Consider the following 57,671-nt stretch of genomic DNA (forward strand, 5'->3'; position numbering starts at 1 on the left):
CGTGATGCCGCTGGACTGGTGCGGCGATTGCGCCGCCTGCCGGGCCGGCCACACCCACATCTGTCACCGGCTCACCTTCGTCGGCATCGACTCCCCCGGCTCGATGCAACGGTCCTGGACGGTGCCCGCGCGGATTCTCGTGCCACTGCCCGGGGACCTGCCGCTGACCCACGCCGCCCTGATCGAGCCGACCGCGGTGGCCGTGCACGACGTACGACGCTCCCGGCTCACCGCCGGTGAACACGCGGTGGTCATCGGGGCCGGCCCGGTCGGCCTGCTCATCGGCACGGTCGCCCGGGCCACCGGTGCCGAGGTGACCGTGCTCGAACTCGACCCGCGTCGCCGCGCGCTCGCCACCGAACTCGGGCTGCGCACCGTCGACCCGGCGACGGTCGACGTCGCCCGGCACGTCCACGAGACGACCGGTGGTGCCGGGGCCGCCGTGGTCTTCGAGGTGTCGGGGTCGGCCGCCGGGGTCCGCACCGCGACCGACCTGCTCGCCGCGCGCGGTCGGCTGGTGATCGTGGCGATCCATCCCACCCCCCGGGAGGTGGACCTGCACCGGGTCTTCTGGCGTGAACTGGAGATGATCGGCGTCCGGGTCTACGAACGCGGGGACTACACCGAGGCCGTCCGGTTGGTGCACACCGGACAGGTGCCGGCCGCCCGGCTGATCACCCGGATCGTGCCGTTGGCCGAGGTGGCCGAGGCATTCGGGGCCCTGGCCACCGGCGGCGAGGTGAAGATACTGGTGGACTGCGGGGGCGTGGGCTGAACACGCACGTCGGGTAGCTGCCGTACCCGGGGTCCGGGGTACGGCGAGTTTGACCGGGCCGGGAGCCGCCGCCCGGTTCGGCGTTGCTACAGGTACCTTGTTGTGACAAGGTAGCCGCATGCATGCCGACCCCAAGCTCGTCGCGCTGCGACGCGGCCTGCTCGAACCCCTCGTCCTGGCCACCGTCGAGTCCCGGCAGCGGTACGCGGCGGAGATCCTCTCCGCACTCCAGGAAGCCCACTTCCCCACCCAGGAGGGCACGCTGTATCCGCTGCTGAGCAAGCTGCGCCGCGACGGGCTCGTGCAACACGAGTGGCGTGAGTCGCCGTCCGGCCCGCCCCGGAAGTACTTCTCCCTCACCGGGGCCGGCACGGCTCAGCTCGCCGCGTTCCGCGAGCACTGGAACGAACTCACCCACATGATCAACACGATCGGACGATGATTCCGTGGACAACCCACCCACCATCCGGCTCACCGGCCACACCACGGCCTTTCCCGCCACCGGCGACGCCCGTGCCGCCCTGCGGCGGTACCTCGACGAGGCGCACCGCGCGCTGCGCGGCGACCAGGACACCGACGAGGACGCCGACGACGTCCGAGACCTCGAAGCCGCGATCGGCGACCGCCTGGGCGCCCTCACCGGGCCGGGCCGCGCCCCGGTGACCGGTGCGCAGATGGCAGCGATCCTGGACGGGTTCGGCCCGGTCCGCCCGGCAGGTCCCCCACCACCCGCCGCCGGACAGCGCCCGCGGGGCCGGTTCTGGTGCCGGATCGACGAGGGGAAGTGGTTCGGCGGCGTCTGCCTCGGCATCGCGGCGTACGGCGACTTCCGCGTCGACTGGGTCCGCACCGTCGTGCTGCTGCTCACCCTGGTCACCGGTGGACTACTCGGCATCCCGTACCTGGTCCTGCTGCTCGTACTCCCCGCCGTCCCGACGGTCGCCGACTACCGACGCCGACGGGACGCGCCGCGCCCCGCGTGAGCCGGCGGTCCCGGCGGACGTGGCACGGCCGCCGCCGGTCGGGGCCGCGCCCGCCGGGGCGACCGTGTGATGATCGGGGGGTGCGGGTGGTGCTGGCGACCGACGCGGGACATCCCGGTCGCACCAACGAGGACTTCGCCGGTGCGGTGCCGGCCGGGCTGGTGCTGGTCGACGGCGCGGGTGGCGTTCCCGGTGCCGACAAGGTCTGCCGCCACGGCGTGGCCTGGTACGCCAACCGGCTCGGTGGTGCCCTGCTGGGCGGGTTGTCCGCGCAGCGGAGCCTGCGGGAGGTCCTGGCCGAAGGGATCGTCCAGGTCACCGACGTCCACCGGGACACCTGCGACGTCACCCACCCGAGCAGCCCGCACGCCGCCGTGGCGATGCTCCGGTTCTCCGACGACCTGGTCGAGCACCTGGTCCTCGGGGACGCGGTGGCGGTCGTCGGGCGGGCGTCCGGTGCGCCGGTCGTCGCCCATGACCCCCGCGAGGTGGTGATCGCCCGGTCCTTCGAGCGCCAGCTGGTGGGCGTCGCCGTCGGCAGCGAGGAGTACCGGCGGCTGCTCCGCGAGCTGCGGGGGCACCGCAACAAGCCGGGCGGTTTCTGGGTGGCCAAGGACGACCCGCAGGTGGTGGCCGAGGCGGTCACCGGCAACCACCCGGCGGGCGAGGTGACGCTGGCGGCGCTGCTGAGCAACGGTGCGAGCCGACTCGTGGACACCTTCGGGCTCACCGACTGGGCGGGACTGCTGCGCCTGCTGGACCACGGTCCGGCCGAGGTCATCCGACAGGTCCGGCAGGCCGAGGACCGGCACGGCGTCGCGACCGACGACGCGACGGTCATCTGCCGCAGCCGAGCCCTGTGACATCGGGATCCTTGTATACTCGGCTCGGCCGACCTAACAGCCCCTGGCAGAGAAGCAGTGAGCGGACCAGCAGCGAGCAAACCCCAGGCGAGCAGCAAGTCGGTTGTTCTCGACGCGATCCGGGCGGCCGGCACGATCAGCCGGGTCGGCCTGATCCGGGCCACCGGCTTCACCGCCCCGACCATCTCCACCCTGGTCCGCAAGCTGATCAACGAGGATCTGGTCGTCGAGACCGGGCACGCGAAGTCGACCGGGGGCAAGCGGCGGGTGCTGCTCCAGCTCAACCACGCCTCCCGCTACGCCGTCGGCGTACACCTGGACCACGGTGTCATCACGTACGCCCTGACCAACCTGGGCGGGACGGTGGTGGCCCGGATCTCCCGACCGGGTGCCGGCGCCGAAGAGCCGCAGGTGGTGGTCGCCCGGATCGCCACCGAGATCGCCGCGTTGATCGACGGGGTGGGGGTGGAACGCCTGCGGATCCTCGGCGTCGGCGTGGTGTTCCCCGGCCCGGTCGACGCCCCCCGGGGCATCGGTGGCCCGCCGGACGTGGGGCTCGCCCCCGCCATGCGGCAGTGGAACGGGTTCCCGCTGGGCCGGGCATTGGAACAGGTGGCGGGCCTGCCGGTGGTGTTGGACAACGACTCGACCGCGGCGGCGCTGGGCGAGCACTGGACGGGCGGTTTCGGCACCGCGACCTCGGCCGCCGCCCTCTACATGGGCACCGGCATCGGTGCCGGCCTGGTCATCAACGGCGTCACCTACCGGGGGCCGAGCGGCAACGTCGGTGAACTGGGCCATGTCAGTGTGTCGGCCGACGGCCCCCGGTGCTGGTGCGGCGCCCGGGGGTGCGTGGAGGCGTTGGCCGGGCCGGCGGCGGTGGTCGCCGCCGTCCGGTCGGATCCGGCGGCGACCCGGGCGGCGGGGTTGGCGGCCGGTGGCCGGCGCTCCTCGGTGGTCGCCGACTTCGCCGCGATCAGCCGCGCCGCCCGGCGGGGCGAGCCGCGCGCGCTGGCCCTGCTGGAGCGGTCGGCCCGGTACGTCGGGACGGCCGCCCGGACCCTGGCGAACCTCATGGACCTCGAGGTGCTCGTGCTGACCGGTCCCAGCCTGGCCGCCGCCGGGTCGGTGTACCTGCCCATCGTCCGGCACGAACTGCGTACCGCCTTCTCCCGGGGCACACACACCGTCGACGTGCGGCTCTCCCGGTCCGCCGCCACGGCCTCGGCCATCGGCGCCGCCGCATTGATCCTCGAATCCGAGCTCGTGCCCCTGAGCCACGGGCCGCGCCCGACGGAACACCTGGCCGAGGAGCGGACCAGGCTCACCGAATCGGCAAGCTGACTGACCGGGGGTACGCAGTGGACGACGCGTGGCGGACGAGCGCGGTGGGCCTGGTGCTCGCCCGCCCGCCCCGGCTGCTCGGCACCGAACCGTTCTTCATGGAGTTCATCGCGGGTATCGAGGAGCGGCTCGCCGGACACGGTCGGTCGGTGCTGCTGCACGTGGTCGCCCATCACGCCGCCGAGATCGCCGCGTACCGCAGGTGGGCGCAGCAGCGGCTGGTCGACGCGATCGTGCTGGTGAACCCGTCGGTGGACGACCCCCGACCGGCAGTGCTGCGGGAGTTGCGGCTGCCCGTCGTGGTAGCGGGGGAGCCGAGCCACGACACCCCGGCGGTACGGCGCGACGACGTCGGTTCGATGCGGGCGGCCCTGGCGCACCTGGTCGGGCTCGGGCATCAGCGGATAGCCCGGATCACCGGCCCCGGGACCCTGCTGCACACCCGGACCCGCACCACCGCCATGTTGGCCGCCGACGTCGACGCCGTCGTCGTGGAGGGCGACTACTCGGCGGAGTCCGGGGCCCGGTTGACCGCCCGGTTGATGACCGGGCCCGAGCCACCCACGGCGATCATCTACGACAACGACCTGATGGCGGTGGCGGGCCTGCACGCGGCCAAGGAGCTGGGCCACCGGGTCCCCCGTGACGTCAGCCTGATCGCCTGGGACGACTCCAGCCTGTGCCGGCTGGCCTCGCCGGCCCTGACCACGATGAGCCTCGACGTGCACTCGTTCGGGGAGTCGGTGGGCGAGTCGGTGCTGCGGCTGATCGACGGGGGGACGGTGCCGGAACGGTGGTGTGCGACCGAAACCGTGGTGGCCCGGGAGACGACCAGCACGCCCCGATAGGTCAGTGGTGTGGTTCACCTGGCAGTCCGTCGAAACGGCATCGATACGCTTGACTTAATGAGGCGCATAAAGAAAGCTCGCAGACGCGCTCCCATCGACGCTCCCCGCTATATCTAGGAGAGCTTCATGACACGTCGACATGCCCTGCTGGCATCGACAGCCGCCGGCACGCTGGTGGCGGCCAGCCTGACCGCGGCCACCCTGCCCGCCTCGGCCGCAGCCTCGGGCTGCGCGGTCACCTACACCGTGCAGAGCCAGTGGAACGGCGGGTTCAGCGGCAACATCGCCATCACCAACCTCGGCTCGGCCGTGGCCGGCTGGACGCTGACGTTCGACTTCCCGGACACCGACCAGCGGGTCACCCAGGGCTGGAGCGCCACCTGGTCGCAATCCGGCGCCCGGGTGTCGGCGGCCAGCCTGAGCTGGAACGGCGCGCTGAACACCGGCGCGTCCACCACGATCGGCTTCAACGGCGCGTGGAGCGGGACCAACCCCGTACCCAAGTCGTTCGCGCTCAACGGGACGGCCTGCACCGGCGTGGTCGACCCCACGACGCCCACCCCACCACCCACGACCACCCCACCGCCGCCCACCACCACGCCGCCACCCACCACTCCCCCGCCGACCACCCCGCCGCCGACGACCACCCCGCCGCCCGGCGGTGCCGCGCCGAGCCTGCGGGTCTCCGGCAACCGGCTGGTGACGGCGGCCGGCGCGACCTACCGCCTGCTCGGCGTCAACCGGGCCAGCGGCGAGTTCGCCTGCGTCCAGGGCAAGGGCATGTGGGACAGCGGCCCGGTCGACCAGGCCTCCGTCGACGCGATGAAGGCCTGGAACATCCGCGCCGTCCGGATCCCGCTCAACGAGGACTGCTGGCTGGGCCTGTCCGGCTCGCCAAGCGGCGCCACCTACCAGCAGGCGGTGAAGGCGTACGCGAACCTGCTCGTCGCCAACGGCATCAACCCGATCCTCGACCTGCACTGGACCCACGGCCAGTACACCGGCAACATCTCGGCCTGCCCCGACGTGAACGCCACCTGCCAGAAGCCGATGCCGAGCCGGCAGTACACACCCCAGTTCTGGACCGGGGTCGCCAACGCGTTCAAGGGCAACGACGCGGTGCTGTTCGACCTGTTCAACGAGCCGTACCCGGACGCCGCCAACAACTGGTCGGACATGACGGCCGCGTGGCGCTGCCTGCGTGACGGTGGCACCTGCACCGGCATCGAGTACCCGGTGGCCGGCATGCAGAGCCTGGTCGACGCGGTACGCGCCACCGGCGCCACCAACGTCCTGCTGGTCCCCGGCCTGACCTGGACCAACGACCTGACCCAGTGGCTGGCCTACAAGCCGACCGACCCGCGCAACAACATCGTGGCCTCCTGGCACTCGTACAACTTCAACGCCTGCGTCACCGAGACCTGCTGGGACACCCAGATCGCGCCGGTGGCCGCGCAGGTGCCGGTGCATGCCGGGGAGATCGGCCAGGACACCTGCGCCCACGACTACATCGACCGGTTGATGACCTGGCTGGACCGCAACCGGCTCGGCTACACCGCGTGGACCTGGAACCCGTGGGGTTGCAGCGGTGGCAACGTGCTCATCGATGACTACAGCGGCACCCCGACCAAGAGCTACGGCGAGGGCTACCGCGCGCATCTGCTCTCCGTCACGCCGTAACCGACCCCGGCCCTCCCCCGCCGGCAGCAACCCGGCGTCGGTGGTCGGTGACGTGACCGACGGAGTAACGGTGGGGGTGGGTGCGGCGACCGTTCGCCGCACCCACCCCCGTCCGCACTGCAACCCCGGATGGAAGCCTCGTGTGCAGGCTCCCACCCCGGCACGTCAGGAGCAGTTCTTGCCCTTGTTGATGCAGGTCGCGATGCGCTGCATGGTCTGCGCGGAGTTGACGTTGACGAAGTCGTTGTGGTCGGAGAACGGGTTGTGGTTCTCCTCGGGGAAGGAGTCGAGCGCGTACTGCCCCTTGACCTGCACGTCGCGGGGGATGTCGTAGCCGACGGTGATCCGCAGCTGCGGGATCGCCTGGAAGCCCTGCGGGCAGGCACCGGTGGCCTTGTCGGCGAACGCGACGTGGTTGCGGTGGTTGTCGCTGTCGATGTTCCGGCCGTCCCAGCAGCCGGGGAAGTCGTGCACCCGCTGCACCTGGCTGCCGGCGGGGCAGATCGGGTACTTGTCGGAGAGCCGGTCGGCGAAGCCCGAGCAGCTCCAGGTGGCGCGGGCGTTGGCCGGGCCACGGCTGGTGGGCTTGGCGTCGCCGGTGAGGGCCCGGAGGAACTTCGGCATCGGCACCACCTTGCTGACGGGGTTGCCCCGGTACTCGATCAGCACCTGCGCCGGGCGGACGATGCCACCGGTGTTACCGGGCAGCTCGAAGTCGGGCCCCTGCGGGTCGGGCAGCGCGGCGGGGGCGGTGGGGGCGGTGGGGGCGGTGGGTGCGGCGGTGGTGGGTGCGGTGCCCGGTGCCGAGGGTGCCCCGGGGGCCTGGTCCAGGGTGCAGGTGGCGAACGCGTCGAGACCCTGCGGACGGGCGGCCTGCCGGCCGATCGCGATGGCGATCCGGTCGAGCACGGCGATCCGCTTGGCCCGCAGCGGCCCGAGGATGGCGTTGTCGACGAAGGCCGGCCCACCCTGGCCCCGGGTGGTGACCAGGCGTTCGTTGGCCTCGGAGAGCTGCCGGTCGAGTTCGTCGAGGTTGCGGTTCACCTCGGCGAGCGCCCCGGCGGGCACGCCGGGCAGCTTGTCGCGGACCGTGGGGCACTGGATGCGCGGGTTCGCGGCCTGGGCCGCCTTGACGCTGGCGCGGTGGGCGCTGCCGGGCATCCGGGCGTGCATGTCGTCGTAGCTGATGTCGCACTCGACCAGCGAGACCAGGCCGGGCTGGTTGCCGCCGGCGGCGGTGACCGTGGTGCTGATCTGCTTGATCATCGCGGCGCGGCGTTCCCGCAACGAGTCGATGACCTCCCGGTTGAACGCGGCGTCGATGCGGCCCCGGCTGGCCGTCATCCGCTGGTTCGCGGCGGCCTGCTGGCGGTCCAGCTCGGCGAGCAGCCGGTCCACGGTGCCGCGGGCCCCGGTGGGGACGGCACGCAGCCGCTTGCCGACCGAGGGGCAGACGACCACCGGCTGGGTCTGGGCGAGGGCCTGCTGGACCTGGTTGTCGCTGCGCACGCTCTTGTCGATGCGCACCACCGGCCAGAAGTAGGACGACTTGTCACCGTTGCGGCAGGTGGTGCCGGAGGCGTCCAGGTCGGCGTTGGAGGAGTTCGCGGTGATGGCCAGGTTGCCGACGAAGTCGTGGACGTGTTCGGCGCCGTTGCGGATGCCGGGCTGGGCCACCGGGTTGTCCGGGCTGAACTTGCCGTTGCCGTTCGTGCCGCAGTCCACGGTGAACCGGCCGGTCGACCCGCCGGCAGCCGGCTGTGGATTCCGCACGTTCGGCGACACGTTCTCGATCTGCACGAACTGGTCGAGGCTGGTGGCGGCGTCTGCGGTGCCCTTGCCGCCGCTGGAGACGAAGGTGACGGTGAGCGCACCGGTGGCCGCCAGCACGACCGCGGCCAGGGCGATCCTGACCGGCCGGGTCTGGACCAGCGCGGTCCCGTTCTTTCTGCGGTTCATCGGAATCTCCTCAAAGCCGCGAACGGCTCCGGTGATGTTGCTGTCTCCACTCGGTACGGGCCGGCACCCGGTCGACGGTCAACGGTTGCCGGCCCCGTCATGGTTCGGTAAGAAGTCCCCCCGGCTCCCTCGGTGACGGCGGTGACCGGCACGCCGCTGAGCCGTTGCGCCCTCGGGCAGCCGGCAACAGCGGCCGACGACACGGTCGTCGGCCGCTGCGTCAGCGGTGTGGGGGTGGTCGCCGCCGGGTGGTCTACCAGACCGTCAGCAGCAGGTGGTTGATCGTGAGCGCCACCGCCGCCTGCGCGGCCAACCAGCCACGGCGGTCGGCGGGCGGGATCAGGGCCGCCCCCGCCATCAGCCAGACCATGAAGGGCAGCCAGATGCGTTCGACCTCGGCCTTGCTGTAGCCGGACAGGTCGGCGGCGAGGATCACCGCCGTGGCGGCCAGTGGCAGCAGCCAGCTGGCGTGCACCACCCCCGGCCGCCGGTCGGCAGTCCGCACGCCGTTCCGGTACCGCCGAGAAACGGCCCGCCACCCGGCCGGCACCGCGCGCCGTAGGATCACGGCCACCACGGGACCGGCGGCCACGACGACCACCGCGAGGTCGGCCCAGACCCAGTAGGCGTACGCCCGGTCGGAGGCGAGACCCTGGTAGTAGCGCTCGATGACGAGGTCGTAGCCGGTGGGCCACCAGAAGCCGGCGACGGTGAACGCGGCGGCGACCGGCACCGCCCCGACGAACGCCCAGCCCACGGTGCGCCAGCGTCGGCCGGCCAGCACGACGACGGCCAACGCGACCGGCGCCATCAGGACCAACCCGTAGGAGAGGTAGCAGCCGAACGCCAACAGGGCGCCACCGCCGACCGCGCCCAGCGCACGCCCCCGGATGACGCCGTACGCCAGCAGGGCCACCCCGGTGGCGGTCACCCCGGCGAACAACCCGTCGGCGGACACCCCGGACCAGACCGCCCCGGGGAACAGCACCACGAACGGCACCACCGCACGGGCCGCCTCGTCGGTACCGAGCAGCCGTACGGTGTGCGGCACGGCGACGGCGACGAGGGCCGCCACCAGGATGCACAGCACCCCGGCCCAGCCGCCGCCGGACAACCCGATCCGGTCGAGGACGACGAAGACGAGCAGGGCCCCCGGTGGGTGACCGGACACGTGGGTGGTCCAGGAGTCCGGTTGGAGGCCGAGGATCCGACCGCTGAATCCGGCCAGCATGGCGGGGATGTCGGTGACGCCCGGGACCTCGTGCAGGTACTCGTAGGTGGTGGTCAGCCGACCGGCGACGCCGCGCTGCCAGCCGTCGACCAGGGCCAGCGACAGCGTCCAGGCCACGGCGGTGGCGTAGGAGACCGCGAGCAGCCCTCGCCAGGCCAGCCGGGCGGCCAGGGCGGGCCCGCGCCACCAGACCAGCGCGGCCACCAGCAGAGCCAGCGGGGTGCCGGGGCCGACGTGCGGCAGCCACTGCGCGAACAGCGGCGCCGAGGTGGCATGCACCGGGCGTCCCCACAGGTAGAGCAGGCCGCCGGTGACGGAGGCCACCGCGAACAGGCCGAACGCGGCAGCGACGGCGATCAGGTCGGCGCGCGGCGGCCGGTGGCGCGGGGTGTCGTTCACCCGCGCAGCGGCGCGTGGGCGAACTCCGCGATCCCGTCGGCGAGTCCCACCACGGCCCGGAAGCCGAGTTCGGTCTCGGCCCGGGTGGGCGAGGCGACCACGTGCCGCACGTCGGCCAGCCGGAACTCGCCGGTGACCACCGGCGACGGCCCGCCGGCAGCTCGGGCCAGCTCCGTGGCCAACTGGCCGATGGTGGCCGGCCGGCCGGAGGCCACGTTGTACGCCCGCCAACCGGTGCCCGTACCGGTCGCGTCCAGGGCGGCGAGGTTGGCCGCCGCCACGTCACGGACGTGCACGAAGTCGCGGCGCTGGCCGCCGTCCTCGAACACCCGCGGTGCCTGCCCCGCCTCCAGCGCCGAACGGAACATCGCCGCGACCCCGCTGTACGGGGTGTCCCGGGGCATCCCCGGTCCGTAGACGTTGTGGTAGCGCAATGCCACCACGGCGCCGCCGGTCTGCCGGGCCCACGCGGCGGTGAGGTGCTCCTGGGCGACCTTGGTGGCGGCGTACCCGCTGCGGGGGTCCAGCGGGGCGTCCTCGTCGACCAGGCCCGGCGTGACGGCGACGCCGCAGCTCGGACAGGTCGCCTCGAAGCGGCCGGCGGCCAGGTCGGCGACGGTACGCGGCCCGGGGCGCACCGGGCCGTGTCCGGCGCAGGCGTAGGCGCCCTCGCCGTAGACCACCATGGAGCTGGCGAGCACCAACCGGTGCACGCCCGCCCGGGCCATCGCGGCGAGCAGGACGGCGGTGCCGAGGTCGTTGCAGCCGACGTACTCGGGCAGGTCGTCCAGGTCGACGCCGAGTCCCACCATGGCCGCCTGGTGCACCACCGCGTCGACACCGGCCAGGACCCCGGCGACGCCCGGCCCGTCGCGCACGTCGAGCCGGACGACCGGGGCGCCCGCCACCGTGTCCGGCAACGGTCGGCGGTGCGCACCGGGATGACCGCAGTCCACGATCGTCACCCGGTGGCCGGCATCGTGCAGGGCGGTCACCACGTGGGTGCCGATGAAACCGGCGCCGCCGGTCACGAGTACGTGAGTCACCCGCCGACGGTAGGGCCGGGACGCGTCGCCGTGCCCCGACCGCGACCGCCCGTCAGCGGTTCGTAAGAACTCCGTGCGCGGGTCGCGGGTGCCCCGGATTCCGTCATCAGCAGGTAAGAACTTCCGGCCGGATCGTGTCCTAGCGTCCGCAGCATGACCGACGTGGTTCTTCCCTGCCGCAACGAGGCCCCGGCCCTGCCCGACCTGCTGGCCCGGATGCCGGCCGGCTACCGGCCGATCGTGGTGGACAACGGCTCGACCGACGGCTCGGCGGCGGTGGCCCGCGCCTGCGGCGTCGAGGTGATCAGCGTGACCGAACCCGGGTACGGTGCCGCCGTGCACGCCGGGGTCCTGGCGGCCGACCCGGTCGACGGGGTGGTGTGTGTGCTGGACGCCGACGGGTCGTTCGATCCGGCGCAGCTGCCCCGGCTGGCCGATCCCGTCCGGGCCGGCGAGGCGGAGTTGGGCACCGGCCGGCGACGCCCCACCGCGCGCGGGGTGTGGCCCCTGCACGCCCGGGTCGCCAACGCCCTGCTGGCCCACCGGCTGCGCCGGACCACCGGCCTCGACGTCCACGACATCGGGCCGATCCGGGCCGTCCGCCGGGCCGACCTGCTGGCGTTGGGGCTGCGTGACCGCCGTTTCGGTTACCCGTTGGAGCTGCTGATCTCGGCCGGTCGGGCCGGCTGGCGGGTGGTCGAGGTCGACGTCGACTACCACCCGAGGGCGGCTGGTACCCGGTCGAAGGTGACCGGCACGGTGCTCGGCACCGCCCGCGCCGTCCGCGACATGAGCGCGGTGCTGGCCCGGTGAACGTCCCCCGACAGCCGCACGTTCCCGGGTCCCGCGCACCGCAGGTGCTGGTGCTGGCCAAGACCCCGGAGCCCGGCCGGGTCAAGACCCGGCTCTGCCCGCCCTGCACTCCGGTCCAGGCCGCCCGGGTCGCCGCGGCGGCGTTGGCCGACACCCTCGACACCGTCGCCACGGCCACGGCCGGCACCCGGGTCCTGGTCGTCGACGGCGACCATCCGGCCCCCGAGGGCTGGAGGAGACTCGCCCAACGGGGCGGCCCGCTCGGCGACCGCCTCGCCCACGCGTTCGCCGACACCCGCACGGCAGGCACGGCCACCCTGCTGATCGGCATGGACACCCCGCAGCTCACCGCCGCCCACCTCGACGACGCACTGGACCTGCTGCGCCGGCCGGACGGGCCGGACGCGGTGCTCGGTCCGGCCGACGACGGCGGCTGGTGGACGCTGGGACTACGCGAGCCCGGCCACGCCTCGGTCCTGCGTGCGGTGCCCACCTCCGAGGCGGACACCGGACAGCTCACCCTGGCCGCGTTGCGCCGCCTCGGTCTGCGGGTCCATCTGCTGCCCCGGCTGCGGGACGTGGACACCGCCGCCGACGCCCACGCGGTGGCCGCGGTGTGCCCGCCGGGCAGCCGGTTCACCGTGGCCGTCGCCCGCGACGTGCCGTCCCCCACGGCGGTCGCCCGGTGAACGCGGTGGCTCTCTTCGACGCCGTGTTCGACCGGGCCGCGTCGGGTGTCCCCGCCGCGTTCACCGCCCGGCACCCGAGCGGTGGCGTGCACCGGTTCGACCCGGCCGGCTGGTGCCGGGACGCCATCGCCGGGGACGCGACCCTGCTGCGGCGCTGCACCGGACCCACCCTCGACGTCGGTTGCGGCCCCGGGCGGCTCACCGGCGCGCTGATCGACGCCGGGCAGCCGGCGCTCGGCATCGACGTCAGCGCCACCGCCGTCCGGCTGGCCCGGGAACGCGGTGCCGTCGCGCTGCAACGCGACGTCTTCGGCCCGGTGCCGGGTGCCGGGCGTTGGCCGCACCTGCTGCTGGCCGACGGCAACGTCGGCATCGGCGGTGACCCATACCGGCTGCTGCGGCGGTGTCGTCGGCTGCTGGCGGCCGACGGCCACCTGCACGCCGAGTTCGCGCCGCCCGGCACACCGGCCTGGTCCGGCACCGCCATGGTGCAGACCCCGGGTGGTGTCGGCAGCCCGCTACCGTGGGCCTGCGTACCCCTCGACGACCTTTCCGTACTGGCCGGGGGCACCGCGCTGCGGGTGCACGACACCTGGACGGAGGCGGGCCGGTGGTTCGCCACCCTCACCCCCCGGTGACCGGCCGGCCGTCCGCGCTGCGGCGGCTCGCCCGACGGTGGTCGGCACCCCTGCCGGCCCCGCCCGGGGCGCTGCGGCGCGGGCCGCTGCGGCCTGACGGTTTCCCGTCCCCGTTACGGTCGACCCGGTTGACTAGCCAGCTCGGCGTCGCGCTCGGGGTGGCGTTCGCCGTCTGCTTCCTCACCGGGCTGCTCAGTCACCTGATCCAGCACCCGCCCGGCTGGTTGTGGTGGCCGTCCCGCCCGGTGGGCCTCTACCGGTTCACCCAGGGCCTGCACGTGGCGACCGGTCTGGCCACGGTGCCGCTGCTCGGGGCCAAGCTGTGGTCGGTCTACCACCACCTGTTCCGCTGGCCGCCGGTCCGGTCGCTCGCCCACGCGCTCGAACGCGCCAGCGTCGCCGTGCTGGTCGCGGCGGCGCTGTTCCAGGTGATCGGCGGCGTCCTCAACGTCGCCCGCTGGTACGCGCCGATGCCGTTCTTCTTCACCGCCGGGCACTACCGGGTGGCGTGGTTGTCGGTCGGTGCGCTGCTGGTGCACGTCGGCGTGCAGTTGCCTGCGGTACGCGCTGCGCTCGGCCCGACCACCGCCGAGTCTGCGCGGGAGCGGCTCAGCCGACGCGGGCTGCTCGGTGGGGTCGCCGCCGCGGCCGGGCTGGTCACCCTGACCACGGTCGGGCAGACCGTCCGGCCGCTGTCCGCCCTGGCGGTGCTCGCTCCCCGTCGACCGGACGTCGGGCCGCAGGGGCTGCCGGTCAACCGGACCGCCGACCGTGCCGGGGTACGCGCCCAGGCGCTCGACCCGGCGTACCGGCTGGTGGTCGAGGGTCCCCTCCGGCGCACCGAACTGGACCTCGCCGCGCTGCGCGCCCTGCCGCAGCACACCGGCGAGCTGCCGATCGCCTGTGTGGAGGGGTGGAGCGCCACCGGGCGGTGGACCGGCGTACGACTGCGGGACCTGGTCGCGTTGGTGGGCGTCGACCCGGACCGGGCGACGGTGCTCGTCGAGTCGTTGGAGACGGCCGGCCGCTACCGCACGTCGACCGTCGGGGCGGCGCACGTGCGTGACCCGTTGACGCTGATCGCGCTGCGGTTGGGTGGGGCACCCCTGCACCCCGACCACGGCTACCCGGCCCGGTTGATCGCCCCGAACCGGCCCGGTGTGTTGCAGACCAAGTGGGTCGGTCGGCTCACCGTCCGGGAGGCGTCGTGAGGACCCGGGTGGCGCTCGTCGCGGTCGGCACCCTGCTGATCGGGTACGCCGTGGTGGGCGCGCTCGCCGACCCCGACCTGCGGCCGGCCGGGGTGCTGCTCTTCCTGGCCGGGGTGTTGGCCGGGCACGACCTCGTCTGGATGGCCGGGCTGCTGGGCGTCGGCGCGCTGCTCGCCCGGTGGGTCCCGGAACGTCACCGGCCGGTGGTGCGGGCCGGCGTGATCAGCGCCGCCACGGTCACCGTCGTGGCGTTTCCGCTCGTCCTCGGTGTCGGCCGGCCGCCGGACGACCCGTCGGTGCTGCCGCTGCCCTACGGCCGCAACCTCGCGGTCGTCCTGCTGCTGATCGCCGTCGCGACACTGCTGACCTGCTGGGCGGCCGACCGGCGGCGCTCCCGGCGACCGGCCCCGGACGGGCCGGCCGCGCCGGACGGGCCGGACGGGCCGACCGCCCCGGTCAGCCCTTCACCGCCCCGGCGGTGAGCCCCTCGGTCAGGAAGCGCTGCCCGAAGGCGTACATGATCACCACGGGGATGCTGACCAGCAGCGACGCGGCGGCGAGCTGCCCCTGCGGCACGACGTCCCCGGTGATCATCGACTGCATCCCCACCGGGAGGGTCTTGTACTCGTCCTTGGTGATGAACACGAAGGCGAAGAGGAACTCGTTCCAGGCGTTGGTCAGGGTGAACAATGCGACCGCCAGCAGTCCCGGCTTGGCCAGGGGCAGCATCACCCGCAGGAACGCCTGGAACCGGGTGCAGCCGTCGACCAGCGCGGCCTCCTCCAACTCGACGGGGATCGACGCGAAGTACCCGGCCAGCAGCCAGGTGGCGAACGGCAGGGTGAAGGTCGGGTAGGTCACGACCAGCGACCACAGCGAGTCGGTGAGCCGCACCCCGATGAGCAGTTGGTAGAGCGGGATGAACAGCAGCGCGCCCGGCATCACGTAGGTCACCAGCACCGTGACGGTGAAGCCCTGCGCCCCCCGGAACCGCAGCCGGGCCAGGGCGTAGCCGGCGAGGGCGGCGCAGACCAGCGCGACCACGGTGGACGCCACGGACACCAGCACCGTGTTGAGGTACCAGCGGCCGAACGGCTTGGTGGCGAAGAGGTCGGTGAACTGTTGCAGGCTCCACGGCGTCGGCCACAGGTCGCGGTCGTGCATGACGATCTGGCCGTCGGACTTGAAGGCCGTGACGACGATCCAGTACAGCGGGGCCAGGACGAACAGGAGCAGCCCGGCCAGGGCGACCCAGGACGCCAGCCCCGACACCAGCGACGACGCCCGGCGACGCCCCCGGGCCCCGAGGGCCGAGACCACCCGGCCGACCACCGCCGCGACCAGCAGGAAGACCCCGAGGACGACGGCCGCCTTCCAGAAGATGTGCGGTGACGCCCAGGCCAGCAGGGCGGCGGCGACCACCGCGACGACCCACGGCAGTGCGGTGCGGACCGTACGGGTGGCGCGGGCCGAGCGGTCCGGCCGGGGCTTGCGGGCACGTCGGGGCGGCGCCACGCCCGAGTCCCGGCGTAACAGCCGGACCAGCACGAACACCAGCGAGCCGATGACCGGCAGCATGACGAGGGTGACCGCCGCTCCCGCGCCGTACTGCAGTTGCAGGATCGCCTTCGAGTACGCGACCAGCACGTACGGTGCCGTCGCGTCGCCCGGGCCGCCCTGGGTCAGCAGCCAGATGAGGTCGAAGTTGTTGAACGTCCAGATCGACGACAGGGTGACCGTCACGGTGATCACGTGGCGCAGTCCGGGCAGCGTCACGTGGACGAACCGCCGCCACGGCGAGGCGCCGTCGACGGTCGCCGCCTCGTACAGGTCGGTGGGGATGGCCTTCAGTCCGGCGAGGAAGGCGACGGTGAAGAACGGCACCCCCTTCCACACGTTGACTCCGATCACCGACGGCATGGCCAGGGACGGCTCGGACAGCCAGCCCGCCGGCCAACTGTCGACCAGGTACGCGCTGACCAGCAGCGGCCCGATCCCCGACTCGGTGAGCAGCAGGTTGACGCTGCCGAAGATCGGGTCGAGCAGCGAGCGCCAACTGAACGCGGTGACCACCGTCGGCACCACCCACGGCAGCAGGAGCAGCCCGGCCAGCACGGCCCGTCCCCGCCGTCGGTGGTGCAGCAGCAGGGCCGCGGCCAGCCCCAGCACCGCCTTGAACACCTCGGCGTACGCGGTGAAGACGAACGAGTTCACCACGCCCGTGTGGAACTGCTCGTCGTCGGCCAGGGCGAGGTAGTTGGCCAGACCGACGAACACGCTCTGCTGCCCGTGCCGTTCCGTCGTGCTGGTCACGACCGACCAGGCGATCGGCACGAGCACGAGGCCGCCGACCAGCACGGCGGTGGGTGCCAGGAACAGCGCCGCCAGTCGCCAGTCGCGGCCCAGCCGGCGTCGGGTCGCGATGCGGAATCGGGATTCCGGCGGCGAGGATCCCCGGGACGCCGGGGCGGACGCCGGGCGGACCGACGTCACTGCGGCAGCCCCTGCTGGGTGAAGATCTGCACCATCTTGGTGTGCGCGGCCTGCACGGCCTGCGCGGGCGGCGTGCCCTGGATGACCTGCTGCATCATGTCGGTGAGGACGTAGGCGCCGACGGCGGCCTGCTGCCCCGCGCTGGCCTTCTGCGGGAAGTTGAGGCCGTTCTTGGTCGACAGCGGCAGCTGCTGTTGGGTGATCTTGCGCATGATGGGGAAGGCCGGGTCGCCGCTGGTGAAGAACGGGTCGGCGTCCCAGACCTTCTCCCATGCCGGCAACGCCAGACCGGGCGCTTCCTTCGCCACCCCCACGAGGGCGGGCGCGGTGACCAGGTACTGCGTCAGGAGCTTGGCCAGGGCGGCGTTCTTGGCGCCCTTGAAGATGACGAAGCCCTGGGACTGGCCGAGCAGCAGGGACTTGTCGGTGGCCGGCCCGGTGCAGTCGGCGAAGACGTGGGTGTTGTCGTAGACGGGGTTCTTCTTGGTCTTGGAGTCCGCGTAGACGCTGAACTGGTTGCGGGTGTAGCCGAGGATGCCGGCGAGCCAGTTCTCGTTGTTGCTGGAGTCGGTCCAGGCGGCCACTCCCGGCGGCAGCATCGGCTTGTAGCGGGGGTTGGTGTAGATGTCGGCGAGGAAGGTCACCGCCTGCACCGTCTCGGGAGAGTCGAAGGTGACCTTCCGGCCGTCGTTGGAGGCGATCGCCCCGCCGTAGGAGTTGATCAGCGCCTCGATCATGCCGTTGGCGTCACCGGAGCGGTTCACGGTCATGCCCCAGCCGAACCGCCGCTTGCCGGGGTCGGAGATCGCCAGGCACAGGTCCCGCAGCTCCTCCCAGGTGTAGACGTCCCTGGGGGTGATGCCCTCGTCGCGCATCCAGTCCTTGCGCAGGAACGACCCGATCCCGATGAAGTGGTAGGGGATGGCGAACCACCTGCCGTCGAAGACGCAGAAGTTCTTGGATTCGGCGGTGGGTTCGCCGTACGTCGCCGTCAGCGCCTGGACGACGTCCGTCACGTCCTCCAGGTCGCCGAGCGCCTGGAACTGGGCGACGAACCGCGAGTCGGTCATGAACGCGAGGTCGCGCGCCACACCACCCTGGACCTCAGCGTGGATCTTGGCAACCACGTCGCCCGCGTCCGCCTGGACCAGGCTGTTGCCGATCTTGGTGCCGGTGGTGTCGGCGAACTTCCTGATCGAGGCGTCGAGTGCCGCGTTCGCCGCCTCCGAGTACAGCTTCTGCGACAGCATCCCCAGCGAGGAGCCCTTCAGCGCCACCGCGGCGTCGACGAGTTCCTTCGGGACCTCGGCCTGCGCCCTGGGCGTCGACGGTGCGGTGCCTCCGCAGGCGGCCAGGCCGGCCGCACCGAGCAGCCCCACCCCCATTCCCAGAAAGCCGCGCCGGGACCGTAACGCACTGTCCTCGATGGACATCCGTCTCCTCCGTCTCGCCTCACCGGGACCCACCGGGAGAGGCCAGGGGCAAAACTGTCCTGTGTGGACGCCCGCACAGCACGCACCCGAGGACGGTTGCCTGATCGGATGGCCTCAGCCCGCTCCTGCCCGCACAGTCATCGGGAAAGTCGCCCCGCCACCGGCGGGCCCTCCCCGGCCTGCCCCGAGCTGTTCGTGCCCCGGGCGGCGGAACGGCGACCGGGGCGGCGCTGCGCTCACTCTACACATTTCGGAAAGTCGCGCCTAGGCTTGAACGCAATTCGGGAGACCGTCCACGCAATTCATCTTCACCAATATTGCTAACCGAGAACACACTCCGGGGCTCAGGCCCGAGCCATTGACGCTGGTGAGCCGCACGATGGTCGGCCGGTGACGTCGGAACGTCAGGCGGGAAGGCGGCGGGCCAGTTCGCGCCGCAGCTGGTCACGGCCGGGGCTCAGGTAGACCAGCGGGAGCCGGATCTCGTACGGCCGGCTCTGCCCGTACGTCGCCCACTCCCACCGGGCGAGCGGGGGGCGGGTCCGGTCCGGGTCGGCCGGCTCGATCACCAGGACCGGGTACCACCGTCCGCTGATCTCGGCACGCGCGACGTTCGACCACTCGATGGCCAGGGTGCGCTCACCCGGACCCGCCACCTGGAGGTGGTCCGCGGTGAGCCGCAGGGGCAGCCGCGGCTGGTGACCGGCGGACGGCGGACGGACCACCCCCCGGGAGAACCCGAGGAGCAGAAACCACGTCAGCGGCAGCCACAGCCCGTCCCACCACGGGTCGCCGGAGGCCAGGTTGACGACCGCCTGCACCACCGCCAGCGCAGGGAGCGCGGTGGCCAGGAAACCGACCTCACGACCCCGGGAACGGCGGAACTCGGTGACAGCAGGCTCATCGGCGGTGGCCATTGCGGTGTGCTGCCCGGCGGGCCGGAGCGCCAAACCCGCCGACCCCGGCATGCGCACAGTCAGTGCAGCCGGCGCTTCCAGTCCTCCGGCACCCGACCCTCGGGGCCGGGGGCGGGCTGGTCGAGCGGACGCGATTGCGGCCCGGCCAGCTCCGGACCCGCGGCATAGAACTGATCGTCGGAGTAGTCCCAGAACCACGACTCGCCGGGTTCGAAACTGCGTACCACCGGATGCCCCGTCGCGGCCGCGTGCGCCGTCGCATGCTGGCCCGGCGAGGAGTCGCAGCAGCCGACCTGGCCGCAGGACGCGCAGCGGCGCAGGTGGAACCACCACCCACCGGAGGACTCACACTCGACGCAACCCGGGCCGCTCGGCGGCACCGTCGTAGTGACACCCACCGCGGTCGCGGCGAGGAGCTTGGGCTGATCGGCCACGGCGTGTTCCTCTCGACTCGCCGCTACGGTACCCGGACTCATCCGTCGGCGCCTCACCCCGGTTACCCGGCCGGGTGAGCCGGTCGGTCGACGCACGCCGGGGTACGCCCGTGGTCCGAGAATGAAGCCGGCACCCGGCCCACTATCCGGAGGAACCCGACGATGTCCCTCACCACCGCACAGCCCGGCCGGCCGACGGTCGTCCTCGTCCACGGCGCCTTCGCCGAATCGGCGAGTTGGGCCGGGGTGATCACCGCACTGCGCGACGACGGCTACCCCGCGGTGGCCGTGGCCAACCCGCTGCGCGGCGTCCGGCACGACGCCGACCACCTACGCGCGGTGCTCACCGGGATCGACGGGCCGGTCGTCCTCGTCGGCCACTCGTACGGCGGAATGGTGATCTCGAACGTGCCGGCGGCGGGTGCCGGCGTGACCGCGCTGGTCTACGTCGGGGCCTTCGCCCCCCTCGCCGGCGAGAGCGCCGCCGACCTGGCCGGTCGGTTCCCCGGCAGCTCCCTGGGTGAGACGCTGGCCCCCGTCACGCTCCCGGGCGGGGCGACCGACCTCTACATCCGGCAGGACCGCTACCACCAGCAGTTCGCCGCCGACTCGACGACGGCGCAGGCCGCCGTGATGGCGGTGACCCAGCGGCCGATCACCGAGGCGGCCCTGGGTGAGCCCTCCGGCGAGCCCGCCTGGCAGTCGCTGCCGTCCTGGTTCCTCTTCGGCAGCGAGGATCTCAACATCCCGGTCGCGGCCCACCGGTTCATGGCCGAACGGGCGGGCTCCCGGCGGACGGTGGAGATTCCCGGAGGTTCGCACACGGTGGCCATCCCGGAGGCCGCCATGCTGGCCGATCTCATCCGGGAGGCCGCCGACGCGACCCGCTAGCCGGGCCCGGCCGGAAGACCGTGATCCGCCCCCGGCCACCGCACTCCGCCCGGTCACGCCCGGCCCGGGAGGCACGGCACGGCTACCCCACCCACCACGGGCGAGGTAGCCGCCGCTGCCCCGAGGCACGTCCCCGACCGTGCCGGTGCGCCCCCGTTCACCGTCGCCCGGTACCGCCGTGTCGTCGTCGCCGAGATCGGAGTCGTCGACCTGTTGCCGGGTCCGTCAGAGGTCGGCCAGGATGCGGGCCAACTCGACCGGCCTGCTCAGCATCGGCCAGTGCCCGGAGTCGATGTCGACCAGGTCGACCTTCCGGGCCTTGGCGAGTTCGGGCAGGTCACCCCCGTCGAGCATCGCCTGGGCCTGCTCCGGGGTGAACTCGGGGCACACCAGGACGACAGGCACGTCGAAGCGCCGCGCATCGGTCAGCCGGACTGTCCCCCGGGCGACGCCCTCGGGCACCGGGATGGCGGTGGCCAGGAATTCCGCCCGCGCCCGTTCGTCGAGGTCGGCCGCGTCCGCGCCCTCGAAGGGCGCCCAGCCGGGGAACGGCATCGCCCCGTCCTCGATCGGGAAGAAGTCGGCGTACAGGTCCCCGTCGGCCTGCGGGAAACCGCCGATCAGCACGACCCGGGCGACCGTCGAGGGCCGCGCGTCGGCGATCAACCAGGCCAGGGCGCAGGAGGCCGAGTGCCCCACCACCACCGACCCGGCCGGTGCCGCGTCCACGACGGCCAGCACCGCGGCAACCTGGTCGTCGAGCGTCGCCGCCGTGTTCCCGTCGCCCTGGCCCGGCAGGTCCACCGCCACCGCGTGTCGCCCCACCCGGGTCAACTCGGCGACGACGCCGTCCCACGCCGAGGCGTCGAGCCACAGGCCGCCGACGAGCACGATCTGTTCATCAGTCATGACGACAACGTAGCGTCGATTCCGGACGTTCCACTTCCGGTACCGTCCGGTGGGTGGAGAATGCCGTCAGCCCCACCGCCCGTGCCCTGCGGACGCTCGACATCCTGCGGGACCGCCCGGGCACGACCGCCGAGGAGCTGGCCGCCGGTCTCGGCGTGACCGAACGCGCCGCGCGCCGCTATGTCGGGATCCTCCGCGAGGCGGGCATCCCGGTCGAGTCCGCCCGGGGGCCCTACGGCGGCTACCGCCTCGGCCGGGGCGCCCGGCTGCCGGCCGTCGTCTTCACCCAGGAGCAGGTCATCGGCCTGGTCATGGCCGTTCTCGACGGGCAACCTGCCGCGATCGACGCCGACGGCCTGGTCGGGTCCGCGCTCAGCAAACTCATCCGGGCGCTGCCCGACAGCGTCGGACGGCAGGCGGCGGCACTGCGGGCGTACGCGGCAGCCGCCTCCGACCGACGGTCGGCGCACGCCGATCCCACCACGACGAGCACGCTGGTGGCGGCCGTGGCCGACCACCACCAGGTGGCCTTCACCTACACGACCGAAGGCGGCGAGTCCTGGGAGGCCGTGGTCGACCCGTGGGCGGTGGTGGTGCGCTTCGGCCGCTGGTACCTGCTGTGCCACTCGCACCGGGCGGGCGCGATCCGCACGTACCGCATCGACCGGATCCGGGCCGTGCGGCACCTGCCGCAACGGTTCACCCCGCCCGACGACCTCGACCCCGTGGCCACCCTGGAGGCGCACCTGGGTTCCGGGTGGAAGTACCCGACCCGGGTGGTGTTCCACGAGCCCTACGAGCGGGTGGCACCGTGGGTCCGGCCGACGATGGGCCGCCTGGAGCCTGCCGGCGACCGGTGCGTCCTGACCGGCAGCACGACCAACACCCGGATGTACGCCCAGGAGTGGCTGGCCGCCGTCCCGTTCGGCTTCACCGTCGAGGAGGGTCCCGAACTGCGGGCCGCCGTGGCCGCGGTCGCCGCCCGCCTCACCGCCGCGCTGGACGACGGCCCCCGACCGTCGCCATCCTGACCGGGGGTCGCACCGTCGGATCGCGGTCGCCGTCAGTAGACGAACGGCCAGCCGGTGTTGTCGTAGCCGAGCAGGTTGACGCCGAGCAGTGCGGTGCCGTTGTCGGCGTAGTAGTGGTAGACGAGGACTTCGGCGTCGGTGTCGGTGAACACCGCCTGGTGGCCGGGCCCGTGGGTGCTGCCGTGCCCGGCGAGGACCTGGGTGCCGCCACCGGCGGTCATCGCCACCCCGTTCCGGTCGACGTACGGGCCGGTGACCGAGGTCGACCTGCCCACCATGACCCGGTAGGTGCTCGCCGCCCCCTGACAGCACCTGTCGAACGACACCCACAGGTAGTAGTAGGCGCCGTGCCGCACGATCACCGGCGCCTCGATGGCACCCCCGTTACGGCCCGCGATGCTCCGCACGGTCGTGTCGGCGCGTTTCCCGGTCACCGGATTCAACGACACCATCTTGATACCGGACCAGAACGACCCGAAGCTCAACCGCCACCTGCCGGAAGCGTCGACCACCAGATTGGGATCGATGGCGTTGAAGTCGTCCGACGTCCGGGACTCGATCACCAGACCCTGGTTGGTCCAACTGCCCGACGCCCCGGTGGTGCTCGTGGCAAGGAAGATCCCCGACCGGTTCGACCCGAACGTCGAGGCCGAGTAGTACAACCAGTACCGACCGTCACGGTAGGACAGATCCGGCGCCCACAGATTGCGACTGCCCCCGGTGTACGTCGTCGTCCACGGCGCACCGCCGGGGAACACCACACCCGCGTTACGGAACGCGACCCGATCACCGGAGGTCTTCAGCGCGATGTTGTCACCGGTGTGCGCCAGCAGGTAACCACCACCGGGGCGGATCACGACCGTCGGGTCGTGCACCCCGACGTCCCCGGTCACCCGACCCGGGCCAGGGTAGGACCCGGGCGGCGTGGTGGGCGTCGCCGCGACCCTCGGTGCGGCCGTCGACGCCGACGGCGATCCCTGAACGATGCCGGCGACCACCAGCACGACCGACAGGGAGATCAACGCCAGTCGGCGGAGGGTGGACGGATTCTGTACGGAGGCGAGCGAAGTGGTCACGACAGTTCCCTGGGTCGGGCGTCGGGCAGCGTGATGCCGACGCGGCGGGACGTCGACAAAAATGTCGAGATCATTGCATTCGTGTTTTCCCAGAAGTTAACGCAGGCATCGAAGCATGTCAACGCCTGTGGCCGCCGGCCCCCGTCGGTCGCCCCTCCTCGACAGCCGACGCCGAGGGGGTCGCGCCGGGCCGGCCCGGCGGGCCCGCACCACGTCGTCGACGACCACCCACGCAGGGATCCCGCCACCGGCACCCGCCCGCGAAAGGGGCGGCACGACCCGTCCAGATGGGATGAGGCCACAATCGGCAAGAAACTGTGAGGTATTGAGACGCTTGTCTCCGCCGCCGATTTCACGGCACGCCGACGAGACCGCGACCCTATGCTTGTCGCCGAAATACCTGCGGCCGGTCGGGTGGCAGGAGAAGAACCAGTCCGAGGATCTGCGAATGCGTCGGAAATCTGCTCTGGGCAATGGCATCGCTGACGTCACCACGGCAATTACCCGCAGTGGAGCACCAACCTCCCCCGCAGCGGAGGCCGCGCGCCGAGCCGCAGTCGCCGAGGAGCAGGAGTTCCTCGACTCGGCCGTGGCGCGGCGCGACGGTCTTGTCGACCACCTACAGGCCGAGCTTTCCTCAGCTGCCCTGGACGTGTTGGAACGGGCGCGGCTGCGCATGCTCCGCCAGCAGTACGAGCAGTTGCGGCGAGCGCAGGAACGGTTGGTCTTCGGCCGCCTCGACGGTCTTGACGGCACCGTGCGGCACGTCGGCCGGGTCGGCCTGCGCAACGACGACGAGGACGGTGAGCCGCTGCTGCTGGACTGGCGCGCTCCCGCGGCCCGGCCGTTCTACACCGCGACCGCTGTCGACCCGCAGGGGCAGGCACGACGGCGGCACATCCGCACGACGGGACCGGTGGTCGTCGGGGTGGACGACGAGCCGCTGGACGGGACCATGACAGCGGAACTCGTCGGTGAGGGGGCGCTGCTGGCCGCCCTGGACCAGCGGCGCACCGGTCACATGTCGGCGGCGATCTCCACGCTGCAACGCGAACAGGACGACATCATCCGGGCGGAGGCGACCGGCCCGCTGATCGTGCAGGGCGGTCCCGGCACCGGCAAGACCGTGGTGGCCCTGCACCGCGTCGCCTACCTGCTGTTCGCCCACTCGGCAATGGCCGACCAGGCGGTCCTGGTCCTCGGTCCCTCGCCGCGGTTCCTCCAGTACATCGCCCAGGTGCTGCCCGCCCTCGGTGAGACCGCCGTCGTCTCGGCGACCTGCGACACCCTGCTGCCCGACATCCGCGTGGGCCGCGACGAGAGCCGGACCCTCGCCGAGATCAAGGGCCGTGCCCTCTGGCAGGCCGCGCTCGAGAACTACGTCGGCTCGCTGTTCCCGCGCCCCCGCGAGTTGACGCTGCGCTGGGAGGGCGAGTTCTACGCCATCCCCGCCGGGACGGTCGCCCAGATGCTCGCCTCGGTGCGGGGACGCCCCTATCACCGGGCCCGCGAGGCGTGCGCCGAGCAGCTGCACCACCTCCTGACCGAAGCCGTCGTCGATCAACGCGAGGCGCTGGTGAACGCGATGGACGAGGGCTTCGAGGACATCCTCGCCCGCGTCGACCGGAGCATGCAGCACGACCACCGGTCCGCCGGTGGGCCCACCGGCAGTGACGTCGACGGGCTGCTCTCCGAGGAAGAGATCGACGCCCTCCGTGGTCGTATCGCGGAGAACGCGAGCATCGCCCGGTTCGTCGAGGCATGGTGGCCCACCCTCGACACCGAAGACCTGTTGAGGGGTCTGGTGACCGACCGCGCCCTGCTCGCCCGCTTCGCCCCCCAGTTGTCCGCGGCGGAGATCACCGCCGTCGCGACGGAGCCCGCGCCGTGGGCTTCGAGCGACATCCCCCTGCTCGACGCGGTCGCCGACCTGCTGGGCGAGATCGAAGCCCCGCCGCCGCAGGGCGAGTTCGTCGCCGACCACGCTCGCCGGCAGCGCGGCTGGGTGTACGGCCACGTCGTCATCGACGAGGCGCAGGAGCTGTCCGAGATGCAGTGGCAGATGGTGCTGCGGCGTTGTCCCAGCCGTTCCGTCACGGCGGTCGGCGACATCGATCAGACGGAGGCGGCGCACCGGCACACCACCTGGGCACAGGCGGTGCAGGCGGCTTTCGGACAGCGGTGGACCGCTGCGGAGCTGACCATCTGTTACCGCACCCCGCGCGAGGTCATGGACCTCACCGGGCCCGTCCTGAGGCGGGCCGGTAGCCACAACTCCCCGCCCCGGGCGGTGCGTTCCTGCGGCATCGACCCCTGGGTCCGCACGGTCGCCCCTGCGGAGCTTGCCGACACCGCCGCCCGGGCGGTGCGACAGTTGCAGCAGCGGTGGCACGGCGGCACGGTGGGCGTCATCGCCCCCGCCGACCGCATCGCCGAACTCCACGCCGTACTGGCTGACGTCCCGGTGCTCACCGCGGTGCAGTCCAAGGGTCTGGAATGGGATGCGGCGCTCCTCGTCGATCCCCAGGGCATCGCCGCCGGGCCGCGCGGCTGGAACGCCCTCTACGTCGCGCTCACCCGATGCACCCAGGAACTGGGACAGCTGGTTCTCGGGTAGCGGAACTTTGCGGGTGTGCCGCCGCTGCGCCGGCGTCCGGTCACCGCCGGCGCCGGGTGGCCGGGGCGCCGTCCCAGGCCACCCGGCGTCGACGCGGGAGGACGCGGCCGACCACCGGGCGGGCGACACAGGCGGGAAGTGCCGAGCTGACCGCTTCCGACATCGGCTATTGACGTCGCCGTAACACCGGGTCTAGCGTCTGTCGAACCGCTTCGTCGAACCGCTTCGACGAGCCGGCGAACACGGTTCCCTGCCTGCCCGGAGGAGGTGCGCGGTGGCCACCATGCAGGACGTCGCCCGCCTGGCGCAGGTCTCGGTCAGCACCGTCTCCTACGTGCTCACCGGAGCCCGGCCGATCTCCCAGGGCACCCGGGCGAAGGTGCTCGCCGCCATGGCCCAGCTCGACTACCAGCCCAACGCCATGGCCCGGGGTCTGGCCAGTCGACGCAGCCGGATCCTGGGCCTGCTGCTGCCGATGGACGAGCGCGGCCTCGGGGCGACCGAGACGGCGTTCGTCACCGGGGCCGCCGCGGCGGCCAGCGCCGTCGGCTACCACCTGGTGCTGTCACCCGTCGGCGGGGGCGGCGACCTCGACGGGCTGCGTCGGCTGGCCAGCCAGCGGATGTTCGACGGCGTCGTGCTGATGGAGGTGCAGCTCGCCGACGAGCGGGTCGGCGCGCTCCAGCAGGCCGGGGTGCCGCTGGTGCTGATCGGGCGCACCGGGGACACCGCCGGGCTCTCCTACGTCGACATCGACTTCGAGCAGACCGTACGGGAGGCCGTGGCGTACCTGGTCGGCCTGGGGCACCGGCAGATCGTCTACGTCAACCACTCGGCCGAGACCCTGGCCAGCGGTTACGGGCCGGCGCTGCGGACCCGGGACGCCTTCGTCACGGCGATGACCGGCCACGGCCTGGAACCGGTCATGATCCCGGCGCAGGACAGCGCCGCCGGTGGCCGGGCCGCGTTGGCCGCCGCCATCACACGGACGCCGGGCCTGACGGCCGTGCTGGCGATGAACGAGACGGCGGTCTTCGGCATCCTCGGCGAGCTGACCGGGCGGGGGCTGGCCGTGCCCGACGACGTGTCGGTCGTCTCGATGGTCACCTCGCCGCAGGTCGCCGAGCTGGCCACCCCGGCGCTGACCGCGATGACGTCACCCGGTTCGGCGCTGGGCCGGATCGCGGTCGAGGCCCTGGTGCGCCACCTGGACGGGGCCGGTGACGAGCGCCACCAGCAGTTGCTGCCGTGCGCGCTGGAGATCCGGGGATCGACCGCAGCACCACGAAGCCGTCACCCCGATGGGGGTTGACCAGGTAAAACGGCCCGTCGCCGCGCGGCAACGCGACGACGGACCCAGTGAAGTACCGGGCTCGATACTCAACGAGGAGGATAGCAATGCAGCGATTCCGCCGGATCGTCGCCGCGATCGCCCTGGCGGCGACCGCGACGACCACCGTGGCCGCCTGCGGGGGCGACGACAGCGGTGACGACAGCGGGGCCAAGACCCTCAAGCTCTGGCACTACGAGGGCGAGAACAGCGCGATGGGGGTCGGCTGGGACAAGGCCATCGAGATCTTCAAGACCGAACACCCGGGCGTCGAGGTGCGCTTCGAGCGCAAGGCGTTCGAGCAGATCCAGCAGAACGCCGGCATGATCATCAACTCGTCCGAGGGTCCGGACATCATGGAGTACAACAAGGGCAACGCGACGGCCGGCCTGCTGTCGTCGCAGGGACTGCTCACCGACCTCAGCGGCGAGGCCGAGAAGCGCGGTTGGGCCGGCAAGCTCAGCCCCAGCCTCCAGACCACCGCGCGGTACAGCGACAAGGGCGTGATGGGCTCGGGCAACTGGTTCGGCGTGCCGAACTACGGGGAGTACGTCACGGTCTACTACAACAAGGACCTGTTCGACCGTAACGGCGTCACGGTGCCCACCACCATGGCGGAGCTGACCGCCGCGATGGACACCTTCGTCGGCAAGGGCATCACCCCGCTGGGCATGGCCGGCGCGGAATACCCGGCCGGGCAGCTGTTCTACCAGTTGGCCCTGGCAAAGGCCGACCGGCAGTTCGTCGACAACTACCAGCTCTACAAGAACCCGGTCGACTTCCGCGCCGACCCGCTGAAGTACGGTGCGGACACCTTCGCCGACTGGGTGCGCAAGGGCTACGTCGCCAAGGACTCGTCGAGCCTCAAGGCCGAGGACATGGGCACCGCCTTCATCGCGGGCAAGACCCCGATGATCGTCTCGGGCAGCTGGTGGTACGGCCGGTTCAAGGCCGAGATGAAGGCCAACTGGGACACCTTCCTGTTCCCGGGCAACACCCTCAACGCCGGCTCGTCCGGCAACATCTGGGTCGTCCCGACCAACAGCAAGGCCAAGAGCCTGGCGTACGACTTCATCGACATCACCCTGCGCCCTGAGGTCCAGGACCTGATCGGCAACAACGGTGGCATCCCGGTGGCCGGTGACCCCGCGAAGATCACCGACCCGAAGGACCGCAAGCTGATCGAGGACTTCAACACGGTCAGCAAGCAGGACGGCCTGGCCTTCTACCCGGACTGGCCGGTGCCCGGCTACTACGACGTGCTGGTCGGCGGGTTCCAGGCGCTGATCAACGGATCCAAGTCCCCCGACCAGGTGCTCGACACGATCGCCAAGCCGTACGCCGACGGCGTCAAGGAGATCACCGGCAAGTGACACGGCGAGCGGCGGGCGTGCCCGGTACGACCGGCACGCCCGCCCGCCCCGCCGGGAAGGATCCTGCATGGCAGTCCCCGACACCGTCGCCGGCACACCACCGGCGGCGACCCCCACCCCCACCCCCACGCCTGCGTCCCGCCGTCGACCGCGTGGCCGAGACGCGGCGTACTGGCTCTACCTGCTCCCCGGAGCGGCGCTGTTCATCCTGGTCATCGGCGTGCCACTGGTCGGCACCGGCTACCTGTCGCTGACCCGGTGGTCAGGCGTCGGCGACCCCACCTTCGTCGGGCTGGACAACTACCAGCGGTTGCTGCACGACGAGGTGTTCTGGGCGTCGTTCCGCAATACCGTGGCGATGATCGTCGCGATGGTGGTGGTGCCGACCCTGGTCGGGCTGCTGCTCGCCTCGGTGCTCTTCGACGTCGTCGGGCGGCGGTTCCGGCCCCGGACGGCGGCGGCGTTGCGGGCCGCGTTCTATCTGCCGCAGGTGCTGCCCGTGGTGGTCGCCGGCATCGTCTGGGGCTGGATCCTGCGCCCCGACGGCGCGTTCAACAGCACGCTCGACGCGATCGGTCTCGGGGCGCTGCGCCACGACTGGTTGGGCGACCCGGACACCGCGCTGCCGGCGGTGATGGCGGTGATGATCTGGGTGCAGATCGGCTACCCGGTGGTCGTGTTCATGGCGGCGTTGCAGCGGGTCGACCCGGAGCTGTACGAGGCGGCCGAGGTCGACGGGGCGAACTGGCTGCACCGGTTCCGGGCGATCACCCTGGCGCAGATCCGGCCGGAGACCTTCGTGGTCGCCCTGACCTGCACCATCGCCGCTCTGAAGGTGTTCGGGCCGATCTACGCGCTGACCCGGGGCGGCCCGGAGAACGCCACCAACGTGCCGTCGTACTTCGCCTACTACACGTTCTTCAAGAAGCTCCAGGTCGGATACGGCTCGGCGATCTCCACCGTACTCACCGTGATAATCGTGGTGGTGGCCGTGGTCTTCATCGGGGTGCAGGCCCGCAGCGAACGCCGGGACCGGGGGATCTGAGATGACCGTGACGATCACCAAGGTCCCCCTCCGCCCGAAGGTGCGCGACCGGCACCACCGGGGCCTCAGCCGCTGGGTGGTGCTCGCCGGCGTCACCGTCGGCGCGCTGGTCATGCTGGTGCCGTTCGCGTTCATGCTGCTCAACGCGTTCAAGTCGCCCGGCGACTACTCGTCGGGCGGCCCGTTGAGCTGGCCGACGGAGTTCTACACCCAGGGCCTGCGGACGTACTGGTCCGCGGTGAACTTCCCGCTCAAGCTGTGGAACTCGACGCTCATCGCCGGTTCGGTGGCGGTGTTCGGCGTCGTCGTGTCGCTGCTCAACGCGTACGCCCTGGGCATCGGCCGGGTCCGCGGCCGGCTGTGGATCGTCGGGCTGTTCCTGCTGGCCAACATGCTGCCGCAGGAGGCGTTGATCTATCCGCTGTACTACGTCGCCAAGGAGATCGGCCTCTACAACACCCGACTGTCGGTGATCATCATCTTCACCGTCATCCAGAGCGCGTTCGGCACGTACCTGCTCGCCTCGGTGCTGGGCACGTTCCCCCGGGCGCTGCTGGAGGCCGCGGCGCTCGACGGCGCCGGGAAGTGGACGGTGCTGTGGCGGGTGGTCTTTCCCAACCTGCGGCCCACCCTCGCCGTCCTGCTCATCTTCTTCTTCATCTGGACCTGGAACGAGTTCCTCATCCCGCTGGTCATGTTGATCGACAACCAGACCCAGACCATCCCGGTCGCCCTCGCATCGTTGCAGGGCGACCGGCTGATGGACGCCCCGACGACCAACGCCGGTGCGCTGATCAGCCTGGTGCCGGCCATCCTGTTCTTCCTCATCTTCCAGCGCACCCTCGCGCGCGGCATCACGGCAGGAGCCGAGAAGTGAAGTTCACCGACGGGTACTGGCAACTGCGTCCGGGGGTCAGCGTGCTGCGCCCCGGCACGGTCGAATCGGTCGAGCCGGACGAGCGCGGCTTCACCGTCTTCGCCCCGTCCGGGCAGATCAACGGCCGGGGCGACACGCTGAACCGGCCCGTCGTCACCGTCCGCTTCTTCTCCCCCGCGCCCGGCGTCATCGGGGTCACCATCGGCCACCACAGCGGCGGGCTGCCCCGCGAACCCCACTTCGGGGTCAGCACCGACCACACCCACCCGGTCACCGTCGACATCACCGGACTCAGCGCGTCGCTGACCACCGGAGAGCTGACCGTCCGGGTCGCGCTGGTCGACGGCTGGCGGGTCGAGTTCCGGCACGGCGACCGGCTGGTCACCGCGTCCACCGCACGCAGCGTCGGCATCGCCACCGACGGCGAGGGCCGCCGGTACGTGCACGAACGGCTCGCGCTCGGCGTCGGCGAGACGGTGTACGGGTTGGGCGAACGGTTCGGCCCGTTCGTGAAGAACGGTCAGACGGTCGACATCTGGAACGCCGACGGCGGCACCGCCAGCGAGCAGGCGTACAAGAACGTGCCGTTCTATCTCAGCAGCGCCGGCTACGGGGTGTTCGTGGACCACCCGGAGCACGTGTCGTTCGAGGTCGGTTCGGAGGTCGTCGCGCAGACCCAGTTCAGCGTCGAAGGCCAGTCGCTCACCTACCACGTCATCGACGGGCCCACCCCGAAGGACGTGCTGCGCCGCTACACGGCGCTGACCGGCCGACCCGCCCGGGTGCCCGCTTGGTCGTACGGGCTGTGGCTGTCCACCTCGTTCACCACGTCGTACGACGAGAAGACGGTGACCGAGTTCGTCGACGGGATGGCCGAACGGGACCTGCCGCTGTCGGTGTTCCATTTCGACTGCTTCTGGATGCGCCAGTTCCACTGGGTCGACTTCGTGTGGGACCCGGCGACCTTCCCCGACCCGGAGGGGATGCTGCGCCGGCTGCACGAGCGGGGCCTGAAGGTCTGTGTGTGGATCAACCCGTACATCGCGCAGCGGTCGTACCTGTTCGAGGAGGGCCGCGAGGCCGGTTACCTGGTACGCAACCCGGACGGGTCGGTGTGGCAGTGGGACAAGTGGCAGGCCGGCATGGCGCTCGTCGACTTCACCAACCCCGACGCGGTGGCCTGGTTCACCGGCAAGCTCAAGTCGCTGCTGGACATGGGCGTCGACTGCTTCAAGACCGACTTCGGCGAGCGCATCCCGACCGACGTGGTGTGGCACGACGGGTCGGACCCGCAGCGCATGCACAACTACTACTCCTACCTCTACAACCGGGCGGTCTTCGAGCTGCTGGAGACCGAACGCGGCGAGGGTGAGGCGGTGGTGTTCGCCCGCTCCGCCACCACCGGCGGCCAGCAGTTCCCGGTGCACTGGGGCGGCGACTGCGAGTCGACGTTCGTCGCGATGGCCGAGTCGCTGCGCGGCGGGCTGTCCCTGGCGTCATCCGGCTTCGGCTACTGGAGTCACGACATCGGCGGCTTCGAGGGCACCCCCGACCCGGCGGTGTTCAAGCGGTGGATCGCGTTCGGCCTGCTGTCGTCGCACTCGCGGTTGCACGGCTCCGGCTCGTACCGGGTGCCGTGGGCGTACGACGAGGAGGCCGTGGAGGTGCTGCGCCACTTCACCCGGCTCAAGCTCGGCCTCATGCCGTACCTGGCGGCGACGGCCGAGGAGGCGCACCGCGACGGCATCCCGATGATGCGCCCGATGATCGTGGAGTTCCCGGACGATCCGGCCGTGGCGCACCTCGACCGGCAGTACATGCTCGGCCCGGACGTGCTGGTCGCACCGGTGCTCAGCGCCGACGGGCAGGTCACCTTCTACGTACCCGCCGGCACCTGGACCCACCTGGTCACCGGCGCGCAGCTCACCGGCCCGGCGTGGGTGACCGAGAAACACGAGTACGACAGTCTGCCGGTGCTCGCCCGCCCCGGCGCGGTCATCGGGTTCGGGGCGCGCTGCGACCGGCCCGACTACGACTGGGCCGACGGGGTGCAGCTGCGGCTCTACGCGCCGGCCGAGGGGCAGCGGCACCGGGTGCGCATCCCGTCGCCCGACGGGGGCCCGGGTGCGCAGTTCGAGGTGGGTTTCCGTGACGGGGTGGCCACCGCCGAGCTGGTGGCGGGCGAATCGTCGGCCTACCACTGCGTGGTGGTCGGCGCGGAGAGGGCGGGACGATGACGGCACGCAACTTCCCGGAGAGCTTCGTCTGGGGGTCGGCCACGGCGGCGTACCAGATCGAGGGCGCGGCCACCGAGGACGGCCGGGGGCGGTCCATCTGGGACACCTACAGCCACACCCCCGGGCGTACGTTGAACGGCGACACCGGCGACGTGGCCGCCGACCACTACCACCGGTGGCCGCAGGACCTCGACCACATCGCCGGGCTGGGGTTGTCCGCGTACCGTTTCTCGATCTCCTGGCCCCGGGTGCAGCCGGGCGGTTCCGGCCGGTTCAACCCCGCCGGCCTGGACTTCTACGCGCGGCTGGTTGACGGCCTGTTGGAGCGCGGCATCCGGCCGGTCGCCACCATGTACCACTGGGACCTGCCGCAGGAGCTGGAGGACGCCGGCGGGTGGCCGGCGCGGGACACGGCGCTGCGCTTCGAGGAGTACGCCTCGGCGATCGTCGGCGCGCTCGGCGACCGGGTGCACACCTGGACCACGCTCAACGAACCGTGGTGCTCGGCCTACCTGGGGTACGGCTCCGGCGTGCACGCGCCCGGTCGCACCGAACCGGCGGCGGCGCTGGCGGCGGTGCACCACCTCAACCTCGCGCACGGCCTGGCCGGGCGGGTGGTGCGGGAGCTGGTGCCGAGCGCCGAGCTGTCGGTGACGCTCAACCTGCACGTCGTGCGGGGCGCGTCCGGGTCGGATGCCGACCGCGACGCGGTCCGGCGGATCGACGCGTTGGCGAACCGGGCGTTCCTCGGCCCGATGCTGGACGGGGCGTACCCGGCCGACCTGCTGGCCGACACCGCCGCCGTCACCGACTGGTCGTTCGTGCGCTCCGGTGACGAGAAGCTGATCGCGGTGCCGTTGGACGTGCTCGGGGTCAACTACTACTCCAGCACCCTGGTGCGCGCCTGGGACGGACACTCGGCCCGCTCCGATGCCGACGGGCACGGCGCGTCGACCCACTCGCCGTGGGTGGGTGCCGAGGACGTCGACTTCCTGCCGCAGCCCGGCCCGTACACGGCGATGGGGTGGAACATCGACCCGCCGGCCTTCACCGAGCTGCTGCTGCGGCTGCGGCACGACTACCCGGGTCAACCGTTGATGATCACCGAGAACGGCGCGGCGTTCGACGACGTGGTCGCGGCGGACGGGCGGGTCCACGACGACCGGCGCATCGACTACCTGCGCCGGCACATCGGCGCGGTGGCCGACGCCCGCGCGCAGGGCGTGGACGTGCGGGGTTACTTCGTCTGGTCGCTGCTGGACAACTTCGAGTGGGGCTACGGCTACGACCGCCGCTTCGGCATCATCCGCGTCGACTACGACACCCAGGAACGCCTCTGGAAGGACAGCGCCCACTGGTACCACCGGCTGGCCACCACCGGACACCTGGACGGGTAGGTCGCGGGCGGGCCGACCAACGGTCGGTCGGGCACCGTCGGGCCCGCACCGGCCGGCGCGGCGTCAGGGGGTCGCCGCGCCGGCCGTTCACCGTGCGACGGTGCCGAGGTCACGGTGACCACGAACCCTGTGTGATGCATCTCTCACCACTGGTGACCACCGCTAGTCACCAGGGGTGAGCGCCAGGGTCGGCCGAACACGGGCCCATCCGGCGTCCCGCGCGGTCGAATACGACTAAGACATTGATGGCGATCAAGCTGACCCGTGCGGCAGAATTCGGACCACGCGAACACGCTCCGACGTTATCGCCCATCGCGACCATGCTCGACCGATCAGCGCGCGACAGCTGCGTGCCGGCTCCGGCAGGGGCCACCGCCACCTGGATGCGCGCACTCCCGACGTGCCGGACGCCTGCTCCCGACGTCACGAACCGCCCCATCAGGCAGACGGCCCCCGACAATCGGAGACCTGGATGCCTGCCGCCCCTGTTCGCCCTGCCGTCGACAAAGCCTTCCCCTATCTCATCGGCTGCTTCTTCTTTTCGCTGGGCGCGTATTTCTTCATCGTCTCGCACCTCGGCACGGATCCGCTCGACACGTTCGCGCTCGGCCTGCTGCGCCACGTCCCCGGGACGATCGGTATCGCCCAGGCCGCCGTCGCGGTCACCTGCGTGTCCATCGTCGCCGTGTGGACCCGTCGCCGACCGGTGCTCTCCCCCATGCTGACGTTCTTCCTCTGCGGCAGCGCCATCGACGGGCTGCTGATCCTCGACCCGGTTCGCCTCGCCCCGGCACCCGCGGCGACGTTGCTCGCCGCCGGCACCGCATGCTGTGCGTACGGTTCGGCGCTGATCATCATGAGCGGGTTCGGCATCCGGGCGATGGACCTTCTCGCGATCGCCATGGTGCAGCGCTGGCGGTGGCCGTTCTGGCTGGCCAAGGGCGCGCTCGAACTGACCCTGCTCGCAACCGGGTGGCTGATGGGCGGACCGGCCGGGGTGGGGACGCTCTGCTTTCTGATCGGCGTCGACCTGCTGATCCAGCCGCTGATGTGGCTCAATGCCACAGTCTTCCGGGTGCGGAACCTGGGTCTGCCACCGCACCCGGCGCCGGCCGGCAGCGGCCCCACGTGACGGGCGGGGTGGCGACACCCTGAGCGCAGCGAGGCCCGCCACCCACCGTAAAGCATCCTAGGACATCGCCGGCCCGCGCCGCGAGCTGGAACGTCGACCGTCCCGCTGCTCAGTCGTCTGCCAGGTATCCGGTGCTCGGGTCGACGGTGTCCAGGAAGTCACGGATGTTCTTGGTGTGCTCGTCAGCCGACAGGTCCGCCGTCGGGCCCACACCGAAGCCGTAGCCAGGGTTCGGCCCGCTGAGCCAGGCGTAGTCGGTGCCGCCGAGCCCGTTCGAGCGGAGAACGAAGGTCTCCCCGTCGACCTCGAGCGTGCGGGACGTGGCGTCGGTCGCCCCGTCGGTCACGGGGCGCAGACCGGGCACGGCCCCGGGGTCCGCCGCCGGATCGCCGTCGTCGGAGTAGATCTCCTTCACGCAACCATCATCGTGGGTCGACCGGCCCGGCGCGCGCATCCGGCGCGGACCGGACGGCACGTCGGAGGTGGATCAGATCGACCGGCCCATCCGACAGCCTTCGACCCGGCGTGCCACCCGCATGCGCAGTGACGGACGCCGGGTCGAAGGCTCACGACGTCAGACGCACAAGCGCGCACCGTTGGTGTGGTAATTGAGCGTGCCGAAGTCCGATGACAGCCACGCCTGCACGCACGCCGTGCTCTGCGAGTTCGCCAGCCGAATATAAGGTGACCAAGCACTTGTTCCACCGGCGCCCGTTAACAGATTGGGGTCGTACGCGCTCGCCCTGCGGCCCTCCGATTCGACGACCTGTTCCACGGTCACCGGGTTCGAGTACATTCCGCCGTACAGGACGACCCGCGACCAGTTTCCGTGGCAGGACCACGACCAACGCAGCTGAAGTTCCCCGATCGCCTTGCCCGCGAGGGCGCCCCGCGAACCGTGGATGGGCACGGTGGCGACAGTGCTGGTCTGCGAGCAACCGGTGGGGCTGCCGTCACCACCGGAGTCCGTCGCCTGCGCCGCAGCCGCGCCCGTGAGAATGATCGTGCCGGCGGCCAGGATCGCGGTGACAGCCGCAAGCAGGGCTCTGCCGAATCGACGGGGTCGTTCGACCGTGGACGTTGTACTCATCGGGTTTCTCCTCACCAATTATGATCCGCGCCGCAGCGGTGGATCGTGGGATGTCCGAGGCGACGCCACCATGCGAGCGAACTGCCGCCGGCGGTACGTCCCGGACACCCCGAACTGCACCCGTTCAGTCGTCCATCCACCAGGGAGATGGAGGAATGGATCGCGATTACGCCACACTGGTCAGGCGGTGGCGAATCCGTCGCGGGCGGGGGGTGCGGTGAAACAGGAGTCGGATCGGCAGGACCGGGGCGACTCGGTCGACCGTTTCGTGGGTGACCTACGCAGGCTGCGCGACGACCGTGCGGTGCCGCCGACATGGGACGCGATGGTCCACCGCGCCAGAATGAACGGTGTACGGGTCAGTAAGAGCACCCTGCACAAGGTCGCGAAACTCGAAGCGCTGCCCTCCGAGTTGGCGGTACGCGGCTACCTGACCGCCCTCGGCGTCGACCACGCGGAAATCGAACGCTGGGCTGCTCGTCGTACGGCGCTGGTCACGCCACCCGGCGAGCAGAACGCTGCGGAGTTCACCAGTCGACCACCTGGACAACCTCGATGGCGATGGTGGGCAGCGGTCGCGGTCACCCTGCTGATCACCAATGTCGTGACCGGGTTCGTCGTACACCGTGTCTCCACGTCTGAGCCGGTCACCGCAGCGGCAACGAAGCCGACCTCCGCACCGGCAGCGACCGGTGACAACCCGCTGGACACGCCGTGCCTGGACGACGCGAAGGTCGCGACGAGCACGAACAAGAACCCGGAGTTCCTGCTGGAGATCGTCTTCTCGGTCAGGTGTCGGGCCGCGTGGGCCCGAATCACCCGAGCAGACGACAGCCCGCTGGGCAACCACGTCGAGGTCGCCATCTACCGCAGGTCCGACCCGCACGGGGATACCCGCCAGGAAGCCGTGGAACCCGATGTGAAGTCGGCCTTCACCACCCTGATCGTCCGCGCCGACCCCACCGACCGGCTCTGCGCGATCGGAGCCGTCGTCACTCGTGACGACCGCTCCGCCGCCGCAGAACCGATCTGTGTCTGACGTCGACGGCCGCCGAACCGCCGCTCGTCCACCCGGTGATGATCTGATGTCCGGGTCCCGGCCAGGGGTGGCGGCGAGAAGGGCGCGGCCACCGCGCGACAACGGTGGTTGTCGCGCGGTGACCGCGGGGACGGGTGCGGAATCAGGCAGCGATGGTCTGCAGGTAGGCGGTCCCTCCGCAGGACAGTGTGCTGAGGTTCTTGAACCACATCGCGAGCTGACGCTGAGAGGATCCGTCGCTGTTGATGCGCTGGATGTAGACCAGGCGCGTGACCTCGAACTGGCAGTAGGTGGGGAAGCTGCCCTGGGGCGACGGACCGACCACGTAGGCCGAGGTGACGGGATTGGCGTTGTTCCACGTCGTGGACCAGGTGCTGCCGGGGCCCACGGTCGCCATGGAGAACTGCGAGCCGATGGTCGTGGAGCCGAGCCGGATGTCGGCCTGGCAGGTGATGCTCCCTACGTTCTTGGCCTCCACCCAGATCTGCCGGAGCGAGCTGCCCGGCTGCACGGTCCAGATGCGCGACACCTGGAACTGACAGGCCGCCGAACCCGTGGCGCCGCTCGGGTTCAGAGCGGGCACCCAGATGGTGTTCCAGGGGACGTTCCACAGGCTCGTCTGGGTGCCACCCGGGCTGACGCCGCCGGTCGAGCCGAGGAACGTACTGGTCACCGCCGTGAGTTGCACCGTCGCACCACAGGCGATCGAGCCGACGTTCTTGAGGGTGAACTGGTACTGCCGCTCCCCAGTGGGCAGTTGGACGTACCGGCTGTTGATCGTCTCGAACTGGCAGGTGGCCGAGGTGGTCGCGCCGACCGGGTTGTAGCCGACCACGTAGGCGGCGTCGGCCGGGGCGTTGGTCCAGGTCCAGCCCTGTGTGCCGCCGGCGGCGAGGGTGCCGGTGAACCACGTCGCGGCGATGCCGATCCCGCCCTTCGCGGCGTGGCTCAGCCCGCCCGACGCGGCTGCGGCGGCCCGTGCGTCGCGCAGTGACGACTGCGCTGGCTGCGACGACTGCGACGACTGCGACGACTCGTCGGCCTGCGCGACCCCGACCGACGCGACGACCACGCTGAGTGTCGTCACCGCGAGGAGAGCCGCGCGGATTCTTCGTCTCATTGAAGCTCCTTTACCCCATGTTCCGGACCGTCCGCCCGGCTCCATCAGGCTGCGCGGCCCGGCTTGCCATCGGCTAGCCATCCGATAGCCGCCCTGGAGGCGACACATAGAATCAAGTTCGATACATCGATGTGGGGGCTGGATGACATGGCGCTTGCTCGGCCCGGTCGAGGCCGTGGTGCGGGGCGGGCGAGTGCCGCTGGGACGACCCCAACAACGCGCTGTGCTGGCGTTTCTGTTGCTCAATGCCAACGTGGTGGTGTCGGCGGAGCAGTTGACCGAGGCGCTGTGGGGCGGAGCTCTCCCCACCCGCGCACGCGCGCAGGTCCAGGTCTGTGTCTCCCGGTTGCGACAACTGACCCGTGCGGCCGGGATACCCGAGACGATCTATTCCGATTCCGGCGGATACCGCCTTGAGTTGGCCGGCGACGACCTGGACGTGGTGGTCTTCTCCGGGCTGACCGAAGCTGCCCGTCGGTATGCCGACTCCGGCGAGCACGAACGGGCCACCATCCTGTTACGGCAGGCGTTGGCGCTGTGGCGTGGCCCGGCACTCGCCGGGGCGTCCGGCGCGTTCGTACCGGCGGCCGCCGCCGCCCTGCACGACAAGCGGCTTGCCGCGTCCGAGGACCTGTTCGACGCCGAGTTCGCACTCGGTCGACACGCCGCCGTGGTGGCGCCGTTGCGCGAGCTGGTCACCGGGAACCCGTGGCACGAGGGCCTAGCCGTGCGGCTGATGACGGCACTGGCCGGATCGGGACACCGGGCCGAGGCGCTGCGGGTGTTCGAGCGGATCCGCCGCCTCCTCGCCGACGAGCTGGGCATCGAGCCGGGAGCGCTGCTCGCGGAGGCCCACGTACGGGTACTGCGGCAACAGTTTCCGCCGAACAGGCCCGCACCACCGGTCCGGGAACCCGGATCCGCTCCGCGTCCCGCCCAACTGCCCGCCGGCCTGTCCACCTTCACCGGTCGCGGCGACGCACTCGCCGCGATGGACACGATGCTGGACCAGGCCCGGGAAAGCGGCGCCCTGGCGGTCGTCGCGATCATCGGGACGGCCGGGGTGGGCAAGACGGCGCTGGCGGTCCGGTGGGCGCACCAGGTACGGCCACTCTTCGGCGACGGGCAGCTCTTCCTGGACCTGCGCGGTTACTCGCCCGGCGCGGCGACAGCACCGCTGGACGCGGTGTCGCGCTGCCTTCGCGCGCTCGGCGTGCCGCCCGCCCGGGTGCCGGACGACGTCGACGAGGCGACGGATCTCTACCGCAGCGTGCTCGCCGACCGGCGGATGCTGATCCTGCTGGACAACGCCCGCGACACCGCGCACGTACGGCCGCTGTTGCCCGGCGGCGCCGGCTGCCTGGTGATCGTGACCAGCCGTGATCGCCTCGGTGGGCTGGCCGCCCGGCACGACGCGCAGCGGCTGTCGTTGGACGTGCTCGCGCCGCAGGAGGCCACCGAACTGTTGACCCGCGTCATCGGCGCGGAACGGGTCGTCGAGCAGCGGGACGCTCTCGCGGAACTGGCCCGTGACTGCGCACACCTGCCGCTGGCCCTGCGCATCGCCGCAGCAGACCTGCACGCCCGCCCGCACGAGATGGTCAGCGGGTACCTGGCGCGGCTTCGCGCGGGCGATCCGCTGACCGTGCTGACCGTCCGTGACGACGAGCAGGTCGCGGTGCGTTCGGCGTTCGCCGTTTCCTACCGGACTCTGCCACCGCGACTCCAGCGGCTCTTCCGGCTGTTCGGCCTGGTGCCCGGCTGCGACGTGACAGCGGAGTCGGCCGCCGCGATGCTGCGGTGCGATACCGGCGAGGCGGCGGACATGCTCGCCCGGATCGCCGACGCGCACTTGGCGCAGGAGCGCACGCCGGGCCACTTCGGCACCCACGACCTGCTCGGCCGGTACGTGACCGAGCTGGCGGCGGTCGAGGACAACCGGGACAGACTCGTCGACCTGCTGTCCTGGTACCTCTTCAGCGTGTACGCCGCAGCCGACCGGCTGTATCCACAGGTGTTGCGCGTACCCACGCAGCTACCCGCGCCCGCCGGTCCACCGATGCGATTCGCCGCCCATGTCGACGCTCTCGCCTGGCTCGACGCGCACCGGCACAACCTCGTCGCCGTGACACGCCATGCCGCGCACCAGGAACTGCACACCTTCGCCTGGTCGCTGGCGGACGCGCTACGCGGCTACCTGTGGCTGGGGATGCACACCACGCAATGGTCCGAGGTCGCGAGGATCGGTCTTTCCGCGGCCCGGGCCGACCGGCACGAGCAGGCCGAGGCGGCGGCCCGGCTGAGTCTCGCCGCCCTGCACTGGCGGCTGGAACGGTTCCCCGAGGCGATCGACGACTACCAGCTGGCGCTGCTCGCCGCGAACCGTTCAGGGTGGCGCGACGGCGAGGCGGCCGCGCTGGGCAACCTGGGCCCGGTCTTCCGGATGACCGGCCAGCCGGGTGAAGCCCTACGGGTCATGGAGCGGGCGCTGGAGTTCAACCGGCGCAACGGCCGGACCGCAGGCGTCGCCGTCAACCACAACAACCTCGGACTGGTCTGCGCCGACCTCGGACGGCTCCGCGAGGCCGCAGACCATCACCACGCGGCGCTCACCCTGGCACACCAGGGTGGGGCGACCTCCAGCCGGGCCCTCATCCTGAGCAACCTGGGCGTCGTCTACCACCTTCTCGGCCGGTCCGACGATGCACTACGGACACTGACCGAGGCGCTGGAACTCCATGAGCAGACGGGCAGCCGGGGCCGTGCCACCACCCTGTGTGCGCTGGCTCGGGTCCACTGCGACCGTGGCGACCATCCGCACGCGGCCAGCCTCGCCCGGCAGGCACTCGACATGGCGCGCGCACCGGTCGAGCCCCGGGTCGAAGCGCTCGCTCTCCACATCCTGGGCGTCGTCGAGCGGAAACCCGGCACCCTGTTGGATGCCCTGCGAACTGCGCGCACCACCGCGGATCGGTACATCGAGGCCGACATCACCGTCAGCCTCGCCGAAATCGACGAGCCTGCGGCACCCTCCTGGTGCCATGCGGCGCTGTCCATCACGCGGCAGTGCGGCTATCTGCTGCTCGAAGGCCGGGCGCTCGCCGCCCGCGCCGCAGCCGAGTACTCGGCCGGTGACGTGGTCGCCGCCCGGCGCAGCGCCGGGCTGGCGGCCCAGTCGCACACCCTGACCGGCCACCAGCCGGGCACCGAACGAATCGAGAAGCTACTCGCCCTTCTCGCGTCGGAGTCCCTGCCCGGGCACCGCACGCAGGCCACCCGTCAAGCGCCAGCGACCCCACCACGAGGGAGCAGGCCGGCACCAGTGCACAACAAGCATGACTATGACAAGTGACGGCACCACGAGCGGGGCGGTCCCGGCATGCGCGGTGTCGCCACCGGCGTGGTCGGCGGTGCCGCGCTCAGTCCCCGCCAGTGGCTGCGGGGGCGGGGACCGTGCTCCGGTACGCCATGGCCAGCCGAACGAAGCCTTCCTCAAGCGTCACCTGCGGTGACCAGCCCAGTGCCTCCCGGGTCCGGCGTTGGTCGAACCAGTGGGCGGTGGACAACTGCTCGGCCAGGAACCGGGTCATGGGCGGTTCCTCGGTGCGCCGAAGCGCCGACCAGAGCCGCTCCACCACGGCGCCGCCGGCCTTTGCCACGGCCACCGGCACCCGGAGCCTCGGTGACGCCGTACCGGCGGCGACGCAGATCCGGTCGACGAGCTCGTGCACCGTCCGCGGCTCACCGTTCGTCACGACAAATGCCTGTCCGTGTACGCCGACCTCGGGGGCCCGGTCGATCGCGGCAACGAGGGCGTCGGCGGCGTTGCTGACGTACGTCGTGTCGATCAGGGCGGTTCCCCGGCCGACCAGTGCCAGCCGGTTGCCCCGGGCCCGCTCGACGATCCGACCCACCAACTGGGTGTCGCCCGGCCCCCAGACCAGGTGGGGGCGGATCGCCACCACGGCGAAGCCGGGCGAGTCGGCGGCCAGCGCGAGCAACTCCGCCGAGGCCTTGCTCCGGGCGTAGTGGCCCCGGGCACGGTCCGGGTCGGCGGCGCCGGCGCCGACGCCGGCCAGGCCGGTGCCGTGGTGGGCCACCGACGGCGAGGACACGTGCACGAATCGCGGCACGCCGGCTGCCCGGGCGGCGGCGAGCAGGGTGGCCGTACCACCGATGTTGGTGTGTGCGAAGTGTTGCCACGGCCCGGTCATCGACACCTTCGCGGCCAGATGGACCACGGCGTCGACGCCTTCGGTGGCCACGCGTACCGCTTCCGGATCGGTGATGTCGCCGCGGTGCTCGTCGACCCCGACCAGGCCGCTGGGCCGACGCTGCAGGACGCGGACGTGGTCGCCGCGCATCCGCGCAGCCGCGGCGGTGGCGCCGCCGAGCATGCCGCTGGCACCGGTGACGAGGATCTTCACGGGCGGCGCAACCCCCCGCCGGCGAGCACTCGTTCCGCCCAGTGCCGCAGCCGGGTACGGTCGATCTTCGAGTTGTGGCGGATGTCCGTGGGCAGGGCCGGGACCACCAACACGGCCGCGACGGGTGTCGCGGCTGCGGCGCGTACCGCGGCGGCCAGGTCACGGCTGGCCATTCGGGCACGGCGGCTCCCGGGCAGGGTTTCGGCGATGACCACGACCTTTGCCACCCCGGGCGGTCCCACACCGACCACTGCGGCCCGCGCGATCTGCGGCAACGACTCGATTCGCTGTTCGGTCCCGACCGGAGTGAGCACGCCGTCGGACGTGACCAGGACGTGGGCAAGTCGACCCTGCACCCACAGTCGGCCGTCGGAATCCAGGTAGCCTACGTCGCCCGTGCGGTGCCATCCGGGATTGCGGGAGCTGTCCCGCTCGGTCAGCCAGAGCCCGTCGTATCGGTCCTTGACATGCGCGGCCCTGACCAGGATCTCGCCGGTGCGCCCAGGAGCGCAACCGGGTTGCTCGGCAGGCGTGCCGGTCGTGTCCAGGGCCGCGATCGCCACCTGGACACCGGGCAACGGCCGGCCGACGCAGACACCGTCGCCCGGCCCGGCGTCGACGATCTCGTCGAGGGTGACGTCGGTGACCGGGAGAACCTCGGTCATTCCGTAGGGGGTGTGCGGCTGCGCCTTGGGCATCAGCACCCGCGTCCGGGTGAGCAGCGCGGCGGGCACCGGCGCGCCCGCGCTGAGCAGCAATGTCACCCCCTGCAACGCGGCGCGGTGACGATCGTCCAACGCGTCGCCGGTGTCGACCACGTTGCGTAGCGCGGCCGGTGACGCGAACACCGCCGAGCCGTCGACCGCGGCTGCCGCCTCGGCGAGGGCGGTGGCGGTCAACGTCCCTGGTGCGGTGACCCTCATGTCCGGGATCGCCGAAGGGGCACCGAGAGCCGGCCCGAACAGTGCGAACGGCGCGAAAGCCGCCACGATCCCGGCGTCGGTGTTCACCCCGAGCTCGAACAGCGCGTCACGCATCGCGGCGAGTTGGCGATGGGTGTAAACCACACCCTTCGCCGGCCCGGTGGAACCGGAGGTGAACAGCACGGCCGCGTCGTCGTCCGGTTGTGGGGGGGCCGGAAGTTCCCGGACGTCGACACCGAGGCGGGCAAGCCCACCCAGGGTCAACGCCCCCAACGCGGCGGCACCCGGCCCGGCTCCGATACGCCGTCCGGGCCAGCCCATGGCCCGGGCGACGGCGAGGCCCCGGCCGACGGCCACCAGGTGCGCGGGGTCCGCGCTGCGCAGGGCCCGACTCATGCCGGCCAGTCCCAGACCCGGATCGACCACCACGATCACCGCACCGATGCGAAGACACGCATAGACGGCGGCGGTCAGGTCGGCCCCGGGCGGTACGAGTAGTGCCACCCGATCACCGCGGCGCACTCCGGAGGCCGACAACCCGGCCCCGATCTCCCGGATCCGCTGCCACAACAGGGACCAGCTGACCTGCCGGCCGTTGTTCGCCAGCTCCACCAGGGCGACCGACCGGTCCTCGGCGCGCTCGGCCAACGCCGCCCACAGCGGACGCCATGGCACCGCCGGTGCCGGTGCAGATGCCGGAGTCGGGTCGGCGGGCCGGCGGTCCAGTTCAACCAGCCACCGAGCCACCGCACCGGCGACATCAGCATCCTCGGGGAGCAGGTGACCGGCGCCTTCGAACCGGTGCAACCGCGCATGCGGCAGCCGGTTCCGCAGGTCCCGGAGATGCACGTCGCCGAAGACCGGGTCACGCGGCCCCCACAACAGCAGTGTCGGGATCTCCGCCAGCGTGTGCAGACCCTGTGCGACGTCTTGCAGCGCCTGCCAGCTCGAATGGTCTGATCCGAGCGGGATGTCCGCGACGAAGCCGCCGATCGCCGCCCGCCGGTCCGCCCCACGGTACGGAGCGAGGTAGCCCTCTCGCACCGGCTCCGGCAGCCACGGGTTCGCCAGGGCGAGGGTGGCCTGCAGGAACGTCGGGGTCCGCACGGTCACCGCCGGCAACACGCCGGGCAGCCGGGCCAGGCGGATCAGCGTGGGCGCCGGCGACCCACTCGGCTGGTGCACCGCGGTGTTGGTCAACACGACACCACGTAGCTGATCACGGTGCCGCAGTGCCCAACCCAACGAGATGGACCCGCCCCAGTCGTGCCCGACCGTGACCACCGGCCCGGTCAGTCCCAGCGCGTCGGTAACCGTGGTGAGGTCGTCGATCCGCTGCGCCAGCCCACGTACGGTGCCGGTGCGCTCGGAGAACCCCATGTCCAGGTGGTCCACGGCGACCACCCGCCACGGCGGTGCGTCAACCCGCCCGAACCGGGCCAACAGGTGTCGCCACAGGTACGACCAGGTCGGATTGCCGTGCACGCACAGGATGGTCCCCACGGGTCGGACCGGACCGGCCGCGTCCTCGGCAGCGGTGTCCAGCACATGCCAGGTGCGCTGCACGCCCTGACTGTCTGCCGCGGTGACCCACCGGGACCAGGCACTATCCAGTCCCGACAGCCCGAGCGGCGACACGGTGTCTCGATTGCTCACCACACGATCTCCAGGGCACACGTGTTCAGGCCGGAGCCGACCCCCATACACAGCACCCGGTCACCTGAGTTGAGCGATCCGGCGTGGTGAGCCAGGGTCAGCGGCAGCGACGCCGGGCCGACGTTTCCCCACAACGGGAACGTCTCGGGAACCTTCCGAGGGTCGAGGCCGAGCCGGCTGACGACGCCGTGCGTGTGCGCCGCCGAAACCTGGTGCATGACGTAGAGGTCCATGTTCTGCCAGTCCCACGCCCCGGCGCGCGCCCAGGCCGCCGCCGCGAGGTCCACCCCCGCGTCGAGCAGACCCTTCGCGTCGGTACGCATCCGCGTGCTGTCCCCGACACACAGCGTGTGGTGTTGCGTGGCCGCCCGACTCACCCCGCCGACCAGGCGGTGCCCCTCCTGGTGGGCGTCGGCGGCGGCCAGCACCATCGCGGCGGCGCCTGACCCGAGGGTCAACGTGGCGAACTGCTCCCGGACGTCGTCGCGGGTGGAGTCGGACCGGCGTAACCGCTCGACCGTCGCCTGTTGCGCCTCGCGGGCACTCTCGCCCGCCACGATCAGCGCGTACCGGATCTGTCCGGCGTCGATCATGTTGGCAGCGACCTGGATCCCGTTGACGAACCCGAGGCAGGCATTGGCGATGTCGAAGTTCAAGGCCGACGGCGGCAGGTCCAGGGCGTGGTGGATCGCCACCGCCGTCGATGGCTCCAGATGCGCTCGAGACACGGACGTGTTGATCAGCAGGCCGACGTCATGCGCGTCGACACCCGCCTCCGACAGCGCCTTCGCTCCGGCAGTCGCCGCCGCGTCGGCAAACCCGAAACCCTCCGGCCACCAACGCCGCTCCTGGACGCCGGCGATCCGCTGAAGCATCCGTGGGCGCAACCTCAGCCGCCGGAAGGTCTCGCTCAGCTGCTCGTCGAACTGGTCGGAGGTGACGACGACCGGAGCTTCCACAGCCGCCACCGACATTATCGCCGTGTTCGTGTAGCGATACTCAGCGTTGCCACGCGTCATCCATCCTCCGCCCGTCGCCCACCTTGAGAACTCGAAGCTATCCGCCCGGTTCCACCAATCACCAACGGCCGATCGGTATCGCGGCGAACGTCACCCACCCGCGAACTTGCCCGGCGGGATTCCATGTCCTGGCCGGGGTGCGACGCGGCACCGACGCCGACGCCATCCGTACGACCGGCGTCGAACCGGTCATCCTCGCCATCACCGACGCCGAGCAGGTGGCGGCCCTCGCCGCCCGGGTCGGCGACGACCCGCGCACGGTGCACGCGCTGGTCAACAACGCGGGAATCCCGGTGAACGCGCCGGTCGAAGCACTGCCGATGGCGCAGTGGCGGCGGGTGTTCGAGGTCAACCTGTTCGGCAACGTCGCCGTCACCCAGGCGCTCCCGCCCGCGCTCCTGCACGGCGGAGGTCGCGTGATCGACATCAGCTCGATCGGCGGCAAGGCCGCCATGCCCACCTACGGGGCGTACGCCGGTGCGGCAGCCCGCTGGTCCAGCCACGCCAGGATCGTCCCGGTCGTCTCCTGCGGTTTCTCCTGTTGGATCCAGTGACCGCAGTCCAGACCGACCACGTCCACGTTCGGCACGAATGCCGTCAACCTCTCCGCCCTGGCGACCGGGTCACGGTCGCCGTAGATCATGAGGGTGGGCTGTCGGATGATCGGGTCCGCAGCTGCCAGCAGCCGCCAGTTGCGGTCCAGGTTCCGGTACCAGTTGATTCCGCCCGTGAACCCTGCCGACTCGAAGGCGGAGACGAAGACGGCCAGCTCGTCGTCGCTCATGACGGGCTCACCGGGCGGGGTTTCCGCCCTGGCGAGGTTGATCAGGGCGTTGCCCGGCTGGGGCTCTGCGGGGGGCACGTTCTTCCGGTACAGGTTCCGCAGGAACCGGAACGGGTTCTCCTCGAACACGGCGTCCGCGACGCCCGGCTGCCGGTTGAAGTGCACGAAGTAGAAGTCGGGGCCGAGCACGGCCTCCATAGCCTCGATCCACGGCACCTCTCCGCGCTCCTGGTAGGGCACGCTCAGCGCCACCACGCCGTTGACCCGGTGCGGGTGCAGCAGGGTCAGGCCCCAGACGACGAATGCGCCCCAGTCGTGGCCGACGAAGGTGGCGTCCTGGTAGCCGTAGTGATCGAGGAGGGCGACGAGGTCACCGGACAGCTGGGCGATGTCGTAGTCCGTCACGTCGGCGGGACGGGACGAGTTGCCGTAGCCCCGTTGGTTGGGGACGATCACGTGGTAGCCCGCCGCTGCCAGGGCCGGCACCTGATGACGCCAGGAGAAGGCGTGCTCCGGCCAGCCGTGACAGAGCACGACGGGATTGCCTGCGTTGTGCCGGCCGGCTTCGAAGACTTCGAGTTCCACACCGTTGACCGCGATGCGGGTGGGCTCGGGAAAATCGGTTGTCATGCCGGCATCATGCCGACCGAAACCGGTCACCTCCTGACCGGTTTCCGTGGCAGTGTCGTCCGGGTGCGAGCCGACCGGTTGGTGGCCATCCTCCTCCTGCTGCAACAGCGCGAACAGGTGACCGCGGCGGAGGTCGCCCGGGAGCTGGAGATCTCCGAGCGCACCGCCCGCCGCGACCTCGACGCCCTGGGCATGGCCGGCGTACCGGTGTATTCCGTGCAGGGCCGGGGCGGCGGCTGGCGCCTGGTGGGCGGCGCCCGCACCGACCTGTCCGGGTTGACCGCGGGTGAGGCCTGCGCCCTGTTCCTGGTCGCCGGCCCGGCCTCGGCGGTCACGCCGACGGTGAAGGCGGCGCTGCGCAAACTCGCCCACGCCCTGCCGGAGCCGTTCCGGGCGCAGGCCGAAGCGGCGTCGTCGTCACTCGTCATGGACCCGCAACGGTGGGGGTCGAGCCCGGTCGAGGTCCGACCGCCGCGTTTCCTCGACGAGCTCCAGGACGCGGTGATCCGCGGCGTCCAGGTCCGGCTCGGCTACGTCGACCGGGAACGCACCGGCACCGAGCGGACCGTCCACCCGCTGGGCATCGTCGCCAAGGGTCCGTCGTGGTACCTCGTCGCCACCACCGGGGCCGGCCGGCGGACCTTCCGGATCGACCGCGTGTCCTCCGTCGCCCCGACCACCGATCCCGTGCACCGACCCGAGGACTTCGACCTCGCCGAGAGCTGGCGCGAGATCGCCGACGAGGTCGAGCGCCGGCGGACACCGGTCGAGGCCCACGCGATGTGCACGCCCCACGCGGTAGGCGTGCTCCGGATGGGGTTCGGCGCTCGACTCGACGTGGGAGGTTCCACCACCGACGGCCGGATCGAGGTCGTGATCCGCGGCAACGACGAGAGGATCCTCGCCGGCGAGCTTGCCGGGCTGGTCGACTACCTCGAGGTGACCGGCCCGCCGGGGGTGCGGGACCAGCTGGCCGCGATCGGCACCGTGCTCGTCGAGCGGTACGGCTCGCAGCGGCACGCGCCTCGGACGCCACGGCAATGATCAACGTGGTCGACGGTGCTCCACGGTCAAGGCGACGCCGAATTTTGCATAGCCATTGAACTAATCCGGGTGCTGGACGTAGGGTCGGGTCCCGAGCTACGGAGGCACCGCCATGGGTGACGCGAGGACCCTCGTCGCCGGGGTCGATTCGTCGACCCAGTCGACCAAGGTCGTGGTCTGCGACGCCGGGACCGGCGAGGTGCTCCGCGCGGGCCGCGCCCCACACCCCGACGGCACCGAGATCGACCCACGGTCGTGGTGGGCCGCGTACGAGCAGGCCAGTGCCGGCCTGCTGGACGGAGTCGCCGCGATCGGCGTCGCCGGACAACAGCAGGGCATGGTCTGTCTCGACGACGCCGGCGAGGTGCTGCGCCCCGCCATCCTGTGGAACGACACCCGCTCGGCGCGTGCCGCCGTCGACCTGACCACCGAGTTCGGCGGCCCGAAGGCATGGGCCGACGCCGTCGGGCTGGTGCCGGTGGCCAGCTTCACGGTCACCAAGCTGCGCTGGTTCTCCCGCGCCGAGCCCGAGCTGGCGGACCGCACCAGCATGGTGCTGCTACCCCACGACTGGCTCACCCACCAACTGCGCGCGGACGGCGGGGAGCCGACGACCGACCGGGGCGAGGCGTCCGGCACCGGCTACTGGTCACCGGCCGTTGGCGCGTACCGGCAGGACCTGGTGCGGCTCGCCTTCGGTCGGGACGTGACACTCCCCCGGGTCGCCGGGCCGGCCGAGGTGGTCGGGGAGACCGCCTCCGGGGCGCTGCTCTCGGCCGGCACCGGCGACACCATGGGCGGGGCGCTCGGCGTCGACCTGCGGCCGGGTGACGTGGTGGTCTCGCTGGGCACCTCGGGGTGCGTGTACGGGCTCAGCGACGTACCGACCGCCGACGCCAGCGGGCTGGTGGCCGGGTACGCCGACGCGACCGGCCGGTTCCTGCCGCTGGTCTGCACGCTCAACGCGGCCCGGGTGCTGGTCACGGTCGCCGACCTGCTGGGCCGGTCACTGGCGGAGTTGGACGACCTGGCGCTCGCGGCGCAACCCGGCGCGGGCGGGTTGACCCTGCTGCCGTACCTGGACGGGGAACGCACCCCCGATCTGCCCGACGCGCGCGGCCTGCTCGCCGGCCTGACCCGGGCGAACGCGTCGGCGGCGAACCTGGCGCGGGCCGCGGTGGAGGGCATGCTCGGCGGCATCGCCGACGCCCTCCACGCGCTGCGCGCCCAGGACGTCCCGGTCGACCGGGTGCTGCTGATCGGCGGTGCGGCGCGGTCCCGCGCGGTGCGGGCGGTCGCACCGGCGTTGTTCGGTGCGCCGGTGAGCGTGCCGCGCCCCGCCGAGTACGTGGCGCTCGGCGCGGCGCGGCAGGCCGCCTGGGCGCTGTCCGGCGACGTCGAGCCGCCGCCGTGGCCGGTGGAGGCCGAGGAGGTCACCGCCGACGGCACCCCCGAGGTGTACGAGCGCTACATCGACGTCCGCCAACGGGCGCTACCGCTGCTGACGTGACCCCGGCGGCGCGGAGCGGGTCGGGCGCTGACGGCGATGCGCCCGGGTCCGTTCCGGGCGGTCACCGCCGACGACCGTCGCGGTGGCGTATGCGTTCTCCGGTACGCCCCCGATGCGGGCGACGCGCCAGCCGGACCCGGTGTCCAACATTCGTCCGCCCGTCCGCCCGCCCGCCCGTCCGGCCGGCCGGCCGCAGCGCAGCGGAGCACCCGTCTGGCGCGGATGCCCCGCTGCGCACGACCTCGTCCGGGGTGACTACCGGAAGGTGACGTCACTCCTGTTGACCTTGCAGTTGGCGTCGTTCCAGCCCTCACCGAGGTAGCTGGGTTCGCTGCCCTTGGGCACACCCTTGTACTTGCCGCAGATCGTGGCCGAGCCGATCACGACCACGCGGGTGATCGTGGCGGTGTCGTTCCAGTTGCTGTTGATGCCGGCGAGCATGTCGATGTCGTCGACCAGGACGTTGTCGATACGCACGTGGCGGGTGTACGAGGTGGTGCAGTTGCCGCAGCCGCGGTACAGCTTGCCGGACCCCTTCAGGTAGAAGCCGGAGATGTTGACCGTGCCGTTGCCGTTGTGCTGGAAGGTCTTGTCGCTGCCGCTGCGCGCACCGCCACCGATGACGTACGAGGTGCCGCCGTTGGTCTGCTTGAAGGTGGCGGCGTCCTCACCGATGTCGTTCCACCACACGTTGCGCAGGGTGCAGGTGCCTTCACAGTGCACGCCGTCGCCGGCCGGCGAACCGAGGATGACGTTCTGCAGCGTGCCACCGTTGGCGATCTTGAACATCGGGTCCTGCGACTCGCCCTGCCCACCGTCACCGATGCAGCAGTAGGTCTTCATCCCGCCGTCGAAGGTGCCGGAGACGTTGACCGTGCCGGAGATGCTGACCGAGCCGGCCGACGACGGCCACGCTCCGGTCGGCGTGCCCGGATTGCTGGTCGGGCCGGACGTCGGACCGCTGGTGGGACCGGAGGTCGGGGTCGACCCGCCGCTGGAGTACGTCTCGAACTCGGCGATCCGCGGGGTGCCGGACGCGCCGGTGATGACGAAGGAGATCTTCTTCAGCGACGTCGAGGAGAAGTTGACGGTGCTCGGGGCGCTGCTCCCGCTGGCCAGGACGGCGCCCGTGTCGTTGTTCTTGAGCTGCCAGCCGCTGATCGAGCCGCCGCCCGAGGCCTGCACGATGACGGCCGAGGACACCGTGGTGGCGCTGCCCCACTTGACCGAGATCGTGCCGGTCGATCCGCTCGGCGACCAGTAGGTGCCGGTGTTGCCGTCGATGACGTTGCCGTAGCTGGTACCGCTGGCCTTGCTGGAGCCGTCGGCGCCGGCGCCGAGGCTCAGGTTCGTGGCGGCCGAGGCGCTGGGAATCTGTAGCGCCAGCGCGACGACGGCGCCTGCGACCACGGTGGCGCTGCCGGCCAGCCACCGCGAGGCGACTTTGCGTCTCATCTGATCTCACCTTTCGAGCGGGAGCACCTGGTTTGGGAAAGCGCTTTCCATCAAAGATAGGGACCTGTCGATGATGAGGCAAGGGTCACACCCAATTCGTCCGTCTTGTCACGGAAGAACCGGTGCGGCGCACCGAGGCCGTCGGGTCGGGTCGGGTCGCCGCAAGGGTGCTGCAAAGCCCAGGACTGACAATGGCGTCGGCAAATTGCTCCGGACGGACCCGTCTGCGGGCACCGACCGATGGTGCGCAACTATCATGGCGGGCAGTCGTGAGCGCTACGGACAGGAGGCACGCGTGCGGCTCCTCCTCACGTCCGCAGGGGTCACGAACGGGAGTATCCACGAGGCGCTGGTCGACCTACTGGGCAAACCGATCGCCGCCTCCAGTGCCCTCTGCATCCCCACGGCGCTGTACGGCAACCCCATGTCCGGGCCAGCCTCGGCCTGGCGTTTCATCACCGGCCAGACGCCGCTGCCCATGTGCGGCCTGGGCTGGGAGTCGCTGGGTGTCTTGGAGCTGACGGCGTTGCCCAGCATCGGCGGGCAGCGGTGGGTTCCCTGGGTGCGGGACGCCGACGTCATCCTCGTGGCCGGCGGCGATGCGGCATACCTGTGCCACTGGATGCGGCACTCCGGGCTGGCGGACCTCCTGCCGACACTGCCGGACACCGTCTGGGTGGGGCTGAGTGCGGGGAGCATGGTGCTGACCCCCCGGATCGGCGCGGAATTCGTCGCGTGGCAGTCCGCGCCCGACGACCGAACACTGGGAGTCGTCGACTTCTCGATCTTCCCGCACCTGGGTCTTGAGCCCGACAACACCATGGCTGATGCCGAGAGATGGGCGGCCGAGATCGCGGGTCCGGCGTACGCCATCGACGATCAGACGGCCATCATGGTGGCCGACGGCGTCGTCGAGGTCGTCTCCGAGGGGCAGTGGCGGCGGTTCCCCTCGTAGCCACGGCCAACGGCGGTCGCCTGGCGGAGCACCCGCTCGCTCCGCCACGTACCGCAGCCGAACACCGCCGCGACGACCCGGCAAGGCGCCGTCAGCAGGCCGTGTCGCGCCTCGGCAGCTGCCCGTGCACCAGGTAGGCGGTGACGGTGCCGGTCAGGCAGGCGTTGGCCTGGCCGCTGAGCAGCGGCACATGGGTCTGCTTGTCCACCGTGACCAGCCGGGAGCCGGTGATGGCCCGGGCGGTCGCGATCGAGTTGGCCGGCGGCACCGAGGCGTCGCGCAGTGCGGCGACGACGAGTGCCGCCGGTGCCCGGTTGCCGGCCAGCGGCGGTGTGTTGTCCCGGCTGACCGGCCAGAAGGCGCAGGGGTTGACGTTGGCGATCGACGGACCGAAGACCGGGTGGCGGGTGCCGAGTCGGTTCAGGTCGCGGCGGTAGGTCGCCAGGTCACGGGGCCACGCGTCGTCGCCGCAGCGGAACGCCATGTTGACCGCGGTGTGGTTGTCCGCCGGCACGCCCGGGGTCCCGGGCAGGGGTGCCGGCCGCGGGTCGAGGGGGATCGGCGGCGGGGTGTGGGCGAGGATGGCGGCCAGGTCGGTCGCGACCACCGGCCAGAACTGCTCGAAGTACGTCGCGATGACCGTCAGGGAGCCGAGTTCGCCGGCGGTCCACGCGTGGTCCCCGGCCACGATCGGGTCGAGCGCCGCCTCGGCGAAAGCCCCGCTCAGGGTTTCCGCGACCTCGGTCGGCGTGCCACCGAGCCCGAACGTCGCGTCGTTGTCGGCGAGGTACCCGGTGAAGGCGGCGTAGTTGTCCTCGAAGGCCGGGAGCCGTGCCAGCTCGTAGGGCCGCCAGGCGAGGTCGAGGTCGACCGGGCTGTCCAGCACGAACCGGTCCGCCCGGTGCGGGAAGAGCGTGCCGTACGCGACGCCGAGCATTGCCGCGTACGACCCGCCGAGGAAGGACAGCTTCCGCTCGCCGAGGACTGCCCGGATGGCGTCCATGTCGCGGGCGGCCTGCGCGGTCGTGGCGAACGGCAACGCCCAACCGGCGTGCCGGGCGCAGGCACGGGCGTACTCACGGGCCTCGACGGCGGTGTCCTCCAGGGACTGGTACGTCGCGGTGCGCACCCAGTAGCCGCCCGGTTCCTCCTCCGGCTGGCCGCAGGTGATCGGGGTGCTGCGTTCGACGAAGCGCATGTCGAACCCGACGATGTCGTACCGGGCGAGCACCGCCGGATCGACGACGGCGGCGAGGTTCAGCGGCTCGGGCACACCGGCACCACCCGGTCCGCCACCCGTGGTGACCAGCACACCGCGGCGCAGCGCCGGGTCGGTCGCGGCCAGCCGGGAGATCATGATGTCGATCCTGGGGCCGGCCGGCCGCGCGTGGTCGAGCGGCACCTCGATGGTGGCACAGCGCAGGCGCGTGTCATCGACACCGGGGCACGCCCGCCACGCGAGGGTCGCCCCGCTGGCCGTCCCGGCCGGGGCCGCTCCAGCCGTGGCCGCTCCGGCCGGGGCCGCTCCGGCCGGGGCGACGGCCATGGTGAGGCTGGCGACAACGACAGGGACCACCGCCCGCATCCACGCCTCCAACCATCGACGCCTATTCATCTATATCGCACACGCTAAAACGCAATCCCTGACACCGCAACGGGCCGTTCCGTTGGCGCTCCCGGCCCTGCACGGTGAGGCGTCCACGGTTCGTGCCACGGACAGAGCCGGTGTCGAACACCGCTTGTCAACCTCGCAACTCCTCACACTTTCAGCGTCGGAGTCGGCCCCGGCAGATGATGGCGCAGGCGAGGGTGAGGAAGGCGCTTCGTGGATGTCGTCGCGGATCTCCCGGCGGATGATGAGGCGTGGGAACCAGTGCGGCAGGGGCGACGGCCTGCTCGACGACCCGCCGTCGGGGCTACGGCAAGGATGCCTCCGATTTCGACGAACCCGTACCCTCCAGGTCGGCTCTCAGCGCGGCAGCGAGGGCGGCGGTGAGTTCGTCGTCCCCCGCACCGAGACGGCGACCGGCAATGACGAACTCGCGGGCCCGCAGGGCCAGAGCTTCGATGCGAGCAGCTGACTGCAGGACGGCTGCGGAAGCTACCCGGGTACCGGCTGCCCGCCTGGTGACGACCAGGCCAGCTGCCTCAAGTTCCTGGTATGCGCGAGCCACGGTGCCGTTGGCAAGCCCCAGATCGGCGGCGAGCTGCCTGACCGTCGGGAGGCGCTGTCCTTCCACAAGCACTCCCGACCGGATCAGATCCGCGATCTGCTGGCGGGCCTGCTCGAACGGAGGCACCGCCGAGGACGGGTTGATCCGAATCGCGGGGCTGCTGGTCATCCGGCCACCCCATCGGCGCCGACGTGGCGGGCAGGATCGGTCGGGGCGCTTTCGGGGAGCCGTTGCGGGGTCACCACCAGGGCACCCGCGTAGTAGCCGAACGTCGCCAGACCGAGCCCCGCGAGGACACTGAGGGCGAGGCCCCAGGCAGGTGAACCTCCAGCGCGCCAGTCCCACTGGCGATCCGCGTACCAGAAGGCGAGCGCGGTGAACACGATCGCGAAGACCGCAGTGCACGTGTGAACCAGGCGGTGTACGGCATCGTGACGCCAGGCATTGCCCGTCGCCGTATCCGCCTCGTTGACGCCCGCCTGCGGAGCACGAACGATCAGCCATACGATCACGACGGTCAGGGCGGCAGTGACCCCGAGCGCGATCAGTGTGCTCGCAAGGCTCACCGGTGCCGCGGTGCCGAAGTACTTGACCTCGTGATCAGGACGTTCGGGGGTGGGATAGCTGGCAAAACCCGCGATGCCGACTCCGAGCAGTGCGGCCACGATGACGTCACGTCTCGGCGCGTAATCGCGCACGCGCCGAGGAACCAGGCTGGCGGCACCTCGGCCACGTACCCGTCGTGGCGTCACGGCTTCACCGGCGAGAGCGCCGAGGAGGACCGCCAGCACCAGGGCTACCGGGGCCAGGTCGAACAGGTAGGTGCGGGTCAGGGCGAAGGCGGTTCCCACACCGACAGCCATCCCCGCCATTCGACAGAGCCCACCAGCAGTCATGACTCCCCCTTGTATCGACGGAATGGTACAAGGGTAGCCACTTCCACAGCTTGTGTCACCCCTCTGACACAAGCGCCGGGCGGCGTCGTCACCACACCCGGGTACGCCGATTGATCACTCGCGTCGGCACCGGTTGCCAGCGGATCTCCGCGGCGCTAGGTTGACCCTCTATCGATGAACGTCTACGTAAGTGTCGGGGGCCGCATGTCAACGTCTGTCAGCCGGCGCACCGTCCTGGCCGGGGGCGCCGGCACGGCCATCGGCCTCGCGCTGCCCGGGGCCGCCCACGCCCACGGCCACCGCCCCACGAGCGTGAGCTTCACCCTCGACGCGACGACGCTCGACGGCGGCGAACAGGTCACCTCGGTCACCCTCGACACCGCCCGGCTCGGGCCGATCGATCCCGCCGGGCTCCACCCCGGCACGTTCACCGTGCACGCCAAGGCCACCAGCCCCGTCCCGATCGCTCCCGGCGACCTGATCTTCAGCGAGTACGACCTGGACCGCACGGTGACCGCAGCCCGGCTCGACCGGCACGGGAACATCGTGCTGGAACTGAGCCACGCCGAAGGCCAACTCGGCGGCGGCACCCTCGGCTACATCCTGAGCAGGGCCCGTAACGTCCGGCTGGACCTCGTCTACACCATCACGCAGAACACCCCGCTCGTCCGGCGTCACGGCCCACCGCTCACCATCACCAGCTTCGTGCAGGGGCGACTGTCGAACCCCGAGGTGGACGCCTTCAGCCACCACGTCTCAGGCTCGGGCATGAAGTACCGGCTGTACTCCCCGCAGCGTCCACCCCGCCATGGCCGGCTGCCGCTGATCCTCTGGCTGCACGGGGCCGGCGAGGGCGCCTCCCTGCCCGACGACTACTACGACAACGAGACCACCCTGCGCGCCAACCGGGGCGCGTTGGGCTTCGCCACTCCGCAGGCGCAACGGATCTTCTCCGACGCGTACGTGGTCGCGCCGCAGAGCACCTCCTACTGGATGGAGGACGGCCCCCGGTTCGCCCCGCTGATCCGCGAGATCGTCGATGACCTCGTCCGCCGCAGGCGCGTCGACCCTGACCGGATCTACGTGGCGGGTTGCAGCAACGGCGGCTACATGGCCCTGAAGATGACGGTCGCCTACCCCGACCTGTTCGCCGCGTCGGTGCCGGTCTGCGGCGTCGTCGAGCCACTCGGCGCGGCGGGCCCACCGCTGATCACCGACGCGGAACTGGCGACGATCCACACCCCGACCTGGCTGGTCACCTCGCGCGACGACGACACG

Annotated in this window: 49 protein-coding genes (2 of these 49 cut by a window edge); 29 read left to right on the plus strand and 20 right to left on the minus strand. The window is 71.5% G+C overall.

Going from position 1 to position 57,671, the window contains the following annotated elements; translation table 11 throughout:
* The 7 genes from ACQP2H_RS19675 to ACQP2H_RS19705 all read left to right on the plus strand — a co-directional run.
* Nucleotides 1–775 carry the 3' portion of a zinc-dependent alcohol dehydrogenase gene (locus ACQP2H_RS19675; RefSeq protein WP_357537399.1) on the plus strand. The gene continues 251 nt to the left of window position 1, outside the view, so only the last 775 of its 1,026 coding nucleotides appear in the window; its start codon lies off the left edge, out of view; its stop codon occupies nucleotides 773–775.
* A gap of 118 nt (nucleotides 776–893) precedes the next feature.
* Nucleotides 894–1,217, plus strand: a complete 324-nt coding sequence (locus ACQP2H_RS19680) for a PadR family transcriptional regulator (RefSeq protein ID WP_357537401.1) — start codon at nucleotides 894–896, stop codon at nucleotides 1,215–1,217.
* A 4-nt stretch (nucleotides 1,218–1,221) separates the two neighbouring features.
* Entirely contained in the window at nucleotides 1,222–1,758 is a 537-nt protein-coding gene (locus tag ACQP2H_RS19685; RefSeq protein WP_433228416.1) for a PspC domain-containing protein, read from the plus strand.
* 80 nt (nucleotides 1,759–1,838) lie between these two features.
* A complete protein-coding gene (locus ACQP2H_RS19690; RefSeq protein ID WP_433228418.1) occupies nucleotides 1,839–2,621 on the plus strand; it encodes a hypothetical protein in 783 nt (260 codons plus the stop codon).
* A gap of 57 nt (nucleotides 2,622–2,678) precedes the next feature.
* Nucleotides 2,679–3,965, plus strand: coding sequence for an ROK family protein (locus ACQP2H_RS19695; protein ID WP_433228420.1), 1,287 nt, complete (start codon nucleotides 2,679–2,681; stop codon nucleotides 3,963–3,965).
* Nucleotides 3,966–3,982: 17 nt separating this feature from the next.
* Nucleotides 3,983–4,813 carry a LacI family DNA-binding transcriptional regulator gene (locus tag ACQP2H_RS19700; protein WP_219463316.1) on the plus strand — a complete coding sequence of 277 codons (831 nt, stop codon included), beginning with the start codon at nucleotides 3,983–3,985 and terminating at the stop codon, nucleotides 4,811–4,813.
* A 126-nt stretch (nucleotides 4,814–4,939) separates the two neighbouring features.
* Nucleotides 4,940–6,493, plus strand: a complete 1,554-nt coding sequence (locus tag ACQP2H_RS19705) for a cellulase family glycosylhydrolase (RefSeq protein ID WP_433228421.1) — start codon at nucleotides 4,940–4,942, stop codon at nucleotides 6,491–6,493.
* Nucleotides 6,494–6,658: 165 nt separating this feature from the next.
* Here ACQP2H_RS19705 and ACQP2H_RS19710 read toward each other — a convergent pair whose 3' ends face one another.
* The 3 genes from ACQP2H_RS19710 to ACQP2H_RS19720 all read right to left on the minus strand — a co-directional run bounded on the left by ACQP2H_RS19710 (nucleotide 6,659) and on the right by ACQP2H_RS19720 (nucleotide 11,128).
* Nucleotides 6,659–8,452 (minus strand): DUF1996 domain-containing protein, encoded by a 1,794-nt coding sequence (locus ACQP2H_RS19710; protein ID WP_433228423.1) that lies wholly within the window; start codon nucleotides 8,450–8,452, stop codon nucleotides 6,659–6,661.
* A 253-nt stretch (nucleotides 8,453–8,705) separates the two neighbouring features.
* A complete protein-coding gene (locus tag ACQP2H_RS19715) occupies nucleotides 8,706–10,082 on the minus strand; it encodes a hypothetical protein (RefSeq protein WP_363820890.1) in 1,377 nt (458 codons plus the stop codon).
* Nucleotides 10,079–11,128 carry an NAD-dependent epimerase/dehydratase family protein gene (locus ACQP2H_RS19720; RefSeq protein ID WP_363820893.1) on the minus strand — a complete coding sequence of 350 codons (1,050 nt, stop codon included), beginning with the start codon at nucleotides 11,126–11,128 and terminating at the stop codon, nucleotides 10,079–10,081. Before ACQP2H_RS19720 ends, ACQP2H_RS19715 begins: the two co-directional genes overlap by 4 nt.
* A 153-nt stretch (nucleotides 11,129–11,281) precedes the next feature.
* Here ACQP2H_RS19720 and ACQP2H_RS19725 point away from each other — a divergent pair, with 153 nt between their 5' ends.
* The 5 genes from ACQP2H_RS19725 to ACQP2H_RS19745 all read left to right on the plus strand — a co-directional run bounded on the left by ACQP2H_RS19725 (nucleotide 11,282) and on the right by ACQP2H_RS19745 (nucleotide 14,961).
* Nucleotides 11,282–11,941, plus strand: a complete 660-nt coding sequence (locus ACQP2H_RS19725; protein WP_219463321.1) for a glycosyltransferase family 2 protein — start codon at nucleotides 11,282–11,284, stop codon at nucleotides 11,939–11,941.
* Nucleotides 11,938–12,630, plus strand: a complete 693-nt coding sequence (locus ACQP2H_RS19730; RefSeq protein WP_363820896.1) for a TIGR04282 family arsenosugar biosynthesis glycosyltransferase — start codon at nucleotides 11,938–11,940, stop codon at nucleotides 12,628–12,630. The genes ACQP2H_RS19725 and ACQP2H_RS19730 overlap by 4 nt, the downstream gene beginning before the upstream one ends.
* Nucleotides 12,627–13,268: a class I SAM-dependent methyltransferase gene (locus tag ACQP2H_RS19735; protein ID WP_208567568.1), complete on the plus strand. Its 642-nt coding sequence runs from the start codon at nucleotides 12,627–12,629 to the stop codon at nucleotides 13,266–13,268. The genes ACQP2H_RS19730 and ACQP2H_RS19735 overlap by 4 nt, the downstream gene beginning before the upstream one ends.
* A gap of 128 nt (nucleotides 13,269–13,396) precedes the next feature.
* A complete protein-coding gene (locus tag ACQP2H_RS19740) occupies nucleotides 13,397–14,479 on the plus strand; it encodes a molybdopterin-dependent oxidoreductase (protein WP_433228425.1) in 1,083 nt (360 codons plus the stop codon).
* Nucleotides 14,476–14,961: a hypothetical protein gene (locus tag ACQP2H_RS19745; RefSeq protein WP_433228427.1), complete on the plus strand. Its 486-nt coding sequence runs from the start codon at nucleotides 14,476–14,478 to the stop codon at nucleotides 14,959–14,961. The genes ACQP2H_RS19740 and ACQP2H_RS19745 overlap by 4 nt, the downstream gene beginning before the upstream one ends.
* Here ACQP2H_RS19745 and ACQP2H_RS19750 read toward each other — a convergent pair.
* The 4 genes from ACQP2H_RS19750 to ACQP2H_RS19765 form a co-directional block, all read right to left on the minus strand.
* The gene (locus tag ACQP2H_RS19750) at nucleotides 14,936–16,972 is read right to left on the minus strand and encodes an ABC transporter permease subunit (protein ID WP_433228429.1); all 2,037 of its coding nucleotides are present in this window, start codon (nucleotides 16,970–16,972) and stop codon (nucleotides 14,936–14,938) included. The two genes, ACQP2H_RS19745 and ACQP2H_RS19750, sit on opposite strands and share 26 nt — an antisense overlap.
* Nucleotides 16,969–18,405, minus strand: coding sequence for an extracellular solute-binding protein (locus ACQP2H_RS19755; RefSeq protein ID WP_357537423.1), 1,437 nt, complete (start codon nucleotides 18,403–18,405; stop codon nucleotides 16,969–16,971). The genes ACQP2H_RS19750 and ACQP2H_RS19755 overlap by 4 nt, the downstream gene beginning before the upstream one ends.
* Nucleotides 18,406–18,809: 404 nt before the next feature.
* Nucleotides 18,810–19,322: a hypothetical protein gene (locus ACQP2H_RS19760; RefSeq protein WP_219463329.1), complete on the minus strand. Its 513-nt coding sequence runs from the start codon at nucleotides 19,320–19,322 to the stop codon at nucleotides 18,810–18,812.
* A gap of 59 nt (nucleotides 19,323–19,381) precedes the next feature.
* Nucleotides 19,382–19,756: a UBP-type zinc finger domain-containing protein gene (locus ACQP2H_RS19765; protein WP_308290829.1), complete on the minus strand. Its 375-nt coding sequence runs from the start codon at nucleotides 19,754–19,756 to the stop codon at nucleotides 19,382–19,384.
* Between the two features lie 162 nt (nucleotides 19,757–19,918).
* Between ACQP2H_RS19765 and ACQP2H_RS19770 the strand changes: the two genes are divergently transcribed.
* Nucleotides 19,919–20,647 carry an alpha/beta fold hydrolase gene (locus ACQP2H_RS19770; RefSeq protein WP_219463333.1) on the plus strand — a complete coding sequence of 243 codons (729 nt, stop codon included), beginning with the start codon at nucleotides 19,919–19,921 and terminating at the stop codon, nucleotides 20,645–20,647.
* 225 nt (nucleotides 20,648–20,872) lie between these two features.
* Here ACQP2H_RS19770 and ACQP2H_RS19775 read toward each other — a convergent pair whose 3' ends face one another.
* Complete coding sequence (locus tag ACQP2H_RS19775; protein WP_208567574.1) at nucleotides 20,873–21,556, minus strand: alpha/beta fold hydrolase; 684 nt, start codon at nucleotides 21,554–21,556, stop codon at nucleotides 20,873–20,875.
* 104 nt (nucleotides 21,557–21,660) lie between these two features.
* Here ACQP2H_RS19775 and ACQP2H_RS19780 point away from each other — a divergent pair, with 104 nt between their 5' ends.
* Nucleotides 21,661–22,587, plus strand: a complete 927-nt coding sequence (locus ACQP2H_RS19780) for a helix-turn-helix transcriptional regulator (RefSeq protein WP_433233598.1) — start codon at nucleotides 21,661–21,663, stop codon at nucleotides 22,585–22,587.
* Nucleotides 22,588–22,619: 32 nt separating this feature from the next.
* Here the strand turns inward: ACQP2H_RS19780 and ACQP2H_RS19785 are convergent, their stop codons facing one another.
* Complete coding sequence (locus ACQP2H_RS19785; RefSeq protein ID WP_433228432.1) at nucleotides 22,620–23,663, minus strand: arabinan endo-1,5-alpha-L-arabinosidase; 1,044 nt, start codon at nucleotides 23,661–23,663, stop codon at nucleotides 22,620–22,622.
* Between the two features lie 448 nt (nucleotides 23,664–24,111).
* Between ACQP2H_RS19785 and ACQP2H_RS19790 the strand changes: the two genes are divergently transcribed.
* The 8 genes from ACQP2H_RS19790 to ACQP2H_RS19825 all read left to right on the plus strand — a co-directional run bounded on the left by ACQP2H_RS19790 (nucleotide 24,112) and on the right by ACQP2H_RS19825 (nucleotide 35,671).
* On the plus strand, nucleotides 24,112–26,280 hold the full coding sequence (locus ACQP2H_RS19790; protein ID WP_363820916.1) for a HelD family protein: 2,169 nt from the start codon (nucleotides 24,112–24,114) through the stop codon (nucleotides 26,278–26,280).
* 283 nt (nucleotides 26,281–26,563) lie between these two features.
* Nucleotides 26,564–27,592 carry a LacI family DNA-binding transcriptional regulator gene (locus tag ACQP2H_RS19795; RefSeq protein WP_244252456.1) on the plus strand — a complete coding sequence of 343 codons (1,029 nt, stop codon included), beginning with the start codon at nucleotides 26,564–26,566 and terminating at the stop codon, nucleotides 27,590–27,592.
* An 86-nt stretch (nucleotides 27,593–27,678) separates the two neighbouring features.
* On the plus strand, nucleotides 27,679–28,983 hold the full coding sequence (locus tag ACQP2H_RS19800; RefSeq protein WP_357537434.1) for an ABC transporter substrate-binding protein: 1,305 nt from the start codon (nucleotides 27,679–27,681) through the stop codon (nucleotides 28,981–28,983).
* A gap of 67 nt (nucleotides 28,984–29,050) precedes the next feature.
* Entirely contained in the window at nucleotides 29,051–30,028 is a 978-nt protein-coding gene (locus ACQP2H_RS19805) for a carbohydrate ABC transporter permease (protein ID WP_433228434.1), read from the plus strand.
* Between the two features lies 1 nt (nucleotide 30,029).
* Nucleotides 30,030–30,905, plus strand: a complete 876-nt coding sequence (locus ACQP2H_RS19810) for a carbohydrate ABC transporter permease (RefSeq protein ID WP_219463345.1) — start codon at nucleotides 30,030–30,032, stop codon at nucleotides 30,903–30,905.
* Nucleotides 30,902–33,142 carry an alpha-xylosidase gene (yicI, locus tag ACQP2H_RS19815; protein WP_433228436.1) on the plus strand — a complete coding sequence of 747 codons (2,241 nt, stop codon included), beginning with the start codon at nucleotides 30,902–30,904 and terminating at the stop codon, nucleotides 33,140–33,142. The genes ACQP2H_RS19810 and yicI overlap by 4 nt, the downstream gene beginning before the upstream one ends.
* A complete protein-coding gene (locus tag ACQP2H_RS19820) occupies nucleotides 33,139–34,539 on the plus strand; it encodes a GH1 family beta-glucosidase (protein WP_363820928.1) in 1,401 nt (466 codons plus the stop codon). The genes yicI and ACQP2H_RS19820 overlap by 4 nt, the downstream gene beginning before the upstream one ends.
* Nucleotides 34,540–35,011: 472 nt before the next feature.
* Nucleotides 35,012–35,671, plus strand: a complete 660-nt coding sequence (locus ACQP2H_RS19825; protein WP_219463352.1) for a YczE/YyaS/YitT family protein — start codon at nucleotides 35,012–35,014, stop codon at nucleotides 35,669–35,671.
* Nucleotides 35,672–35,780: 109 nt separating this feature from the next.
* Here the strand turns inward: ACQP2H_RS19825 and ACQP2H_RS19830 are convergent, their stop codons facing one another.
* Nucleotides 35,781–36,086, minus strand: a complete 306-nt coding sequence (locus ACQP2H_RS19830) for a hypothetical protein (protein ID WP_219463353.1) — start codon at nucleotides 36,084–36,086, stop codon at nucleotides 35,781–35,783.
* 159 nt (nucleotides 36,087–36,245) lie between these two features.
* Nucleotides 36,246–36,761 carry a hypothetical protein gene (locus ACQP2H_RS19835; RefSeq protein ID WP_433228439.1) on the minus strand — a complete coding sequence of 172 codons (516 nt, stop codon included), beginning with the start codon at nucleotides 36,759–36,761 and terminating at the stop codon, nucleotides 36,246–36,248.
* Between the two features lie 343 nt (nucleotides 36,762–37,104).
* Here ACQP2H_RS19835 and ACQP2H_RS19840 point away from each other — a divergent pair, with 343 nt between their 5' ends.
* Nucleotides 37,105–37,800, plus strand: a complete 696-nt coding sequence (locus ACQP2H_RS19840) for a DUF2690 domain-containing protein (RefSeq protein ID WP_219463357.1) — start codon at nucleotides 37,105–37,107, stop codon at nucleotides 37,798–37,800.
* 142 nt (nucleotides 37,801–37,942) lie between these two features.
* On the opposite strand, the gene ACQP2H_RS19845 is transcribed toward ACQP2H_RS19840, so the two are convergent.
* Nucleotides 37,943–38,872 (minus strand): hypothetical protein, encoded by a 930-nt coding sequence (locus tag ACQP2H_RS19845; protein ID WP_433228441.1) that lies wholly within the window; start codon nucleotides 38,870–38,872, stop codon nucleotides 37,943–37,945.
* A 190-nt stretch (nucleotides 38,873–39,062) separates the two neighbouring features.
* Here ACQP2H_RS19845 and ACQP2H_RS19850 point away from each other — a divergent pair, with 190 nt between their 5' ends.
* A complete protein-coding gene (locus ACQP2H_RS19850; protein ID WP_433228443.1) occupies nucleotides 39,063–42,272 on the plus strand; it encodes a BTAD domain-containing putative transcriptional regulator in 3,210 nt (1,069 codons plus the stop codon).
* A gap of 67 nt (nucleotides 42,273–42,339) precedes the next feature.
* Here ACQP2H_RS19850 and ACQP2H_RS19855 read toward each other — a convergent pair whose 3' ends face one another.
* Genes ACQP2H_RS19855 through ACQP2H_RS19865 form a run of 3 tightly spaced genes read right to left on the minus strand, consistent with a single transcriptional unit; the run spans nucleotide 42,340 to nucleotide 46,945 of the window.
* Nucleotides 42,340–43,347 (minus strand): NAD-dependent epimerase/dehydratase family protein, encoded by a 1,008-nt coding sequence (locus tag ACQP2H_RS19855; protein ID WP_433228445.1) that lies wholly within the window; start codon nucleotides 43,345–43,347, stop codon nucleotides 42,340–42,342.
* Nucleotides 43,344–45,926, minus strand: coding sequence for an alpha/beta fold hydrolase (locus ACQP2H_RS19860; protein WP_433228446.1), 2,583 nt, complete (start codon nucleotides 45,924–45,926; stop codon nucleotides 43,344–43,346). Before ACQP2H_RS19860 ends, ACQP2H_RS19855 begins: the two co-directional genes overlap by 4 nt.
* Nucleotides 45,923–46,945 carry a 3-oxoacyl-ACP synthase III gene (locus tag ACQP2H_RS19865; protein WP_433228448.1) on the minus strand — a complete coding sequence of 341 codons (1,023 nt, stop codon included), beginning with the start codon at nucleotides 46,943–46,945 and terminating at the stop codon, nucleotides 45,923–45,925. The genes ACQP2H_RS19860 and ACQP2H_RS19865 overlap by 4 nt, the downstream gene beginning before the upstream one ends.
* A 137-nt stretch (nucleotides 46,946–47,082) precedes the next feature.
* On the opposite strand from ACQP2H_RS19865, the gene ACQP2H_RS19870 reads away from it, so the two are divergent.
* Complete coding sequence (locus ACQP2H_RS19870) at nucleotides 47,083–47,499, plus strand: SDR family NAD(P)-dependent oxidoreductase (protein ID WP_433228450.1); 417 nt, start codon at nucleotides 47,083–47,085, stop codon at nucleotides 47,497–47,499.
* On the opposite strand, the gene ACQP2H_RS19875 is transcribed toward ACQP2H_RS19870, so the two are convergent.
* Nucleotides 47,406–48,359 (minus strand): alpha/beta fold hydrolase, encoded by a 954-nt coding sequence (locus ACQP2H_RS19875; RefSeq protein WP_244252414.1) that lies wholly within the window; start codon nucleotides 48,357–48,359, stop codon nucleotides 47,406–47,408. The genes ACQP2H_RS19870 and ACQP2H_RS19875 overlap by 94 nt on opposite strands.
* 9 nt (nucleotides 48,360–48,368) lie before the next feature.
* Between ACQP2H_RS19875 and ACQP2H_RS19880 the strand changes: the two genes are divergently transcribed.
* Nucleotides 48,369–49,403 (plus strand): helix-turn-helix transcriptional regulator, encoded by a 1,035-nt coding sequence (locus ACQP2H_RS19880; protein WP_433228452.1) that lies wholly within the window; start codon nucleotides 48,369–48,371, stop codon nucleotides 49,401–49,403.
* A gap of 112 nt (nucleotides 49,404–49,515) precedes the next feature.
* Nucleotides 49,516–50,913 carry a xylulokinase gene (xylB, locus tag ACQP2H_RS19885; RefSeq protein WP_433228454.1) on the plus strand — a complete coding sequence of 466 codons (1,398 nt, stop codon included), beginning with the start codon at nucleotides 49,516–49,518 and terminating at the stop codon, nucleotides 50,911–50,913.
* A gap of 255 nt (nucleotides 50,914–51,168) precedes the next feature.
* Here xylB and ACQP2H_RS19890 read toward each other — a convergent pair whose 3' ends face one another.
* A complete protein-coding gene (locus ACQP2H_RS19890; protein ID WP_433228456.1) occupies nucleotides 51,169–52,368 on the minus strand; it encodes a pectate lyase in 1,200 nt (399 codons plus the stop codon).
* 295 nt (nucleotides 52,369–52,663) lie between these two features.
* Here ACQP2H_RS19890 and ACQP2H_RS19895 point away from each other — a divergent pair, with 295 nt between their 5' ends.
* Nucleotides 52,664–53,323: a Type 1 glutamine amidotransferase-like domain-containing protein gene (locus tag ACQP2H_RS19895; protein ID WP_433228457.1), complete on the plus strand. Its 660-nt coding sequence runs from the start codon at nucleotides 52,664–52,666 to the stop codon at nucleotides 53,321–53,323.
* Between the two features lie 91 nt (nucleotides 53,324–53,414).
* On the opposite strand, the gene ACQP2H_RS19900 is transcribed toward ACQP2H_RS19895, so the two are convergent.
* The 3 genes from ACQP2H_RS19900 to ACQP2H_RS19910 form a co-directional block, all read right to left on the minus strand.
* On the minus strand, nucleotides 53,415–54,680 hold the full coding sequence (locus tag ACQP2H_RS19900) for an alpha/beta fold hydrolase (protein ID WP_433228459.1): 1,266 nt from the start codon (nucleotides 54,678–54,680) through the stop codon (nucleotides 53,415–53,417).
* 559 nt (nucleotides 54,681–55,239) lie between these two features.
* Complete coding sequence (locus ACQP2H_RS19905; protein ID WP_433228460.1) at nucleotides 55,240–55,665, minus strand: GntR family transcriptional regulator; 426 nt, start codon at nucleotides 55,663–55,665, stop codon at nucleotides 55,240–55,242.
* Nucleotides 55,662–56,360: a hypothetical protein gene (locus ACQP2H_RS19910; RefSeq protein ID WP_433228461.1), complete on the minus strand. Its 699-nt coding sequence runs from the start codon at nucleotides 56,358–56,360 to the stop codon at nucleotides 55,662–55,664. Before ACQP2H_RS19910 ends, ACQP2H_RS19905 begins: the two co-directional genes overlap by 4 nt.
* Before the next feature lie 237 nt (nucleotides 56,361–56,597).
* On the opposite strand from ACQP2H_RS19910, the gene ACQP2H_RS19915 reads away from it, so the two are divergent.
* A protein-coding gene (locus ACQP2H_RS19915; RefSeq protein ID WP_433228463.1) for a prolyl oligopeptidase family serine peptidase crosses the window boundary here: on the plus strand, nucleotides 56,598–57,671 show its 5' portion. 186 nt of this gene lie beyond the right edge of the window; only the first 1,074 of its 1,260 coding nucleotides appear in the window; the start codon lies at nucleotides 56,598–56,600; the stop codon falls past the right edge of the window.

Origin of the sequence: Micromonospora sp. CA-248260 (genome assembly GCF_050942205.1) — a bacterium.
In the GTDB taxonomy this organism is placed as follows: Bacteria; Actinomycetota; Actinomycetes; order Mycobacteriales; family Micromonosporaceae; genus Micromonospora; species Micromonospora antibiotica.

Excerpts from the sequence above, each read along its gene's own strand:
- ACQP2H_RS19680 (WP_357537401.1), top strand. The coding sequence starts at position 894 with ATGCATGCCGACCCCAAGCTCGTCGCGCTGCGACGCGGCCTGCTCGAA.
- ACQP2H_RS19705 (WP_433228421.1), top strand. The coding sequence starts at position 4,940 with ATGACACGTCGACATGCCCTGCTGGCATCGACAGCCGCCGGCACGCTG.
- ACQP2H_RS19710 (WP_433228423.1), bottom strand. The coding sequence starts at position 8,452 with ATGAACCGCAGAAAGAACGGGACCGCGCTGGTCCAGACCCGGCCGGTC.
- ACQP2H_RS19725 (WP_219463321.1), top strand. The coding sequence starts at position 11,282 with ATGACCGACGTGGTTCTTCCCTGCCGCAACGAGGCCCCGGCCCTGCCC.
- ACQP2H_RS19755 (WP_357537423.1), bottom strand. The coding sequence starts at position 18,405 with ATGTCCATCGAGGACAGTGCGTTACGGTCCCGGCGCGGCTTTCTGGGA.
- ACQP2H_RS19760 (WP_219463329.1), bottom strand. The coding sequence starts at position 19,322 with ATGGCCACCGCCGATGAGCCTGCTGTCACCGAGTTCCGCCGTTCCCGG.
- ACQP2H_RS19770 (WP_219463333.1), top strand. The coding sequence starts at position 19,919 with ATGTCCCTCACCACCGCACAGCCCGGCCGGCCGACGGTCGTCCTCGTC.
- ACQP2H_RS19775 (WP_208567574.1), bottom strand. The coding sequence starts at position 21,556 with ATGACTGATGAACAGATCGTGCTCGTCGGCGGCCTGTGGCTCGACGCC.
- ACQP2H_RS19790 (WP_363820916.1), top strand. The coding sequence starts at position 24,112 with ATGCGTCGGAAATCTGCTCTGGGCAATGGCATCGCTGACGTCACCACG.
- ACQP2H_RS19795 (WP_244252456.1), top strand. The coding sequence starts at position 26,564 with ATGCAGGACGTCGCCCGCCTGGCGCAGGTCTCGGTCAGCACCGTCTCC.
- ACQP2H_RS19800 (WP_357537434.1), top strand. The coding sequence starts at position 27,679 with ATGCAGCGATTCCGCCGGATCGTCGCCGCGATCGCCCTGGCGGCGACC.
- ACQP2H_RS19805 (WP_433228434.1), top strand. The coding sequence starts at position 29,051 with ATGGCAGTCCCCGACACCGTCGCCGGCACACCACCGGCGGCGACCCCC.
- ACQP2H_RS19810 (WP_219463345.1), top strand. The coding sequence starts at position 30,030 with ATGACCGTGACGATCACCAAGGTCCCCCTCCGCCCGAAGGTGCGCGAC.
- ACQP2H_RS19820 (WP_363820928.1), top strand. The coding sequence starts at position 33,139 with ATGACGGCACGCAACTTCCCGGAGAGCTTCGTCTGGGGGTCGGCCACG.
- ACQP2H_RS19825 (WP_219463352.1), top strand. The coding sequence starts at position 35,012 with ATGCCTGCCGCCCCTGTTCGCCCTGCCGTCGACAAAGCCTTCCCCTAT.
- ACQP2H_RS19835 (WP_433228439.1), bottom strand. The coding sequence starts at position 36,761 with ATGAGTACAACGTCCACGGTCGAACGACCCCGTCGATTCGGCAGAGCC.
- ACQP2H_RS19840 (WP_219463357.1), top strand. The coding sequence starts at position 37,105 with ATGAACGGTGTACGGGTCAGTAAGAGCACCCTGCACAAGGTCGCGAAA.
- ACQP2H_RS19850 (WP_433228443.1), top strand. The coding sequence starts at position 39,063 with ATGACATGGCGCTTGCTCGGCCCGGTCGAGGCCGTGGTGCGGGGCGGG.
- ACQP2H_RS19865 (WP_433228448.1), bottom strand. The coding sequence starts at position 46,945 with ATGACGCGTGGCAACGCTGAGTATCGCTACACGAACACGGCGATAATG.
- ACQP2H_RS19875 (WP_244252414.1), bottom strand. The coding sequence starts at position 48,359 with ATGACAACCGATTTTCCCGAGCCCACCCGCATCGCGGTCAACGGTGTG.
- ACQP2H_RS19880 (WP_433228452.1), top strand. The coding sequence starts at position 48,369 with ATGCCGACCGAAACCGGTCACCTCCTGACCGGTTTCCGTGGCAGTGTC.
- xylB (WP_433228454.1), top strand. The coding sequence starts at position 49,516 with ATGGGTGACGCGAGGACCCTCGTCGCCGGGGTCGATTCGTCGACCCAG.
- ACQP2H_RS19890 (WP_433228456.1), bottom strand. The coding sequence starts at position 52,368 with ATGAGACGCAAAGTCGCCTCGCGGTGGCTGGCCGGCAGCGCCACCGTG.
- ACQP2H_RS19900 (WP_433228459.1), bottom strand. The coding sequence starts at position 54,680 with ATGATCTCCCGGCTGGCCGCGACCGACCCGGCGCTGCGCCGCGGTGTG.
- ACQP2H_RS19905 (WP_433228460.1), bottom strand. The coding sequence starts at position 55,665 with ATGACCAGCAGCCCCGCGATTCGGATCAACCCGTCCTCGGCGGTGCCT.
- ACQP2H_RS19910 (WP_433228461.1), bottom strand. The coding sequence starts at position 56,360 with ATGGCTGTCGGTGTGGGAACCGCCTTCGCCCTGACCCGCACCTACCTG.